51 protein-coding genes and 1 tRNA gene (2 of these 52 running past the window's edge) are annotated in these 56,451 nt (G+C 65.9%); 33 read left to right on the forward strand and 19 right to left on the reverse strand.

Annotated features, from left to right (window positions below; translation table 11 throughout):
- The 3 genes from pyk to QZ853_RS10260 all read left to right on the forward strand — a co-directional run.
- Positions 1–227: the final stretch of a pyruvate kinase gene (gene pyk, locus QZ853_RS10250; protein ID WP_295572663.1), read on the forward strand. Its footprint begins 1,240 nt before the window's first position; the window shows 227 of its 1,467 coding nt (coding positions 1,241–1,467); the start codon falls outside the window, past its left edge; it ends in the stop codon at positions 225–227.
- A 194-nt stretch (positions 228–421) separates the two neighbouring features.
- Positions 422–1,426 (forward strand): class I fructose-bisphosphate aldolase, encoded by a 1,005-nt coding sequence (locus QZ853_RS10255; protein WP_049427418.1) that lies wholly within the window; start codon positions 422–424, stop codon positions 1,424–1,426.
- Positions 1,427–1,555: 129 nt separating this feature from the next.
- Positions 1,556–2,701 carry an ABC transporter substrate-binding protein gene (locus QZ853_RS10260; RefSeq protein ID WP_295572666.1) on the forward strand — a complete coding sequence of 382 codons (1,146 nt, stop codon included), beginning with the start codon at positions 1,556–1,558 and terminating at the stop codon, positions 2,699–2,701.
- A 92-nt stretch (positions 2,702–2,793) separates the two neighbouring features.
- Here QZ853_RS10260 and QZ853_RS10265 read toward each other — a convergent pair whose 3' ends face one another.
- Positions 2,794–3,393, reverse strand: a complete 600-nt coding sequence (locus QZ853_RS10265; RefSeq protein ID WP_295572669.1) for an O-acetyl-ADP-ribose deacetylase — start codon at positions 3,391–3,393, stop codon at positions 2,794–2,796.
- A gap of 272 nt (positions 3,394–3,665) precedes the next feature.
- On the reverse strand, positions 3,666–4,625 hold the full coding sequence (gene cysK, locus QZ853_RS10270; RefSeq protein ID WP_106551328.1) for a cysteine synthase A: 960 nt from the start codon (positions 4,623–4,625) through the stop codon (positions 3,666–3,668).
- A 208-nt stretch (positions 4,626–4,833) separates the two neighbouring features.
- On the opposite strand from cysK, the gene QZ853_RS10275 reads away from it, so the two are divergent.
- The 10 genes from QZ853_RS10275 to QZ853_RS10320 all read left to right on the forward strand — a co-directional run bounded on the left by QZ853_RS10275 (position 4,834) and on the right by QZ853_RS10320 (position 19,323).
- Positions 4,834–5,817: a LysR family transcriptional regulator gene (locus tag QZ853_RS10275; RefSeq protein WP_295572673.1), complete on the forward strand. Its 984-nt coding sequence runs from the start codon at positions 4,834–4,836 to the stop codon at positions 5,815–5,817.
- Positions 5,818–6,409: 592 nt separating this feature from the next.
- Positions 6,410–6,841 carry a DUF2946 domain-containing protein gene (locus QZ853_RS10280; protein ID WP_295572675.1) on the forward strand — a complete coding sequence of 144 codons (432 nt, stop codon included), beginning with the start codon at positions 6,410–6,412 and terminating at the stop codon, positions 6,839–6,841.
- A 71-nt stretch (positions 6,842–6,912) separates the two neighbouring features.
- Complete coding sequence (locus QZ853_RS10285) at positions 6,913–8,976, forward strand: TonB-dependent copper receptor (RefSeq protein WP_295572677.1); 2,064 nt, start codon at positions 6,913–6,915, stop codon at positions 8,974–8,976.
- 302 nt (positions 8,977–9,278) lie between these two features.
- Positions 9,279–10,385, forward strand: a complete 1,107-nt coding sequence (locus QZ853_RS10290) for an efflux RND transporter periplasmic adaptor subunit (protein WP_295572680.1) — start codon at positions 9,279–9,281, stop codon at positions 10,383–10,385.
- Positions 10,382–13,507, forward strand: coding sequence for an efflux RND transporter permease subunit (locus tag QZ853_RS10295; protein ID WP_295572683.1), 3,126 nt, complete (start codon positions 10,382–10,384; stop codon positions 13,505–13,507). Before QZ853_RS10290 ends, QZ853_RS10295 begins: the two co-directional genes overlap by 4 nt.
- Positions 13,500–14,084 carry a GNAT family N-acetyltransferase gene (locus tag QZ853_RS10300; RefSeq protein WP_295572686.1) on the forward strand — a complete coding sequence of 195 codons (585 nt, stop codon included), beginning with the start codon at positions 13,500–13,502 and terminating at the stop codon, positions 14,082–14,084. Before QZ853_RS10295 ends, QZ853_RS10300 begins: the two co-directional genes overlap by 8 nt.
- Positions 14,085–14,264: 180 nt before the next feature.
- Entirely contained in the window at positions 14,265–15,782 is a 1,518-nt protein-coding gene (locus QZ853_RS10305) for an alanine/glycine:cation symporter family protein (protein ID WP_295572688.1), read from the forward strand.
- On the forward strand, positions 15,775–16,611 hold the full coding sequence (locus tag QZ853_RS10310) for a TrmH family RNA methyltransferase (RefSeq protein WP_295572691.1): 837 nt from the start codon (positions 15,775–15,777) through the stop codon (positions 16,609–16,611). The genes QZ853_RS10305 and QZ853_RS10310 overlap by 8 nt, the downstream gene beginning before the upstream one ends.
- A 257-nt stretch (positions 16,612–16,868) precedes the next feature.
- Positions 16,869–17,861, forward strand: coding sequence for a hypothetical protein (locus tag QZ853_RS10315; RefSeq protein WP_295572693.1), 993 nt, complete (start codon positions 16,869–16,871; stop codon positions 17,859–17,861).
- A 10-nt stretch (positions 17,862–17,871) separates the two neighbouring features.
- Positions 17,872–19,323 carry an alanine/glycine:cation symporter family protein gene (locus QZ853_RS10320; protein WP_295572696.1) on the forward strand — a complete coding sequence of 484 codons (1,452 nt, stop codon included), beginning with the start codon at positions 17,872–17,874 and terminating at the stop codon, positions 19,321–19,323.
- Positions 19,324–19,384: 61 nt separating this feature from the next.
- Here the strand turns inward: QZ853_RS10320 and QZ853_RS10325 are convergent, their stop codons facing one another.
- From QZ853_RS10325 to QZ853_RS10340, 4 genes are all read right to left on the reverse strand, one after another.
- A complete protein-coding gene (locus QZ853_RS10325) occupies positions 19,385–20,806 on the reverse strand; it encodes a M28 family peptidase (RefSeq protein ID WP_295572698.1) in 1,422 nt (473 codons plus the stop codon).
- Positions 20,807–20,987: 181 nt separating this feature from the next.
- The gene (gene mscL, locus QZ853_RS10330) at positions 20,988–21,401 is read right to left on the reverse strand and encodes a large-conductance mechanosensitive channel protein MscL (RefSeq protein WP_295572700.1); all 414 of its coding nucleotides are present in this window, start codon (positions 21,399–21,401) and stop codon (positions 20,988–20,990) included.
- Positions 21,402–21,456: 55 nt separating this feature from the next.
- Complete coding sequence (locus QZ853_RS10335) at positions 21,457–22,173, reverse strand: fumarylacetoacetate hydrolase family protein (RefSeq protein ID WP_295572702.1); 717 nt, start codon at positions 22,171–22,173, stop codon at positions 21,457–21,459.
- A gap of 74 nt (positions 22,174–22,247) precedes the next feature.
- On the reverse strand, positions 22,248–22,529 hold the full coding sequence (locus QZ853_RS10340) for a hypothetical protein (protein ID WP_295572704.1): 282 nt from the start codon (positions 22,527–22,529) through the stop codon (positions 22,248–22,250).
- Between the two features lie 179 nt (positions 22,530–22,708).
- Between QZ853_RS10340 and QZ853_RS10345 the strand changes: the two genes are divergently transcribed.
- Entirely contained in the window at positions 22,709–23,044 is a 336-nt protein-coding gene (locus QZ853_RS10345) for a Rieske (2Fe-2S) protein (protein WP_295572706.1), read from the forward strand.
- 58 nt (positions 23,045–23,102) lie between these two features.
- On the opposite strand, the gene QZ853_RS10350 is transcribed toward QZ853_RS10345, so the two are convergent.
- From QZ853_RS10350 to thiS, 4 genes are all read right to left on the reverse strand, one after another.
- Entirely contained in the window at positions 23,103–24,950 is a 1,848-nt protein-coding gene (locus QZ853_RS10350) for an SLC13 family permease (RefSeq protein ID WP_295572708.1), read from the reverse strand.
- Positions 24,951–24,977: 27 nt separating this feature from the next.
- Positions 24,978–25,712, reverse strand: a complete 735-nt coding sequence (gene trmB, locus QZ853_RS10355) for a tRNA (guanosine(46)-N7)-methyltransferase TrmB (RefSeq protein ID WP_295572711.1) — start codon at positions 25,710–25,712, stop codon at positions 24,978–24,980.
- Complete coding sequence (locus QZ853_RS10360; protein ID WP_295572714.1) at positions 25,712–26,506, reverse strand: thiazole synthase; 795 nt, start codon at positions 26,504–26,506, stop codon at positions 25,712–25,714. Before QZ853_RS10360 ends, trmB begins: the two co-directional genes overlap by 1 nt.
- Positions 26,507–26,598: 92 nt before the next feature.
- The gene (thiS, locus tag QZ853_RS10365) at positions 26,599–26,799 is read right to left on the reverse strand and encodes a sulfur carrier protein ThiS (protein ID WP_295572717.1); all 201 of its coding nucleotides are present in this window, start codon (positions 26,797–26,799) and stop codon (positions 26,599–26,601) included.
- A 207-nt stretch (positions 26,800–27,006) separates the two neighbouring features.
- Between thiS and QZ853_RS10370 the strand changes: the two genes are divergently transcribed.
- Both QZ853_RS10370 and QZ853_RS10375 read left to right on the forward strand, forming a co-directional pair.
- Positions 27,007–28,842 carry an autotransporter domain-containing protein gene (locus QZ853_RS10370; RefSeq protein ID WP_295572720.1) on the forward strand — a complete coding sequence of 612 codons (1,836 nt, stop codon included), beginning with the start codon at positions 27,007–27,009 and terminating at the stop codon, positions 28,840–28,842.
- Positions 28,843–28,958: 116 nt separating this feature from the next.
- Positions 28,959–29,032: transfer RNA gene (locus QZ853_RS10375), tRNA-Gly, on the forward strand.
- An 84-nt stretch (positions 29,033–29,116) separates the two neighbouring features.
- Here QZ853_RS10375 and QZ853_RS10380 read toward each other — a convergent pair.
- Complete coding sequence (locus QZ853_RS10380; RefSeq protein WP_295572723.1) at positions 29,117–29,608, reverse strand: hypothetical protein; 492 nt, start codon at positions 29,606–29,608, stop codon at positions 29,117–29,119.
- 94 nt (positions 29,609–29,702) lie between these two features.
- On the opposite strand from QZ853_RS10380, the gene QZ853_RS10385 reads away from it, so the two are divergent.
- Together QZ853_RS10385 and QZ853_RS10390 are read left to right on the forward strand one after the other, a co-directional pair.
- A complete protein-coding gene (locus QZ853_RS10385; RefSeq protein WP_295572725.1) occupies positions 29,703–29,951 on the forward strand; it encodes a hypothetical protein in 249 nt (82 codons plus the stop codon).
- On the forward strand, positions 29,942–31,096 hold the full coding sequence (locus QZ853_RS10390; protein WP_295572727.1) for a hypothetical protein: 1,155 nt from the start codon (positions 29,942–29,944) through the stop codon (positions 31,094–31,096). Before QZ853_RS10385 ends, QZ853_RS10390 begins: the two co-directional genes overlap by 10 nt.
- Here the strand turns inward: QZ853_RS10390 and QZ853_RS10395 are convergent, their stop codons facing one another.
- Positions 31,097–31,534, reverse strand: coding sequence for a thioesterase family protein (locus tag QZ853_RS10395; RefSeq protein WP_295572730.1), 438 nt, complete (start codon positions 31,532–31,534; stop codon positions 31,097–31,099). It lies immediately after the preceding gene.
- A gap of 129 nt (positions 31,535–31,663) precedes the next feature.
- Here QZ853_RS10395 and rimK point away from each other — a divergent pair, with 129 nt between their 5' ends.
- From rimK to QZ853_RS10425, 6 genes are all read left to right on the forward strand, one after another.
- Complete coding sequence (gene rimK / locus QZ853_RS10400) at positions 31,664–32,542, forward strand: 30S ribosomal protein S6--L-glutamate ligase (RefSeq protein ID WP_005410807.1); 879 nt, start codon at positions 31,664–31,666, stop codon at positions 32,540–32,542.
- Positions 32,543–32,788: 246 nt separating this feature from the next.
- Entirely contained in the window at positions 32,789–33,265 is a 477-nt protein-coding gene (locus QZ853_RS10405; protein WP_295572733.1) for a hypothetical protein, read from the forward strand.
- Between the two features lie 88 nt (positions 33,266–33,353).
- Positions 33,354–33,824: a hypothetical protein gene (locus QZ853_RS10410; protein WP_295572737.1), complete on the forward strand. Its 471-nt coding sequence runs from the start codon at positions 33,354–33,356 to the stop codon at positions 33,822–33,824.
- Between the two features lie 8 nt (positions 33,825–33,832).
- Positions 33,833–34,510, forward strand: a complete 678-nt coding sequence (locus tag QZ853_RS10415; protein ID WP_005410804.1) for a response regulator transcription factor — start codon at positions 33,833–33,835, stop codon at positions 34,508–34,510.
- Positions 34,473–35,840 carry a HAMP domain-containing sensor histidine kinase gene (locus QZ853_RS10420; protein ID WP_295572740.1) on the forward strand — a complete coding sequence of 456 codons (1,368 nt, stop codon included), beginning with the start codon at positions 34,473–34,475 and terminating at the stop codon, positions 35,838–35,840. The genes QZ853_RS10415 and QZ853_RS10420 overlap by 38 nt, the downstream gene beginning before the upstream one ends.
- Positions 35,841–36,115: 275 nt before the next feature.
- Entirely contained in the window at positions 36,116–36,532 is a 417-nt protein-coding gene (locus tag QZ853_RS10425; protein WP_295572743.1) for a hypothetical protein, read from the forward strand.
- 33 nt (positions 36,533–36,565) lie between these two features.
- Here QZ853_RS10425 and coaE read toward each other — a convergent pair whose 3' ends face one another.
- The 3 genes from coaE to QZ853_RS10440 are packed head-to-tail and all read right to left on the reverse strand — an operon-like array spanning position 36,566 to position 39,328.
- Complete coding sequence (gene coaE, locus QZ853_RS10430; RefSeq protein WP_295572746.1) at positions 36,566–37,186, reverse strand: dephospho-CoA kinase; 621 nt, start codon at positions 37,184–37,186, stop codon at positions 36,566–36,568.
- 11 nt (positions 37,187–37,197) lie between these two features.
- Positions 37,198–38,061 carry an A24 family peptidase gene (locus QZ853_RS10435; protein ID WP_295572750.1) on the reverse strand — a complete coding sequence of 288 codons (864 nt, stop codon included), beginning with the start codon at positions 38,059–38,061 and terminating at the stop codon, positions 37,198–37,200.
- Positions 38,062–38,068: 7 nt separating this feature from the next.
- Positions 38,069–39,328 carry a type II secretion system F family protein gene (locus tag QZ853_RS10440; protein WP_295572752.1) on the reverse strand — a complete coding sequence of 420 codons (1,260 nt, stop codon included), beginning with the start codon at positions 39,326–39,328 and terminating at the stop codon, positions 38,069–38,071.
- A 354-nt stretch (positions 39,329–39,682) separates the two neighbouring features.
- On the opposite strand from QZ853_RS10440, the gene QZ853_RS10445 reads away from it, so the two are divergent.
- From QZ853_RS10445 to pilB, 4 genes are all read left to right on the forward strand, one after another.
- Positions 39,683–40,111 (forward strand): pilin, encoded by a 429-nt coding sequence (locus QZ853_RS10445; protein ID WP_295572755.1) that lies wholly within the window; start codon positions 39,683–39,685, stop codon positions 40,109–40,111.
- 108 nt (positions 40,112–40,219) lie between these two features.
- On the forward strand, positions 40,220–40,636 hold the full coding sequence (locus tag QZ853_RS10450; RefSeq protein ID WP_295572757.1) for a pilin: 417 nt from the start codon (positions 40,220–40,222) through the stop codon (positions 40,634–40,636).
- Positions 40,637–40,805: 169 nt separating this feature from the next.
- Entirely contained in the window at positions 40,806–42,863 is a 2,058-nt protein-coding gene (locus QZ853_RS10455) for a sulfatase-like hydrolase/transferase (protein ID WP_295572760.1), read from the forward strand.
- 194 nt (positions 42,864–43,057) lie between these two features.
- Positions 43,058–44,788 carry a type IV-A pilus assembly ATPase PilB gene (gene pilB, locus QZ853_RS10460; RefSeq protein ID WP_295572763.1) on the forward strand — a complete coding sequence of 577 codons (1,731 nt, stop codon included), beginning with the start codon at positions 43,058–43,060 and terminating at the stop codon, positions 44,786–44,788.
- Positions 44,789–44,854: 66 nt separating this feature from the next.
- On the opposite strand, the gene QZ853_RS10465 is transcribed toward pilB, so the two are convergent.
- The gene (locus QZ853_RS10465) at positions 44,855–46,228 is read right to left on the reverse strand and encodes a sigma-54 dependent transcriptional regulator (RefSeq protein ID WP_295572765.1); all 1,374 of its coding nucleotides are present in this window, start codon (positions 46,226–46,228) and stop codon (positions 44,855–44,857) included.
- A 60-nt stretch (positions 46,229–46,288) separates the two neighbouring features.
- Positions 46,289–47,902: an ATP-binding protein gene (locus QZ853_RS10470; RefSeq protein WP_295572768.1), complete on the reverse strand. Its 1,614-nt coding sequence runs from the start codon at positions 47,900–47,902 to the stop codon at positions 46,289–46,291.
- A gap of 445 nt (positions 47,903–48,347) precedes the next feature.
- Here QZ853_RS10470 and sucC point away from each other — a divergent pair, with 445 nt between their 5' ends.
- The 3 genes from sucC to QZ853_RS10485 all read left to right on the forward strand — a co-directional run bounded on the left by sucC (position 48,348) and on the right by QZ853_RS10485 (position 52,258).
- The gene (gene sucC, locus QZ853_RS10475) at positions 48,348–49,517 is read left to right on the forward strand and encodes an ADP-forming succinate--CoA ligase subunit beta (RefSeq protein WP_295572771.1); all 1,170 of its coding nucleotides are present in this window, start codon (positions 48,348–48,350) and stop codon (positions 49,515–49,517) included.
- A gap of 21 nt (positions 49,518–49,538) precedes the next feature.
- Positions 49,539–50,414 carry a succinate--CoA ligase subunit alpha gene (gene sucD / locus QZ853_RS10480; RefSeq protein WP_005410793.1) on the forward strand — a complete coding sequence of 292 codons (876 nt, stop codon included), beginning with the start codon at positions 49,539–49,541 and terminating at the stop codon, positions 50,412–50,414.
- A 209-nt stretch (positions 50,415–50,623) separates the two neighbouring features.
- Positions 50,624–52,258 carry an NAD+ synthase gene (locus tag QZ853_RS10485; protein WP_295572773.1) on the forward strand — a complete coding sequence of 545 codons (1,635 nt, stop codon included), beginning with the start codon at positions 50,624–50,626 and terminating at the stop codon, positions 52,256–52,258.
- Positions 52,259–52,339: 81 nt separating this feature from the next.
- On the opposite strand, the gene QZ853_RS10490 is transcribed toward QZ853_RS10485, so the two are convergent.
- Together QZ853_RS10490 and QZ853_RS10495 are read right to left on the reverse strand one after the other, a co-directional pair.
- Positions 52,340–53,530 carry a lipase family protein gene (locus QZ853_RS10490; RefSeq protein WP_295572776.1) on the reverse strand — a complete coding sequence of 397 codons (1,191 nt, stop codon included), beginning with the start codon at positions 53,528–53,530 and terminating at the stop codon, positions 52,340–52,342.
- 196 nt (positions 53,531–53,726) lie between these two features.
- The gene (locus QZ853_RS10495) at positions 53,727–54,614 is read right to left on the reverse strand and encodes an outer membrane protein assembly factor BamD (protein ID WP_295572778.1); all 888 of its coding nucleotides are present in this window, start codon (positions 54,612–54,614) and stop codon (positions 53,727–53,729) included.
- A gap of 113 nt (positions 54,615–54,727) precedes the next feature.
- On the opposite strand from QZ853_RS10495, the gene rluD reads away from it, so the two are divergent.
- Both rluD and pgeF read left to right on the forward strand, forming a co-directional pair.
- Complete coding sequence (rluD, locus tag QZ853_RS10500) at positions 54,728–55,717, forward strand: 23S rRNA pseudouridine(1911/1915/1917) synthase RluD (protein WP_019660164.1); 990 nt, start codon at positions 54,728–54,730, stop codon at positions 55,715–55,717.
- Positions 55,717–56,451, forward strand: partial view of a peptidoglycan editing factor PgeF gene (gene pgeF, locus QZ853_RS10505; protein ID WP_295572780.1) — the 5' portion only. The gene runs 33 nt beyond the window's last position; only the first 735 of its 768 coding nucleotides appear in the window; it begins with the start codon at positions 55,717–55,719; its stop codon lies beyond the right edge, outside the window. Before rluD ends, pgeF begins: the two co-directional genes overlap by 1 nt.

Below are 56,451 nucleotides of genomic sequence, written 5' to 3' on the forward strand. Positions count from 1 at the left end.
CGCTGATGCGCGACGTGTTCCCGATCAACTTTGACAGCCGTGGGCTGACCCCGCGCGAGGCCGCACGCGGCAGCATCCGCCTGCTGGTCGAATCGGAGCTGCTGCAGGCTGGTGACCGCGTCGTGTTCACCAGCGGCGAGCACATGGAAACCCATGGCGCCACCAACACGCTGCGCCTGCTGGAAGTGGGCCAGGACGGTCGCGCCAGCGGCCTGGGCGATCTGTAAAAGCCCTGACGGTGTCGGGTCGGCGCTGCCAATCCGGGGTCAGAGCCCCTGCGGGGATCTGACCCCACGCCCCTTCGCGCAGGACATCACGTGTCCTGCGCAGACATGGAAGCGTTTCCATCCTGTCCTCCACGGCGAGGCAACGGGCGGCGGGGCTATACTTACGTTTTTCCCGCACCCGCCACAGGAAATACATGAGCATCGAACAGCTGGCTGAAACCGCCCAGGCCATGGTCGCCCCGGGCAAGGGCATCATCGCGATCGACGAATCCACCGCTACCATCGCCAAGCGTTTTGCCGGCGTCGGTATCGAGAACACCGAGGAGAACCGTCGTGCCTACCGCGAGCTGCTGCTGACCACGCCGAAGCTCAACGAGCACATTTCCGGCGCGATCCTGTACGACGAAACCATCCGCCAGTCGACCAAGGACGGTGTGCCGTTCGCCAAGTACATGGCCGACCACGGCATGATTCCGGGCATCAAGGTCGACAAGGGTGCGCATCCGCTGGCCGGCTGCCCGGGCGAGCTGGTGACCGAAGGCCTCGACGGGCTGCGCGAGCGCCTGCAGGAGTACTACAAGCTGGGTGCGCGCTTCGCCAAGTGGCGTGCAGTGATCAACATCGGCGAAAGCATCCCGTCGGGCACCTGCATCGAATCCAACGCGCACGCGCTGGCCCGTTATGCGGCCCTGTGCCAGGAATGCGGTCTGGTGCCAATGGTCGAGCCGGAAGTGATCATGGACGGCGACCACGACATCGAGACCTGCTACGAAGTCACCGAAGCCACCCTGCGTTCGCTGTTCGACGCGCTGTACCAGCAGAACGTGCTGCTGGAAGGCACCATCCTGAAGGCATCGATGGTCATCTCCGGCAAGAACTGCGATGAGCAGGCCGACGTCGAGGAAGTGGCCGAGTCGACCGTGATGTGCCTGAAGAGCACCGTGCCGGCGATCCTGCCGGGCGTGGTGTTCCTGTCCGGTGGCCAGAGTGACGAACAGTCGACCGAGCACCTGAATGCGATGAACCAGCTGGGCAATCTGCCATGGCCGCTGAGCTTCTCCTACGGCCGCGCCATGCAGCAGGCTGCGCTGAAGCTGTGGGCCAAGGATATGAAGGGCAACTACGCCGCTGCGCAGAAGACCGTGTACGAGCGCGCCAAGGACAATGGCCTGGCTGCGCTGGGCAAGTGGAACGGTTGATCCGTCCCATCGCTGGATGAACAGGGCAACGCCGGCATCACGCCGGCGTTTGCTTTTGCGGGTATCGTTTCCGGCCCCGCGCGCCCGGCCGGCGCACGGGAACTACATGGAAGGCCAAGGAGAAACATCATGCGTTTGGCAGCACTCACACTGACCATTGCCACGGTCCTGGTCACCGGCGGTTGCAACCGCATCGGCAGCAGTGGTGACGCAGGCAAGGCCGCGTCGCTCGATTTCGACAAGCCGGTGTCCGGCGAGATCACATCGCGCAGCGGCATCAACTTCAACGACGGGAGCCATCACCAGCTCTACCAGATCAAGCTGGAAGACAAGGATCTGGTCGGCCTGAAGCTCACCGGTGCCCTCAGCGGCTCGATCGCCGTGTTCAACAACGGCAGCCTCGTTTCCACCAGTAACACCGGTTACGAACGCGAAGGCGACGTCTCGCTGGCGTTCCGTGCCAACGGCGGCGGCACCTACCAGGTGGCGGTCAATGCCGATGGCCCGACCGCCTTTGGTCCGTATCGCCTGCGCGCCGAGAAGCTGAAACCCTACGACGGCAAGCCGTTGGCGGGCAGTGGCGAAATCGTGGACATGCTGGCCAGTGACTCGCAGGACTACACCCTGCAGGTGGACAAGGCCGGCCTGTACGAAATCCGCCTGGTGTCGGACGTCTTCGATCCGGTGCTGAAGCTGTCGGGCCAGGGCGTTGAAGCCGAAAACGACGATGGCAACGACAGCACCAACTCGCGGCTGACCCTGTCGCTGAAGCCGGGCAAGTACACCCTGACCGCGCGCGGCCTCGGCAGCGGTGTCAATGGCATGTTCACCCTGTCTGCTACCCGCATCGAACTGCCGGGGAATCTGGTCGAGCGCGATGGTACCGCCCTGCCGAAGTCGGGCAGCGTGTACACCATGCTGGACAACGAAGGCCGTCGCCGCTTCCTGCTGACGCTGGATCGTCCCGCCGACGTGCGCCTGGATGCGATCTCCAGCCAGGTCGATACCGTGCTGCGCGTGGTCGGTGGCGATGTCGAGCTGACCGACGACGACGGTGGCAACGGTACCAACTCGCGCCTGGAGGAGACCCTGCCGGCCGGCCACTACACCGTCGACGTGTCCAGCCTGAACACTGGCGCAGGCATGGTGGAAGTGCGCGTGCAGGTGGATGGTGCCAGTGCTGACGGAGCTGCCGCCTCCGCGGCCCGCGCTGCTGCTGACGCTGCAGCCGCCGTGGCCGATGACGCTGCTGCGGTGGAAGCTGCCAGCCGTTGAGCGTGATTCACGCCATGCGTGGATGACATCAATGGTGCAACGGAAAAGGCCGGGCAATGCCCGGCCTTTTCTTTTCCATGCTGTGTGGCGTTTCAATGCGCGGCGGCGAGGCCCGCATCGCCCAGCGGCGGCAGCATCGTGCTGCGTGGCTCGCTTTCAGCGCTCTGCCCGGCAGCTGCCAGGGCCTGCTGGTAGGCCTTGGCCGTTGCCGTATTGAACGCGACCAGCACGATGCGCATCGGCTGCGCGTGGCTGCGCTGCCACGCCAGTGTCTCGGTTACGGCGATGTGCGCGGCCTGGTACAGCGGATAGCCGTACACGCCGCAACTGATCGCGGGGAACGCGATCGACTGCACGCCCAGCGATTCGGCCAACTGCAGCGACTTCCAGTAGCAGTTGGCCAGCAATGCGGGTTCATCGCGCTGGCCGTCGTGCCAGACCGGCCCGACCGTGTGCAGTACGTGCCGCGCGGGCAACGCATATGCGGCCGTGGCGCGCACTTCGCCGGTCGGGCAACGCACGCCCGGGCGTACCTCGGGCAGCTGTTCGCACTCCGCCAGCAACGCGGGGCCGGCCGCGCGATGGATCGCGCCGTCGACACCGCCGCCACCGAGCAATGTTTCATTGGCCGCGTTGACGATCGCATCCACCGCCAGGGTCGTGATGTCGCCCTGCCAAACTTCGATCTTCATGCGTCCGTCTCCTGCCTGTGAGGTGATCCGCGCAGCATCTGCGCCGGCTGTTCCCACGGTAGGGGACAGGGCATCGATACTGCGTCATGACCGTCTCACGCGCTGCGATCCGACGGCCTTCACGCACGATGGCGCGCGATGCCTTCATGCAGGCTGAAGCAGAAAGGGGGCAGATGCTTTTCCGGACGGAAAAGCTCTGACCCCCATGTTTCCGTGGTGCGCCGGCAGGGCCGGAGCCCTTCCCCGGATGGGGAGGGCTCTGACCCTGTGCATCACGGCAGGCCGGCCAGCCACTCGTCGTCGGAGCCTTCATTCACATCGGCAAACAGCGGCGTGGAGAAGTAGCGTTCACCGGTATCCGGCAGCATGGCCAGAATCACCGAACCCGGTTCGGCCCGCGCGGCCACGTCCAGTGCGCTGGCCACGGTAGCGCCGGCAGAGATGCCGACGAAGATGCCTTCCTCCGCGGCCAGTCGACGTGCGGTAGCGATCGCGCGGTCATCGTCCACCGAGACCAGTTCATCCACCACATCGCGGTTCAGCACGTCCGGCACGAAGTCCGGTGTCCAGCCCTGGATCTTGTGCGGCTTCCAGTCATCGCCCTTCAGCAGTGCGGCGCCGGCCGGCTCGGTGGCGATGATGCGGGTCTGCGGTCGCGCGACCTTCAGCACTTCGCCTACGCCGGTGAGCGTGCCGCCGGTGCCCCAGCCGCTGACGAAGTAGTCCAGGCGCTTGCCGGCGAAGTCGCGCAGGATCTCGGCGGCGGTGGTATTGCGGTGATACGCCGGATTGGCCGGGTTGGCGAACTGGCTGGCCAGGAACCAGCCATGCTGCTCGGCCAGTTCGCGCGCCTTGCGAACCATGCCGCTGCCGCGTTCGGCGGCCGGGGTCAGGATCACCTTGGCGCCATATGCGCGCATCAGCTTGCGACGTTCCACCGAGAAGGTCTCGACCATGGTCGCCACGAATTTGTAGCCGCGCGCGGCAGCGACCATTGCCAGCGCCACGCCGGTGTTGCCCGAGGTGGCCTCGACGATCGTGTCGCCCGGCTTGAGCACGCCGCGCGCTTCAGCGTCCAGGATGATCGCCAGCGCCAGCCGGTCCTTCACCGAGCCGCCGGGATTGAACGACTCGACCTTGGCGTAGAGGCTGACCTGCGGCGGCGCCAGGCGCTGCAGCTTGACGATGGGGGTATTGCCGACGGTATCGAGGATGGAGTCGTACAGGGCCATGGAAGCGCTCCGGAAACGGGGCCGCGCCGGGCTTCGGCGGGCGAAGGGGGAGGGCTGGCTGTTCAGGCCAGCGGCTGCCGGCTGACCGTAGCGCCGGCATATGACGCCCGGAAATGACCAGATACCTTTCTTAAACAACCTTTGGTTATAAGCTGGTGACGGCAATTGACCCTAGAGTGGACCTCCGCCCCACGCCGCCCGCCTGCCCATGACGCTGACCCAGCTGCGCTACCTGGTTGCCATCGCCGACGCCGAGCTGAACATCACGCTGGCCGCCTCACGCGTGCACGCCACCCAGCCCGGCCTGTCCAAGCAGCTCAAGCAGCTGGAGGACGAGCTCGGCTTCCTGTTGTTCGTGCGCAAGGGCCGCAGCCTGGAGTCGGTCACGCCGGCCGGCACCGAGGTCATCGCCCGCGCCCGCGCGGTGCTGGCCGAGGCCAACAACATCCGCACCTATGCCGCCAACCAGCGCCGTGAAAGCCAGGGCCAGCTGATCCTGACCACCACCCACACCCAGGCACGCTTCGTGCTGCCGCCCGCGGTGGCCGCAATCAAGCAGGCCTACCCGCAGGTGAGCGTGCACCTGCAGCAGGCCGGCGAAGCCGACGCGCTGGACCGCCTGAACCAGGGCGATGCCGATATCGCGATCATCAGTACCGCCGGTGGCGAACCGACCGATGGCACCGCGGTGCCGCTGTTCCGCTGGCGCCGCCTGGTCGTGGTGCCCAAGGGGCATCCACTGGATCGCGCCGGACGTGCACCGGATCTGGCCGCGTTGGCGCGCCAGCCGCTGATCAGCTATGAATCCTCGACTCGTCCGAATTCGTCGTTGCAGCGCGCGTTCGCCGCGCATGGCCTGGTGCCGGACCTGGCACTGACCGCGCTGGATGCCGACCTGATCAAGACCTACGTGCGCACCGGCCTGGGCGTTGGCCTGCTGGCCGAGATGGCGGTGAGCTCCAACGATGAAGACCTGAGATCGTGGCCGGCGCCGGATCCGATCGCCGAGTGCATTGCCTGGGCGGTGCTGCCACGCGACCGGGTGCTGCGCGATTACGCGCTGGAGCTGGTGCATGTGCTGGCCCCGCAGATTGATCCGCGCGACCTGCGGCGGGTGCTGGATGGCAATCAGGCTGCCGCGTGGCCGGTGCCGCCGACGTGGGAGTCACTGACCCAGACCATCACGGTGTGAGGTGGGGGCGGGCAGGGCTTGCAGCCCTGCACCTGCTGCGGCATTCAAGCAACAGCAACAGCAACAGCAGAAGCGTGCATTCCGTGGGTTGGCGGGGCGGTGTCGGAGTGCGGGGACGCCGTAAACCCATCCATGGGGGCTTGGCAGCCGCATTCATGCGGCTGACACCCCGCACTCCGACACCGCCCCACCTCTGACAGATTCCGGCGGCTGTTGGTAGGTGTCGACCTTGGTCGACACGGTAGATCCACGCCATGCGTGGATGAATCTCCATCGAAATCGAATATTTCGAATTGAAATCGAAAAGCATCCACGCATGGCGTGGATCTACTGCAGATCGCGGAGATCTGTCGAAGGCGGGGTGGGTCCGGTTGCGGGAGTGTCCGCGGCATGGATGCCGCGGCCAAGCCCCCATGGATGGGTTTACGGCGTCTCCCGCAACCGGACCCACCCCGCCATCCCACGGATTGCCCGCTTTTGACGTTGACGTTGACGTTGATTCGGCAGGTGCAGGGCGCCGCCCTGCCGATAAACCCCCTCCTGCGACGGTTCGCCGCACGGGCAACCCTGGACCCGCCTCTACACTAGCGGAGTGACCCGCCTGTCCCGCCCGCAGCGTCTCCTGCTCCAGCTCGCCATCCTGGCGACGCTGTTGATGGTGCTCGCGCCGTTGGTCAGCCGCGCGCTGCAGGTGGCGCCGATGGACCACACCGCGATGGCGGGCATGGACCCCGCCGCCATGGGCCATGACATGCACGACATGGCCATGGCCGGGCACGACCAGCATGGGGCTGCGCCGGCAGCGCCCAACCGACCGGCCGACCCCCACGCCATGCATGGCGAAGCCTGCGAATACTGCGTACTGGCCATGCGCCTGCTGCCATGGCTGGCGGTGCTGGTGCTGCTGTTGCCGCTGCTGTGGCAGCCACGCCTGGTGTTCCCGTGGTCGCAACAGGTGCTGCCCGCATCGCACTGGCCCGCACATGCCGCACGTGGGCCACCGCGCGTCTCCATCGTCCGCTGATATCCCCGTGAATCTGCCGCACGACGCCTGACCGGGCGCCGTGCGCGCGTGCGTACCCTGGAGCTGTTCCGATGAAAATGATTTCCCGCCCGGCGGCCGCCTGTGCGCGCCTGCCGGTTGCCCTTGGCCTGGCCCTGGCCGCGTCACTGGCCCACGCTGCGCCTGCCGAAGAAGCGCGCACCCTCGACACGCTGGTGGTCACCGCCGCCGCACCGTCGTCGCCCCTGCACTGGGTGACCGATCCGCGCCTGCCGCGGCAGCCGGTACCAGCCAGCGACGGCGCCGATTACCTGAAGACCGTTCCCGGCTTCTCCGCCATCCGCAACGGCGGTACCAACGGCGACCCGGTGCTGCGTGGCATGTTCGGCTCGCGCCTGAACATCCTCAGCAACGACGGCAACCTGATCGGTGCCTGCCCGTCGCGCATGGACAATCCGTTGTCCTATATCGCGCCGGAGAGCTTCGACCGGCTGACCATCATCAAGGGACCGCAGAGCGTGCGCTGGGGCGCTGGTGCGTCGGCCGGCACCGTGCGCTTCGAGCGCGACACGCCGCGCTTCGAGGAGCCGGGCCTGCGTGCCGATGCCAGTGCGCTGGTCGGTTCGCGCAACCGCAACGACCAGGTGCTGGACCTGACCCTGGGCAACCCGACGGGGTACGTGCGTGCCAGCGGCAACCGTTCCGAAGCCGATGACTACAAGGACGGCCACGGCGAGGTGGTGCCGTCGAAGTGGCGCAAGTGGAACGGTGACGTGGCCATCGGCTGGACGCCGGACGCCGATACGCTGCTGGAAATCTCCGCCGGTGCCGGCGATGCGATCGCGCGCTATGCCGGGCGTGGCATGGACGGCGCCGCGTTCGAGCGCACCAGCTACGCGGCACACTTCGAGAAGCGCAACCTGCCGGGCGCGTGGGACACGGTGCAGGCCAACGTGTACTACAACGAAGCCGACCATGTGATGGACAACTACACGCTGCGCACGTCGAATCCCAACAGCATGATGCCGATGCCGATGGCTTCGAATGTGGACCGCCGAACCCAGGGCGGCCGGGTCAGTTCCGAGTGGCGTTGGCAGGACGTGCAGCTGGTAGCGGGGGTGGATAGTGAAGACAGCCGCCACCGCGGCCGCATGGGCATGGGCCGCGATACTTACCGGCAGGCGGTGTGGGAGACCGATGCCAACTTCCGTCGCCATGGCGTGTTCAGCGAACTGACGCTGGGCGCTGGCACCGACCAGCGCTGGATCAGCGGCCTGCGCATCGATCGCGCCAGCGTGCGCGATGAGCGGCCCTCGATCCGCGGCATGATGGGGAGCATGCCCAATCCGACTGCGGGCCAGCATCGCAAGGAATGGCTGGGCAGTGGCTTCCTGCGCTACGAGCAGGACCTGGACGGTGGCCTGACCTGGTACGCCGGTCTTGGCCACAGCCAGCGCATGCCCGATTACTGGGAGCTGTTCTCGCCCGATCACGGCCCGGCCGGTGCAGCGAACGCGTTTGCCGGCATCCAGCCGGAGCGCACCACCCAGCTCGACGTCGGCCTGCAGTACAAGGGCCCGCGCGTGCAGGCGTGGGTCTCGGCGTACGCCGGGCAGATCCAGGACTACATCCTGTTCACCTATCACGGCAGCGGCATGATGGCCATGAGCCAGGCCAGCAACATCGATGCGCGCATCGCCGGTGCCGAGGCGGGGCTGGAAGTGAGTGTGGCCGAGCGGTGGAGGCTGGGCGGTACGCTGGCCTACGCCTGGGGCGAGAACCGCGACCAGCAGCGTCCGCTGCCGCAGATGCCACCACTGGAAGCGCGCCTGAGCGCTAACTGGGAAGGCCAGCGTTGGAGTGCCGGAGCACTGCTGCGCGCAGTGACCCGCCAGCATCGCGTGGCAGACGGGCAGGGCAACGTGGTCGCCCAGGACCTCGGGCCGAGTGCTGGTTTCGCCACGCTCGCGCTCAATGCGGCGTACCGCTTCAACTCGCAGCTGCAGCTCAGCGCCGGTGTCGATAACCTGTTCGACCGCGCCTACAGCGAGCACCTGAACCTGGCCGGCAGCGCCGATTTCGGCTTCCCGGCCGACCCGGTGCGCATCAACGAGCCCGGGCGCAGCCTGTGGATGAAGGTGAACTACCGGTACTGATCCGCCGGCCATGGCCTGGCGCTGCCTGCGCGGCGGGCAAAAAAAAACGGGGCCGGATCCCCGCCAGGATCCGCCCCCTGCCCAACGCCCTCCGTCGGGCAGCTTCGACTCTACGATGGCAACGCCTGCGGTGCACGGCTGGATACACCCCGACACACGCCGACACCGCGGCCATCAGCCTTGCATGGAACGGGTTCAAGGCGCTATCGCAGTGCCGGTTCAACGCCGGTAAACGCTTGGCACATACCGCTTTTGCAGGCCCTTGCCTACACTCGGCGGCCGTGGATCAATCAGGACCGTTCATGTTGGCTCGTATCGCTTCGACCCTGGCCCTTGGCCTCAGCCTGGCCGTGCTGGCCGGGTGCGCAGGCAAACAGGAGGCCGCCGCGCGTCGGCAGGGCGAAGCAGTGCCGGTCACCGCGCAGGTCGTGCAGCCCACGCAGTGGAGCGACACCCTGCAGGCACTGGGCACCGCCAAGGCGCGCGAGTCGATCAGCGTCACCGCCAAGGTCAGCGAGATCGTCGAGAAGGTGCATTTCGAAAGCGGCCAGCACATCGCCGCCGGTGCCCCGATCGTGACCCTGCGCGGGCAGGCCCAGGAAGCGGCGCTGGTGCAGGCGCAGGCCACCTTCCACGAGGCCGACCAGCTGTACAAGCGCCAGCGCGAGCTGGCCACGCAGCGGTTGGTGTCCAGCGCCACGCTGGATACGCAGAAGTCGATCCGTGATGCCGCTGAGGCGCGCGTGATGCAGATGCAGGCCGACATCGGTGATCGCCGTGTGCGCGCACCGTTCGCCGGCGTGCTCGGTATCCGCCAGGTCAGCCCTGGCTCGCTGGTGACCCCGACCACGGTCATCGCCACGCTCGACGACATCGAGCACATGCACGTCGATTTCCAAGTGCCGGAAGTGGAACTGGCCGCACTGGGCGTCGGTGACAAGGTCAGCGCCACCAGCGTGGCGTGGCCGGGCCGCACCTTCGACGGCGTGGTCAGCACCATCGACGCACGCATCGATCCGGCCACCCGCGCGGTGACCGTGCGCGCCGACTTCGCCAACGGCGACCATGCGCTGCGCCCGGGCATGCTGCTGGACGTGCGCCTGTTCCGTCCCGAGCGCCCGGCGCTGGTGGTGCCGGAAATCGCCGTGGTGCAGGTCGGCCGCGACACCTTTGTGTACCGCATCAAGAACGACGACAGCGTCGAGCGCGTGGACGTGGTGACCGGCGCGCGCCGTGCCGGCGTGGTCGAGATCAAGCAGGGGCTGGAGGCCGGCCAGCGCATCGTGGTCGACGGCACCGGCAAGCTGCGCCCGGGCCTGAAGGTCGCGGCCAAGGATGCGGCACCGTCCAGTGCGGCCAAGTCAGCTGACGTAGCGGCGCCGGTCGCGGCCGAGGGCCACGGCGGATGAAACTGTCCGACATCTCCATCCAGCGGCCGGTGTTCGCCGTGGTGATGAGCCTGCTGCTGCTGGTGCTGGGCGTGATGTCCTTCACCCGGCTCACCCTGCGCGAGCTGCCGGCCATCGATCCGCCGATCGTCTCGGTGTCGGTGGACTACACCGGTGCGTCGGCAGCGGTCATCGAAAGCCGCATCACCCAGGTGCTGGAAGATGCGCTGGCTGGTATTGAAGGCATCGATACGATCAACGCGCGCAGCACCAACGGCCGCTCGCAGGTCAGCATCGAGTTCACCTCCAACCGCGATATCGAAGCGGCGGCCAACGACGTGCGCGATGCGGTCAGCCGCGTCGCCGACCGCATGCCGGAAGAAGCGCGCCCGCCGGAAATCGCCAAGGTCGAAAGCGATGCCGATCCAATCATCTGGTTCAACATGGTCTCCTCGACCATGGACACGCTGGAACTGAGCGACTACGCCGACCGCTACGTGGTCGACCGCTTCTCCAGCCTGGACGGCGTGGCCCAGGTCCGCATCGGTGGCCGCCAGCGCTACGCGATGCGCATCTGGCTGGACCGTGACCAGCTGGCCGCGCGCGGGCTGACCACCGGCGATGTGGAAACCGCACTGCGCAACGAGAACGTAGAACTGCCGGCCGGCCGCATCGAGTCGACCGACCGCGATTTCACCCTGCGCGTGGAGCGCAACTACATCAAGCCGGAAGACTTCGCGACCATCCCGCTGGGCAAGGGCCGCGACGGCTACGTGGTGCGCATGGGCGACGTGGCAAAGATCGAGCTGGCCTCGGCGGAGCGTCGCGCGTACTACCGCAGCAACGGTGAGCCGGGCATCGGCCTGGGCATCGTCAAGACCTCCACCGCCAACTCGCTGGATGTGGCGCGCACCGCGCGTGCCGAAGCCGAGCGTGTGGCGCTGTCGCTGCCCAAGGGCACGCAGATCTTTGTTGCGTTCGACAACACCACCTTCATCGAAGCCGCCGTGGACCGCGTCTACGCCACGCTGGTGGAGGCGATGATCCTGGTGCTGGCGGTGATCTGGCTGTTCCTCGGCAGCTTCCGCGCCGCACTGATTCCGGCGGTGACCGTGCCGGTCTGCCTGGTGGCCGCGTTCATCGCACTGTATGCGTTCGACTTCTCGATCAACCTGCTGACCCTGCTCGCTCTGGTGCTGTGCATCGGCCTGGTGGTGGACGACGCGATCGTGGTGGTGGAGAACGTGCAGCGCCGCATCGATCTGGGCGAGCCACCGCTGGTGGCCTCCAAGCGCGGCACCGCACAGGTCGCCTTCGCGGTGATCGCCACCACCGCCGTGCTGGTTGCGGTGTTCCTGCCGGTCGGTTTCCTGGAAGGCAATACCGGCCGCCTGTTCCGCGAACTGGCGGTGGCGCTGGCGGCAGCGGTGGCGTTGTCCGCGTTCGTGGCGCTGACGCTGACGCCGATGATGGCGTCCAAGCTGCTCAAGCCGCACACGGGTCAGGCACCGCGTGGCCTGCATGGCTTCATCAACCGCAATCTGGAACGTCTGGCCTCGGGCTACGGGCGCGTGCTCGACCATCATGTGGACCGCACCTGGATCTACCTGCTGGTGATGGTGGCCGCGCTGGCCGCCAGCTGGGGCCTGCTGAAGCTGCTGCCGTCGGAGCTGGCGCCGGCCGAAGACCGCGGTTCGTTCCAGATCATGATCGACGGCCCGGAGGGCGCCGGCTACGACTACACCGTGCAGCAGGTGCAGCAGGTGGAAGCGCTGCTGGCCCCGCATGTCGGCCCGGACAAGCCGATCGTGCGCGCCAACCCGCGCGTGCCGGGTGGCTGGGGGGCCAGCGAGGAAATGCACACCGGTCGCGTCAGCATCTTCCTGCAGCCGTGGCGCCAGCGCAGCGAGGCCACGCCGGATGTGGCCAATGAGCTGCAGAAGGAACTGAACACCATCCGCGGCGTGCGCGTGCGCACCCAGGTCGGTGGCGGCCTGGTGCGCGGTGGCGGCCAGCCCTTCCAGATCGTGCTGGGAGGCCCGGAATATGCCGAAATCGCGCAGTGGCGCGACCGCGTCCTGCTGCGCATGGCCGACAATCCCGGCCTGGTCGGCCCGGATTCGGACTACAAGGAAACCCGGCCGCAGATGCGGGTGAACATCGACCGCCAGCGTGCGGCTGACCTGGGCGTGCCGGTCACCGCGATCGGTTCGGCGCTGGAAACCATGATGGGTTCGCGCCGCGTCACCACCTTCGTCGACAACGGCGAGGAGTACGACGTGCTGGTGCAGGCCGGTCGCGATGGCCGTGCCAGCCCGGCCGACCTGGCTGCGATCCGCGTGCGTGCCACCTCCGGTGAGCTGGTGCCGCTGTCCAACCTGGTCACACTCAGTGAAGTGGCCGAGGCGGGCACCCTGAACCGCTTCAACCGCCTGCGCTCGATCACCATCACCGCCGGCCTGGCGCCGGGCTACCCGCTGGGCGAGGCCATCGGCTGGGCGCAGAACGTGGCCCGCGAAGAGCTGCCGCAGTACGCGCAGCTGAACTGGAAGGGAGAATCACGCGAGTACCAGAGTGCCGGTGGCGCCGTGCTGCTGACATTCGCGATGGCCCTGCTGGTGGTGTACCTGGTGCTGGCCGCGCAGTTCGAGAGCTTCATCCACCCGCTCACCATCATGCTGACGGTGCCACTGGGCGTGCTCGGCGCGCTGGTCGGGTTGTGGGTGAGCGGAGGCACGGTAAACCTGTTCAGCCAGATCGGCATCGTCATGCTGGTCGGCCTGGCGGCCAAGAACGGCATCCTCATCGTCGAATTCGCCAACCAGCTGCGCGACGACGGGCGCACCGTTCGCGAGGCAATCATCGAATCGGCGATGGTGCGCCTGCGCCCGATCCTGATGACCTCGATCGCCACCGTGGTGGGTGCGATCCCGCTGGTGGTGGCCGGTGGTCCCGGCTCGGCCAGCCGTGGCACGATCGGCATCGTGATCATCTTCGGCGTGACCCTCTCGACCTTCCTGTCGCTGTTCGTGGTGCCGGCGTTCTACGCGCGGCTGGCCCCGTACACCCGTTCGCCGGAAGCAGTGAAGCGCGAGCTGGAGAAGCAGGAAGCGGAGTCGCCGTCGGTGGGCGGGCATGCCTGACCGGCCCGCCAACGGGGTCGGATCCCTTTCCGAGCGGGAACGGGTCCTGACCCCAAACCTGCAGGGCGACGGCTTTCGACTGCGTCCCTGGCGCCCGGATGATCTGGAGTCACTGCTGCGCCACGCCAACGACCCCGACGTATCGCGGGGCCTGCGCGACCGCTTCCCGTACCCCTACACGCGCGAAGACGGCGAGGCCTTCCTCGCCGGCCGTGTGCTGAACCCGGGCACCCTGAACTTGGCCATCGAGATCGATGGCCGGGCCTGCGGCAGTGTCGGCGCGCAGCAGGGCAGCGCCGAGCGCGGTCATATGGCTGAACTTGGCTACTGGCTGGGCCAGGCATATTGGGGCCAGGGCCTGATGACCCGCGTGGTCGGTCTGTTCGCCCCCTGGGTGATGGATGAGCTGCGCCTGTTCAGGCTGCAGGCCGGGGTAGTCGACTTCAACCTCGGCTCGGCGCGGGTACTGGAAAAGAACGGCTTCCAGGAAGAGGGCGTGGAGCGCTGCGCGATCCACAAGCGCGGCGAGCTGCATGACCTGCGTCGCTTCGCCCGGGTACGCACGCAGCGGCCGTGAGCGCGCGGGCTGGTCGCTGTAGAGCCGAGTCCATGCTCGGCTGCCCTCGGGCGCCCAAGCCGAGCATGGGCTCGGCTCCACAAAACAGCGCTACCGCAGCGGCCTGCGATCAGGGAGAATCGACCGGTCCCCGCCAGCCGACGGGACGTCCTTACAACCCGCCGACTGGAGAGAGCGCGCGTGGAAGCTACCGTACATTTCATCAACAGCATCATCTGGAGCAAGGCACTGATCTTCATGTGCCTGGCCGCCGGCCTGTTCTTCAGCCTGCGCACCCGCTTCATGCAGATCCGGGGGTTCGTCGAGATGTGCCGCCTCACCGTCAGGGGTGAGAAATCCGACGCCGGCGTGTCCTCGTTCCAGGCCCTGGCCATGTCGATGGCCGGCCGCATGGGCATCGGCAACATCGCCGGCGTGGCCACCGCCATCGCCTTCGGCGGCCCGGGTGCGATCTTCTGGATGTGGGTGATGGGCTTCCTCGGCGCGTCCACCTCGTACGTGGAATGCACCCTGGCACAGATCTACAAGACCAAGGATGCCGAAGGCCGCTACCGCGGTGGCCCGGCCTATTACATCGAAAAGGCGATGGGCCTGAAGTGGTACGCGCTGGCCTTTGCCATCGCCACGATCATCGCTGCCGGCTTCCTGATGCCGGGCGTGCAGGCCAATGCCATCGCCGACAGCATCATCAACGCCTGCCGTGGTACCGCGCTGTGCGGCCCGCTTGATGGCCAGGCCTTCGGCATGGAATCGGTGCAGGCGCTGAAGCTGGGCATCGGCATCGTGGTGGCGCTGCTGCTGGGCGTGGTGATCTTCGGCGGCGTCAAGCGCATCGCCAACTTCGCTGAAGTGGTGGTGCCGTTCATGGCCGCCGGTTTCATCCTGACGGCCATCGTCATCATGATCATCAACTATGACCGCGTGCCGGAAATGTTCGGCATCATCTTCAAGAGCGCCTTCGGCACCCACGCCGCATTCGGCGCGATGATGGGCCTGGCGGTGGAGTGGGGCATCAAGCGCGGCATCTACGCCAACGAAGCCGGCCAGGGTTCGGGCCCGCACGCGGCTGCGGCCTCGGAAGTCTCGCACCCGGCCAAGCAGGGTTACGTGCAGGCCTTCGCCATCTACTTCGACACCATGATGGTGTGCACCGCCACCGCGTTCCTCATCCTGGCCAGCGGCACCTACAACGTGTATTCGCCAGTGGAAGGCGCAGCGCCGATCTTCCAGGGCCTGGCCGGCATTCCGGAAGGCGCCGGTTACGCGCAGGCCGGCGTGGAAGCGGTGCTGCCGGGCTGGGGTTCGGCGTTCGTCTCGATCGCCATCTTCTTCTTCGCCTTCACCACCATCATGGCGTACTACTACATGGCCGAGACCAACCTCAGCTATGTGAACCACAACAAGAAGCGCCCGCTGACCGTGCTGCTGCTGCGCCTGGGCATCATCGGCATGGTCGTGTTCGGCGCGTTCCACAATGCCACCCTGGCCTGGGCGCTGGGTGACATCGGCGTGGGCCTGATGGCCTGGCTGAACATCATTGCCATCCTCATCATCCAGAAGCCGGCGATGCTGGCCCTGCGTGATTACGAACGACAGAAGAAGCTCGGCCTCGATCCGACCTTCGACCCCGATGCCCTGGGCATCAAGAACGCCGATTTCTGGCGTCAACGCAAGCTGGAGTTGTCCCGTAGTGAATGATCCCTGGAAGAATGCCCGCCGCCCGTCGTCGCGACCGCCGCGGGCCACCCCGCTGCCTCCGCGCGAGGGCGGCACCCCGCCGCCGCCGGGGCGTGGCAACGACGAGCTGCGCCTGTATGGCTGGAACGCCGTGCAGGCGCTGTTCGCCAAGCGCCCGCAGGCGTTGCGCAAGCTGTATCTGGTGGACGCGCTGATTCCGCGCATGCAGCCGGTGCTGAAGTGGTGCGTGGCCAACCGCGTGGGCTATCGCGTGGTGGAAGAGGGCGACCTCAACAAGCTGGCCGCCACCACCCATCACGAAGGCCTGGTGGCCGACGTGCTGCGCGCGCCGGTGGTGCCGCTGGCACAGTGGCTGGAGGATCTGGGCGAAGGCCCGGCGCTGGCGTTGTGGCTGGATGGTGTCGGCAATCCGCACAACTTCGGCGCGATCCTGCGGTCGGCCGCTCACTTTGGCGTCAAGGCGTTGTTGCTGCCGGCCGGCAGCACGCTGGCGCTGTCGGGTGCTGCTGCGCGCGTGGCCGAAGGCGGTGCGGAATCGGTACCGCTGGTGCAGCTTCCGGAGACTGCACTGGCGATGGCGCAGCTGCGCGGAGCTGGTTTCGGCCTGGCCGCGACCTTGGTTGAAGGTGGTGATGACGTGTTCCGCGCGTCCCTGCCGGCACGCCTGGTGTACGTGATGGGCGCCGAGGGTGAGGGCATGGACCGCAGCCTGGCCGCGCAGTGCGATCAGCGGGTCTCCATTCCCGGCAGCGGCGCGGTGGAGAGCCTGAACGTGGCCTCGGCCACGGCCGTACTGCTGGCGCAGTGGGCGAGCCGTCGCGACGATTGAGGCGGCTCTTTCATCGCGTGGCGACCAGAAGCCCGGTCCTCGTGGCCGGGTTTTTTGCGCGGATCCTGCAAGACGCCAGCGTGACCATGCGGATCGCACGCGGGATGCCGCCTGCAAAGCATGCTGATTGCGACCGATCATGATGCATCAAGCATGCTTGATGCATGAGTACGCGCTTTTAGAATTTGTCTCATTGTTGAGCCGCATCCTGCATCGCACGGTGGACCTCCATCCAACGTCGGACAGGAGTGGTTCCCATGCATCGAATCCAACGCCACGCGCTGCGCGCATCCCTGCAGCTGGTGCTGTGCGCGCTTGCGGCCCCCGCGGTGCAGGCCGAAGAGCGCAGCCTGGAGGGGGTCAATTTCACCGGGCCTTTGATTACCCCCAATCCGGCGGGCCTGCCGCAGGGCAACTGGTACATCGAACCCTATCTGGTGCGGGTCGACAGCCGCGCCCACTACGACAATAACGGGGATCGCCGCCGCAGCGCCGAGCGTAGTGGTGCGTGGGTGACCGTGGTGCCGATCATCTACGGCTTCAGCGACCGGGTGATGGGCCAGGTCAATCTCAGTGCGTCGCGTGCCGAGCAGGGCAGCGCGCGCAGCAGTGGTTTCCGCGCTGGCGATACCACTGCGCGCCTGCAGTACCTGCTGCAGGCGCCCAATGCCGATGGCACCCGTCCGGCCATCTCGGTCGCGCTGGTGCAGCGTTTCAGCACCGGTAGTCATGATCGCATCACTGGCAATCCGCTTGATGCACAGGGCGACGGTGTGCAACGCACCACCGCCGCATTGGGCGTGCAGCAGGTGGTCTGGCTGGGTGACAACCGCCCGCTGCGCTGGCGTGCCCAGCTCAGCGCCGGGCCTGCGCCGTCGCGGACGGCGATCTCCGGGGCCAGCGTCTACGGCACCGATGACAGCTTCCAGGGGCACATCTCCCGAGGGTCGGTGCTGGGCCTGTCCGTGGGTGCCGAGTACAGCTTCAATCAGCGCTGGGTCGGCGTGATGGAAGTGGCCGCGAGCCGTGAGACCGGCCAGCGCCTGAGTGGTTTCGCGCGCAACGCCAGCGGCAACGTAGAGCGCATTGACGAACATCGCCCAGCCAGCCGCAGCGTCACCCTGGCGCCGGCCGTGGAGTACCACTTCAGCCCGTCACTGGGCTTGATCGCCGGCGTCGAGTTCAGCGTGGCAGGCCGCAACACCGGCCGCATCATCAGCCCCCAGGTCGCCCTGGGCATGTTCTTCTGAGGGGCCGCCGATGAATATCGAATCCATCGTCAATGCAATCCTTGGCGTTGTCTGGAGCCCCTATCTGGTGGTGCTGTGCCTGCTCACCGGCCTGTACTTCAGCGTGCGCACGCGCTTCATCCAGCTGCGTGCATTGCCGGAGATGCTGCGCCTGATGTTCCGGCATGAGCGCTCCGACGCCGGGGTGTCGCCGTTCCAGGCGTTGTCCCTTTCGCTGTCCAGTCGCGTGGGCGTCGGCAACATCGCCGGCGTCGCCATGGCCATCGCCTTCGGTGGGCCCGGCGCGATCTTCTGGATGTGGATCGTCGCCTTCCTCGGCGCCTCCAGCGCCTTCATTGAGTCCACGCTCGCGCAGATCTACAAGGATCGCGACGGCAAGGGGCAGTACCGGGGTGGCCCGGCGTACTACATCGAAAAAGGCCTCGGCCAACGTTGGTATGCAGTGCTGTTCGCACTGGTGACGGTGCTGGCTGGCGCGATGCTGGCCGGCACCCAGTCCAATGCGATCACCAGTGCGGTGAGCGAAGCCTGGGACGTGCCGGTGATGACCACCACTGCGGTTCTGCTGGTGGTGCTGGGTGCCATTCTCATTGGCGGGGTGCGGCGCATAGCGCGCGTGGCCGAATGGGTGGTGCCGCTGATGGCCGTGGCCTACCTGCTGGTCGCGGCGCTGGTCATGGTGCTCAACGCGGACAAGGTGCCGGAAGTGATCATGCTGGTGCTGCGCAGTGCCTTCGGCGTGGATGCGGCGTTCGGCGCGATGATCGGTACCGCCATCCAGTGGGGCGTGCGCCGCGGCGTGTTGTCCAACGAGGCCGGCATGGGCAGTGGCGCGCACCCGGCCGCCGCCGCGGAGGTTTCGCATCCGGTCAAGCAGGGCCTGGTGCAGTCGTTCTCGGTCTACATCGACACCATGGTGGTGTGCAGCGCGACCGCGTTCCTGATCCTGTCCACCGGCCTGTACAACGTCTACGACCCGGCGGTGAACGGCATTCCGGACGAGGCGCGCCTGCTGTTGGGTAACCTGCCCGGCGTCGAGGCGGGGCCGCGCTTCGTGCAGCATGCGGTGGAATCCGCGCTGCCGGGCTTCGGCCGTTCGTTCGTGGCGCTGGCGATCCTGCCGTTCGCGTTCACCACCATCCTGGCGCTGTACTACATGGCCGAGACCAACATCAGCTACCTGTGCCGCGATCGACCGACGCCCTGGGTGATGGGCAGCTTCCAGCTGCTGTTCCTGGCAGCAACCGGTTACTCGGCGGTGAACAGTGCAACGGTGGCCTGGTCGCTGGGTGACATCGGCGTCGGCCTCATGAGCTGGCTGAACATCCTTGCCATCCTGCTGCTGCAAAGGCCTGCCCTGGCCGCATTGCGCGATTACGAGGCGCAGAAGCGCATGCAGCGTGATCCGCAGTTCAAGCCGCAGGCGATCGGGGTAAGCAACATGCGGGTCTGGGAAAGCTAACGCGATCAGGGTTCAGGGCCCTCGCCAAGTGCGAGGGCCCTGAACCCCTTGGGTCACCGCCTCACTCATTCGGCGGCGTGGTCGCCTTCGCTTCACTGCCGAAGCTGCCATCGGCTTCCGCCGCCAGATACGCGAACACGGTGTACGCGGCCACGTTCTGCGCCAGTGCCTTCGGGTCGATCTTGTCGAGCGTGTCGTCGGCAGTGTGGTGCAGGTGGAAATAGTCCGAGCCATCCTGCGCCAGCCACGCCCACGCACCGCCCTTGGCTGCGAGCGGGCCGACATCCGGGCCCGGGCCACCCTTGTCAGCCTGATACTCGATGCCGAGCGGCTTCATCACTTCGGCAATCTGCCGGGTCGCTTCGCGGGAGCCCTCCGGGTTCGGCGAACCGGTGTTGAAGGCATAGATGCGGCCGGCGCCGAAGTCGCTCTCGGCGGCCAGCTGATGCAGGGCCACGTCCTTGGCATGCGCTTCGGCGTAGGCCTTGCCGCCGTAAAGCCCCTGTTCTTCGTTGGCGAAAGCGATCACGCGGATGGTGCGCTTCGGTGGCTGCTTGAGCTGGCCGATCAGGTGGCCTGCGGCCATGGTGATGCCCACGCCCGCGCCGTCATCCACCGCGCCGGTACCCAGGTCCCACGAATCCAGGTGGCCGCCGATGACGACCACTTCCTTCGGCAGCGTGCGGCCGGTGATCTCACCGATCACGTTGTACGAGGTGGCGGTGCCATCCCAACCGCAGTCCAGTGCCACCTTCACGGTGGTCGCGCCACGCGCCAGCAGGCGCGCCAGCTGGTCGGCATCGGGTACCGACAGCGCCGCCGACGGCACCGGGGTCAGGCCTTCATCGAAACGGGTGATGCCGGTGTGCGGCACGCGGTGCGAGTCAGTGCCCGCAGAGCGCATCAGGAAGCCGACTGCGCCCTTGCGGATGGCCTCGGACGGGCCCTTGCTGCGGATCGCGCCGCCACGACCGTAGTCGCGACCATCGCGGAACGGCAGCATCTGGTAATCGACGAAGGCGATCTTGCCCTTCAGCGAACCGGCCGGTGCGGCCTGCAGCGCGGCCAGATCGGCGAAGCGCACCACTTCCGCCTCCACTGTGCCGCCCGGGCTGCCACCCAGTGCGGTGATCTGCAGCGGCTGCGGGTTCCTGCCGGTCACTGCGGCGTGTTCACTGCGGCGCTCCCACTTCGGGAACGTCACCGGCTCTTTCCACACCTTGTCGAAGCCGAGTGCCTTGAATTTGGCTTCGGCCCAGGCCACGGCGCGGGCGTCGGCTTCGCTGCCAGCGATACGCGGACCGATCTCGGTGGTCAGCGACTCGACGACTTTCCAGCCGGTGTCATCGGCCAGCGCCTGGTCGCGCAGCTGCGCGGCGGTGGCCAGCGAGGCCGGCGGCAGGGTGGTGGTGTGCGGCGCCGCGAAGGCCGGAGCGGCCAGCAGGGCAAGGGAAGATGCGATGGCAAGAACGCGGCGACGCATGGGCAACTCCGGAAGGGACCAAGCCTTGGAGCTTAACAGTCGTTCAGGCCGGCGCATGGGCGGGAGGTCATGGCGGGCGCGAATGCTGTTTTCCGCCATGTCCGGCAAAGCGAAAGCCCCGCCGGGGGCGGGGCTTTCGTGCTGTCGCGGTAGCGCTGGCCGGCACTACCGGCAGGTGGCCTTATTTCTTCAGGCTGTCGCGGATCTCGCGCAGCAGCAGCACGTCTTCCGGCGTGGCGGCCGGGGCGGCCGGAGCAGCTTCCTTCTTGCGCGACAGGCGGTTGATCGCCTTGACCACCACGAAGATGGCAAAGGCCACGATCACGAACTGGATCAGCGTATTGATGAAGTCGCCATAGCCGATCACCACAGCCGGGATCTCCTTGCCATCCGGGCCGAGCCGGGCCGGCGACAGCGTCCAGGCCAGCTCCGAGAAGTCCACCTTGCCGATCAGCAGGCCCAGCGGCGGCATGATGATCTTCTCCACCAGCGCGGTCACGATCTTGCCGAAGGCCGCGCCGATCACCACGCCGACGGCGAGGTCGATGACGTTGCCGCGCATCGCGAATTCCTTGAACTCGGTGAGCATTCCCATTGTTGTTTTTCTCCGTTGGGGGAAGAGGACAGGGCGCAGGGTAGCGCAGGTGATGTCAGCCGGCGATCACGCCGTGGCGCTCGGCCACGTTCTCCAGGCGCGCGCTGAAGCGGTCGCCCGGCTTCAGTGCGGCCACCCCGGACGGGGTGCCCATGAACACCAGATCGCCGGCGCGCAGCTGCCACAGCCTGGACAGCTCATGCAGGATTTCCGGCACGTTCCAGATCATCTGGTCCAGCAACGCCTGCTGGCGTACTTCGCCGTTGACCTCCAGCGACAGGTTCAGCGCGGCAAGGTCGCCGACTTCGGCGGCATGCACGATCTCGCTGATGGGCGCGGAGGCATCGAAGCCCTTGGCCGCGTCCCACGGGTGGCCTTTTTCCTTGGCTGCGGCCTGCAGGTCGCGGCGGGTCAGGTCCAGGCCGACGGCATAGCCGTAGACCAGCGCATCGGCATCGGCCACGGCCAGCTCACCGGCGGGCGCATCCCGGCCGATCGCCACCACCAGCTCCACTTCGTGGTGCAGGTTGGCGGTTGCGGGCGGATAGGGGATCACATCGTCGTGGCCGACCACGATCGCGTCTGCCGGCTTGCTGAAGAACATCGGGCGGCCACGGTCATCGGCCGCCGGCACCGTCGCGCCCATTTCGCGGGCATGGTCGGCGAAATTGCGGCCGACGCAGTAAATGCGGTGCACGGGGAAACTGCCGCCACCGACCACCGGCACACGCGGCAGGGCTACGGCAGGGATCACATCGGAGACATCGGACATGCGGGCATCCAGGAAGGGCGTGCCCGCAGTCTAGAACGCATGGCGCCCGCCGTCAGCGGGCGCGGAAAACTGGATCAGCGCGAAGCCGGCAACACCGGCTTGCGGACCACGCGGTACTCACCCTCGACCACGGTCGGGTCGACCGGACGCGTGGCGCCGGGCTTGCGCGAGGCCAGCAGCTTCCACGCCAGACCGACCAGGATCATCGCGGCACCGACGAACACGCCGATGAACACCATCGCGGCCAGGATCGCCAGGCCGAGCAGGCCCACGGCAACACGCACCAGCGGGTGGCGCGGCTTGCGCGGCGCAAACAGGGTGCGGAACTGGGTGAAGGCGGATGCGCGATTGAACATGGCGGCTCGATAGGCTGGGATCAGCGAAACCAGAGTATCGGGAGGTACCACTGTCATTGAGTGAAAAACTCGTTAAATATAGCCTGTGCTTATTACGGATCAATGACTTGTGTTCATGTCGCAGCCAGTGACCTGGAGCAGGCATGCGACAATTCCGGTTTACCGTCCGAGCCTTCGCCATGACTACCGCCGCTGCCCTGATCGCCCTTGAAGCCATTGCCGATGGCGCTTTTGCCGAGGTCGAAGCGGTGGTCGATGGCGATGCCGAGTCGCTGGTGCTGTACCGCGACGGCGCGCAGGTGCGGGCGTTCCTGAACATCTGCCCGCATGCCGGCCGCCGCCTGGACTGGGCGCCGGGCCAGTTCCTGAAGAGCCGCGAGGGCCACCTGGTGTGCGCGGCGCATGGCGCCTCGTTCGCGCTCGACAGCGGCGACTGCATCGCCGGCCCGTGCAAGGGCGACCGCCTGCGTGCGGTGGCGGTGGATGTGCGCGACGGGCAGGTCTACCTGGCCTGAAGGCGAGGGCCAGGTAGGTGCGGACCGTTGGTCCGCACCTACCGCAGGCTCCGGGGCCTCAGAACATCAGGTTGATCATCAGCACCACCACCAGCGTGTAGATCAGCGACAGCGGGCCGCCGACCCGCCACATCTCGCGCGGCGTGTAGTTGGCCGGGCCTGTGATCATCGAGATCACCGGGTTGGAGGCGGTCATCAGGTTGTTGGACGCCGACAGCGCCACGATCAGCGCGAACGCGGTCGGGTTGCCGCCGGCCGCCAGTGCCAGGTTCACGGCAATGGGCACCATCACGATGGTCGCGCCCACATGGCTGATCACCAGCGAGAACGCCGTGGTCAACAGCGCCAGTGCCACTTCCAGAACCCACAGCGGAATGCCGGTAGGCAGCTTGTCGATGGTATGCCCGGCTACCCACGCCGCTGCGCCGCTGGAGTCCATCGCCCAGCCGAGCGGAATCAGCCCGGCCATCATGAACACTGTCTTCCAGTTGATCGAGGCGTAGGCCTCGTCCATGCGCAGCACACCGGTCAGCAGCATGCCGGCCACGCCGGTCATCAGGGTCAGCGCCACCGGCAGCTTGCTGGTCAGCGCGATCAGGATGGTCAGCGCGAAGATCGCCATCGCGATCTTGAACTTGTGCGGTCGCTGTTCCCCGGTGGGGAAATCGGTGACCACCACGAAGTCGCGGCTGCGCGCGGCCTGCGCCAGGTCGGTCCATATGCTGTGGAAAACCAGCATGTCACCGGCGCGCAGCTGTACGTCGCGTACGTCCTCGCGGATCACCTGCTTGTCGCGGTTGATCGCCAGCAGGCTGATGCCGCGCTCCTTGCGCAGGCGCAGGTCGGCCGCGCTCTTGCCGATCACGTTCGAGGTCGGCGGCACCACCGCTTCGGAAATGCCGGCGCGGCTGGGGTTGAACAGGTCGCCCAGGTGCTTCAGGCGCGAGGACATGCGCAGGAACTGGTTCTGCGCGAAATCGCTGATCTGCTCGCGCGGGCCCATCGCACCCAGCACGCTGCCGACCCAGATGCGCATCTCTGCCGGCGGCGCCAGGCGGGTGTCGTTGCCGGTCTTCAGGGCCAGCAGCAGCGGCGCATCGTGCAGGTTTTCGGCCTCGCCCAGGGTCATCCCGACCAGCGGGCTCTCGGCGCTGACCACCAGCTCGAACACATCGCCTTCGATGCCATAGGTCTTGGCGAAGTAGCTTTCGGTACGCGCCGGGGTGACCCCGTCGTTGACCAGATTCTCTTCCTCGATCAGCTTGCGGTCGCCGTAGTAGCGGAAATACAGCAGCGAGGCGACCAGCAGCGCCACGCCGATAGGCAGCGGCGCGAACATGCGCAGCGGCTCGATGGTGGCAAGGCCCGAAGGCAGGTTGTTGTTGGCCGAGGCCAGCAGATCGTTCAGCAGGATCAGCGGTGAATTGCCGACCATGGTCAGCGCGCCGCCCATCACGATCGCCGCGGAAATGGGCAGCAGCAGGCGCTGCAGGGTCAGCCCGGTGCGCGCGGCCAGGCGCGAGGCCACTGGCAGGTACAACGCCATCACCGAGGGGTTCTGCATGAACGAGGAGTTCAAGCCGGCGATGGCGGTGGTCATCATCAGCAGCCGCTGTTCGACGCCGTGGCCACGCCGCAGCAGCCACGCGGCCAGCCGGTTCAGTGCACCTGTGCGGTCCAGGCCCGCACCGAGGATGGTGGTGGCGATGATGCTCATCACCGCGTTACCGGAAAAGCCCCCGAAGATTTCCTCGGGGGCGATCAGGCCGGTCACGCCCAGCACCACCAGCACCACCAGCGCGACAACGTCGGCGCGGATGCGCTCGAACAGGAACATCGCCATCGTGAAGCCGACCAGCCCGAGCACGAGCTTCATGTCGTTGGTCAGCGTCAGCGCGGTATCCATGTGGGGCGCGGCGTCCTCAGGCGTTGATCAGGTGCGGTCGTACAACAGGTCCCAGACGCCGTGGCCGAGCTTCTGGCCGCGGGTCTCGAAGTGGGTCTGCGGGCGCCAGTCCGGGCGCGGCACGCTGCCACGCGGGCCGGCACGGTTGACCAGCCCGGCAGTGGCATCAAGCACGTCCCACATCTGCTCGGCGTAGTCTTCCCAGTCGGTCGCGCAGTGCAGGCGGCCACCGGCGCGCAGCTTGCGCACCAGCAGGTCGGCGAACGCCGGCTGCAGCAGGCGCCGCTTGTTGTGGCGCTTCTTGTGCCACGGGTCCGGGAAGTAGATGCGCACTTCATCGAGCGCGCCGTCGGCGATCTCGTTCTGCAGCACTTCCACCGCATCGTGGTGGTACAGGCGCACGTGGTCGGCGTTGTCCTCGGCCAGCGCGTTCAGCAGGCGGCCCACGCCCGGAGCGTGCACCTCGATGCCGATGTAGTCGCGCGACGGGTCGTGCTGGGCGGCGAAGCGCAGCGCGGCCCCGTTGCCGAAGCCGATTTCCAGCACCTTGTGCGCCGAACGGCCGAAAGTGGCATCCAGGTCACGCGGCTGGCCGTTGTAGTCGATGCCGAAGCGCGGCCAGCGTTCGTCGAACGCGCGCTGCTGGGCGGGAGTGAAACGGCCTTGGCGCAACACGAAACTGCGCACTTCGCGGCGGCCTTCGCTGACGGTGAAGGGCTTGGGCGGGGCCTTGGAACCGGCGCTGTCGAAAGGATTGGTCATCAGCCGATCAACCCATCCACCGGCGAGGACGCGCTGGCGTAGCGCTTGCGCGGGATGCGACCGGCCAGGAAGGCCTCGCGGCCGGCCTCGACTGCCTTGCGCATGGCGCTGGCCATCAGCACCGGCTGGCGCGCACCGGCGATGGCGGTGTTCATCAGCACGCCGTCGCAGCCCAGCTCCATGGCGATCGCGGCATCGGAGGCGGTGCCGACGCCGGCGTCGACGATGATCGGCACCTTGGCGTCTTCGATGATCTGCAGCAGGTTGTACTTGTTCTGGATGCCCAGGCCCGAACCGATCGGCGCGGCCAGCGGCATGACCGCAGCGCAGCCGATCTGTTCCAGGCGCTTGGCCAGGATCGGGTCATCGGAGGTGTAGACCATCACCTCGAAACCATCCTTGACCAGCTGTTCGGCGGCCTTGAGGGTCTGCACCACGTCCGGGTACAGCGACTTCTGGTCGCCCAGCACTTCCAGCTTGGTCAGGTTGTGGCCGTCCAGCAGCTCACGGGCCAGGCGGCAGGTGCGCACGGCATCGTCGGCGGTATAGCAGCCGGCGGTGTTGGGCAGGATGGTGTAGCGCTCTGGCGGCAGCACGTCGAGCAGGTTCGGCTCGCCGGGGTTCTGCCCGATGTTGGTGCGGCGGATCGCCACGGTGACGATCTGGGCGCCTGCGGCCTCGGTGGCCAGGCGGGTTTCTTCCAGATCCTTGAACTTGCCGGTGCCGGTCAGCAGCCGCGAGCCATAGGTCTTGCCGGCGATCACCAGCGAATCGGGGGAGACTTGAACGTTCATGGCGCGATTATCGCTTATCCGCCTGAAGATGGGGTCGCTGCTTCGACGCCGCCGGGCATGGCCCGGCGAGCGCGGAGCAGGGAGGCGTTACCTCAGCCACCGCCCAGCGCATGCACGATCTCCACCACGTCGCCCTCTGCCAGGACGTGCTCGCCGTGGCGGCTGCGGCTGACGATCTGGCCGTTGACCTCCACGGCCACCCGGCGCTGCAGCAGCTGCTCGGCCTGGAGCAGGTCGTGAAGGGTTGCCGCGGCGGGCAGGGTACGGGGTTCGCCGTTGAGCTGGATGTTCATCTGTCCATTGTCGCTGATAGCCCGCCAGGATCGGAATGTTTGCAATCTGCACCGTACGCCAATTCCGGCACAGCGGGTTTTCCGGGGATCGGGCGACAATCCATGCGGCGGCGCAGCGTGAGCAAAACGCGGCGCAGTGAAACCATTCACCGTGCGCCGGCGTACGTCCGCCGGGTCCTCAACGATATCCCCACAGGAGTTTCCTACATGCTGCTCAGCAAACACCCGATCCGCTCCCTGATGGCGGCCGCGATCGCGCTGGCCGCGCTTCCGGCCATGGCAGGCGAAAACCCCTACTCCAAGGCGGTGTTCTTCGGCGACAGCCTGACTGACGCCGGCTATTTCCGTCCGCTGCTGCCGGCAGCAACCCAGGGCGCCACCGGCCAGTTCACCACCAACCCGGGCTGGGTGTGGGCGCAGCAGGTCGCCAACTACTACGGCCTCAACAGCGGCGCCAACGGCAACGGCCAGAACGGTGACAACTACGCTGCCGGCGGTGCCCGCGTCAGCGTCGACGTGCCCAGCGCGCTCGGTGTCATCCCGTCGCTGAAAACGCAGGCGGCCCGCTACCTCGCCGCCAATGGCGGCAAGGCGGACAGCAAGGCCCTGTACGGCGTATGGGGCGGTGCCAACGACCTGTTCGCCGCTGCCAGCGCTCCGGCGCAGGCGCAGGCCATCATCGGTGCGGCCGTCACCGACCAGATCGCCTTGGTCGGTTCGCTGAAGCAGGCCGGTGCACAGTACGTGATGGTGCCCAACCTGCCGAACGTCGGCCTGACCCCGGCCTTCCGCGGCCCGAATGCCGCTGCCGCCACCGCGCTGTCGGTCGGCTACAACAAGGCCCTGTACGGTGGCCTGAAGCAGGCCGGCATCGAGTTCATCCCGCTCGATACCTTCACCGTGCTGGGCGAAGTGGCCGCCAACCCGGGCATGTACGGTTTCACCAACGTCACCAGCACCGCCTGCAAGATCGACCCGAACAACTCGACGGTCAGCATCCTGACCTGCAACCCGACCAGCTATGTCAGCCCGGATGCCTACCAGACCTACCTGTTCGCCGACGGCGTTCATCCGACCGTGGCGGGCCACCAGCTGCTGGGCCAGTACGCCGTCTCGGTGCTGGAAGCACCGCGCCTGCAGCAGGTGCTGAGCCACTCGGCGCAGACCATTGGCCGCGCACGCGCGGACCAGGTCAGCAACCACCTCGGTGCCCGCCCGGCTGACGGCCTGTCGTGGTGGGGCGGCGTGCGCGGCGATCTGCAGCGCTATGACCACGCGGACCTGTATGACGGCGTGGCCCCGGCCGGCCTGTTCGGTATCGACTGGGCGCGCAACGGCATGGTGGTCGGCGGCTTCGCCGGCTTTGGCCGACTGAATGCCGACTTCGGCAACAGCCGTGGCGACTTCACCCAGAAGGACACCACCGCTGGCCTGTTCGCGGCATGGTACGGCGACCGCGTCTGGGTCAACGGCCAGGTCAGCTACACCTGGCTGTCGTATGACGTGAATCGCAAGGTCCAGCTGGGTCCGGCCACCCGCGAACATGGCGGTTCGCCGGACGGCAGCAACCTGACCGCCGCGCTGAACGCCGGTTACGAGTTCGGTACCGAAGGCGGCTTCCGCCACGGCCCGATCGCGTCGGTGATCTGGCAGAAGGTGAAGATCGACGGCTATGCCGAAAGCGCGGCCGCCGGCACCCTGGCCACCGCCCTGGGCTATGACCGCCAGAACGTCGATTCCACCGTCGGCCGCATCGGCTGGCAGGCGCGTTTCGATGGCGGCACCGTCAAGCCGTATGTGCAGGTGACCTACGACCACGAGTTCGAGGACACCAAGCAGGCCAGTGCCTGGTTGCAGACCCTGCCGGAACTGGGCAGCTACCGCGTGCCGGGCCTCGACTTCGACAAGAACTACGCCACCGCTGTGCTGGGCGCGCGCATGGATCTGTTCGGCCTGCAGGGCAACCTTGGCGTGAGCACCACGGCCGCGCAGAAGCGCGCCCGCGATGCAACGATCTTCGCCACGGTCGGCGGCAGCTTCTAAGCAGACGCCAGATGGGGGCGGAGCCCTTTCCACAAGGAAAGGGCTCCGCCCCTGCTCCGATTCGGCAGCCACCATTGCGCAACACCGGCCCCACCGCATAGACTTTCACCCACAATGCGGGCGTAGCTCAATGGTAGAGCTGTAGCTTCCCAAGCTACTGACGTGGGTTCGATTCCCATCGCCCGCTCCATCCTGCCCCTCCATCATTCCTGATCGAGCAGGCCGCCCAGCGGATCCCGTGCAGAGCTGGCTTCGTGTATGGGCGCTGGCGCGGCTACTCGGCTGAAAGCGCTTTGATCCCGGCAAGATGTTCCTTGAGGCGCTCGAGCCGGGAAGTGCCCGCCGGCATTTTCGTCAGCCTTTCAACGTCACTGAGCACCTGCGAGCAGAACGTGTTCTCCTGCGTTGGTGCGGGCAGCACCACAGTGACATGAAGAACCCCGTTCAGCATCATGCCGACGTCGTAAGGGTCGAAGTCAGATTCGCCCTCGAACTCGAACAAGGAAAGCCTGGCGTAGAAGTCGACTTCGTCCACTTCAATGCCAACACAGCCGCGACCCGCCCGGTCAACGTTGAATCCTGCGTCGAGGTGGTGATCCAGCATGTCCTTGTCGCGGTAGAACAGGAAGCCCAGGCCGTTGCCGAGGCGGTCCACCTCCATCTGATAGCCGAACGTATCCCGGAAACAGGCCATGAGGTCCTTGGCCAGTTCAAGGAGGGGACGGTTGGTGTAGATGATCGTGGGATAGCCGGTCCATTCCGCCATCGTGTCCGTCCGCCGTTGAGTGATCGAAGGTGTCAAGGTACGACATGTACAACGCTGGATATCGCGCTCGGCAACTCTTGGCCTGCGAGCGCACATGCTGGAGGTCGACGTGATGGGTCACAACGAACAATCACAGCGGGAGGCCGCAACCTGTGTTGAATCTGCTGCGCCGGTCCGGCCTGTCTGCCTGGTCGTGGCGGCAACGCTGACGGCCATGACCGCGCTGCTGGCAGGCGTGAACAGTCTGTTCGTCCCGTTCGCGCCTCCCCATCAGATCGGGCGGCGCAGTAGCCGCACTTGGGGAAGGTGGCTCGCTTCTGCTGCCAGATCTGCATGGCTTTGAATCGAAGCACGCTTCGCCGATACACCCAATGGCTGCCCATTCTGATCTGGGTTGTCGTCTGTGTGGCGTGGTGGTCACCTCTGGGGGTGATCGCCGGCTTGGCCGCGTGTCTTGCGTTGGGAGGCATGCTGCAGCGCTTTGATCTGATCGGCGATGCGGTAGGCGGTGAACGGTTGCGCTCGCGATCACCAGGGCGCTTTGCCAATCGGCCGCCTGCCCACGATGTGCAGCTGGAATGGGGCGAGTTGGGCATGGGAGGGCCCGTCTACAGCACCCAGATGCTGCGTGATGGTGCCATCGTGGAAGACATCGCCATTGCAGGTGGCCGTGATGCCAGCTGCGGATGGGCGGACGTTCCGGGAAGCGCACTGCGATGGGCCTCCGGCTACGTTGACCGGCGCGAGGCCGTCATCGTCTACGACGAGCATCACAAGGTGGTGCATGTGCTGGCGATGCCTTGCTGGCAGTTCTGTCAGCAACTGGACGCGCAGCGGCAATCCGAAGGAGACGCTGGCGCAGTGTCGTGGCTGCGCAGCCTGCCCAGCAGCACCAGGCAGCTGTATCCCTGCCGCGGTCTGTGGCTGGGCCAGGCGCACCCGGCGCTGAGCGCTGGAGTGCCGAAGGAGCTGCGGCACGTGCTGCCTGATGGACGGGTGCTGCAGGCGATTCCCCTGCTTCCCGACGATCTGCGCCTGACCGCACACCCGACGTTGTTTGCGCGCGTCTGCCCGTATTCCCTTTCCCTCGATGGTGAGCCCAGTAGCCGCCACACCTGTCAGCCTGAGAGATTTGTCACCAGCCCGTCTGGTCGATGCCTGGTAGTGGAGGGCAACGTGCTTGACGAAGACCTGCGTCCGATCGGCGGTGCATGGCTCGTTCACTGGCAGGGACGTTGGCAAGCCGTTGCTCGCCATGCGACGGGCGGGAGCGGCAAGGCCCAGAGCCTGGTCTGGATCACGGTGATCGAGGCCGGCGATGACGGCACACTCCGATGCGAGGCTTACGAGGAACGCTGGGAGTTTGACGACATCACGCGTTGCCCGACAGTACACACCTCGCTGGGGCTTCCCGTGGAGTGGCGGGACACTCCGTTGCCACTGCGTGTTCGCAGTGGACGCTTCAGCATTCGCATCCCTTCTCCCTGATCAGGCCGGGAGGGCGAGCTCGCCTGCTTCGCGCAGTCGTTGCGCATACTCCTCGGTAAACAGTCCCGCCAGAGCCTGCCGCTGTGTTGCGTCGATCTCACGTGCCGCATTGGCCGCATAATCGAAGTGCACCATCACGCAGCGCCCGCTGGCGACCAGCACATCGTGCTGGAACGCCTGCTGCACGATCGACAACGAAGACCGGCCGATGTTCTCGATGCGGGTCTCGATCCGTACCTCACGCCCGGCGTGGATCTGCTGCAGGAAGTCGATCTCGTAGCGGCGCAGGATCAGCGACAGGTCGCGCATGCTGGCCTCTTGGCTGAAGTGGCGGAAGATCGCCTGGCGGCCTTCCTCGAACCAGACGGGCAAGGCGGTGTTGGTGACGTGGCCGAGAACATCCACTTCGGAAAAGCGCGGAAAGACGGTAATGGACATGGGGTTCCTCGCGGGCAGGCCTGGCCCTTGCAGTGTGCCGCCAGTGCCAGGCCAAGCCAGGCCGCAGGGCATCATCCACCCGCCACACGCCCGCGCTATGCTTCGCGCCTGCCGACCGATACCGCCGCGATGAAGCTCGCCATCCTGTCCCGCAACAGCTCCCTGTACTCCACCCGCCGGTTGGTCGAGGCGGCACGCGCGCGCGGCCATACCGTGCGCATCCTCGACCCGCTGCGCTGCTACATGCGCATCGCCGCCGATGGCTTCTCGATGCACTACAAGGGCCGGCCGATGACCGGCGTGGACATGGTCATCCCGCGCATCGGTGCGTCGATCACCCGCTACGGCACCGCCGTGCTGCGGCAGTTCGAGCTGATGGGGGCGCGCACGCCCAATCCCTCCGACGCGATCCTGCGCTCGCGCGACAAGCTGCGCGCGCACCAGCTGCTGGCAGCCAAGGGGATCGACATGCCGGTTACGGTGTTCGGCGACAACCCCGACGACACCGTCGACCTGCTGTCCATGCTCGGTCCGCCCCCGCACGTGGTGAAGCTCAACGAAGGCACCCAGGGCCGCGGCGTGATCCTCACCGAGAAGGCCAGCGCCTCGCGTGGCATCGTCGAGGCGCTGCGCGGCCTGTATGCCAATTTCCTGATGCAGGAATTCATCGGCGAGGCCAAGGGCGCCGACCTGCGCTGCTTCGTGGTCGGTGACCAGGTGGTGGCGTCGATGCAGCGGCAGGCGCCGGAAGGCGATTTCCGCTCCAACCTGCATGCCGGTGGCACCGCCGTGGCCGCCAAGGCCAGCCGCGCCGAGCAGCAGGTCGCTGTGCGTTCGGCCAAGGCGCTGGGCCTGTCGGTGTGCGGGGTGGATCTGATCCGCTCCGCACGGGGCCCGCTGGTGCTGGAGGTCAACTCCACGCCGGGGCTGGAAGGGATCGAAGCCGCCTGCGGGGTGGACGTGGCCACTCGCATCATCGAGCATGTTGAGAAGCTTAAAAAGCCTTGATTATTCAGTGGCTTGAAATTCTTTCCGGCGGATGAGACTGCACTTAACACGCCTTTAATCGGCCCGGGCGTAGCCTTCAGCGAACCGCAGCTCTGCCTCTCAGCAGGATCGGTATCGGGATACAACTTCAGACCCAGGCGGGGGCACCGCCTGGGTCTTTTTTATGCCTGCCGGAGGTCCCTTGTGGGCGCGGCGTGACGGCCGTAGAGTGGCCGCCATCGTTCCTGGATGGATCGGAGGCTGGCGATGTACCGCATCACGATGATCGCGTTGTTGCTGGGTCTGGCCGGAGCCGCAGCGGCCAAGACGGAAAAACCCGTTGTACAGATGGACCGGCAGTCGCCGGTGGCCGACCAGGTGCGCCAGGTCGAAAAGGCGCTCGAGGACGGCGATTACAGTGAAATCTCCGCAGATGACCGCAGCGAGGTGCGCCAGGCACTGGCCCGCATCACCGCGCGCATGGGTGACCGCCAGAGCCTGCAGGAGCTTCCGCCGCAGGTACAGGGCGAGGTCTTCAACGACCAGGAGCGTATCAATACCCTGCTGACCCGCGCCCACGATGACAGCCGGCAGGTCTGCCAGTACACGCGCACCACCGGCAGCAACATGCCCAAGAGCCGCTGCCTGACGGTGGCCGAGCGGCGCCGGATCGCGGAGAAGGGCAAGGCGCTGTTGAATGACCAGCGCACCTTCAACAATTTGAATCCGGAAACCTCGCGCTAGGCTCCCAAGGCCCCGACCATTGGCACTTGCTGGCGTGAAGGCGGTGCGAATAGAGTCGGGATTCGCCACAGACAAGGATTTGTTTGCCATGAAACAGGCTTTGATGTCGGCCGTCCTGTTGTCAGGACTGGCCCTGGTCAGTACCGCATCGGCGTCCAAGACCAAGGACGTGTTCGTGCCCGGTCAGCCGCTGCAGCAGCAGATCGCGCGTATCGAGGTGGAGCTCAAGGACGGCGAAACCTATTCGGAGCTGAAGCAGGAGGAGCGCACCCGCGTCAATGACGCGCTGTCGCGCATGCGCACCGCCGTGGAGCAGTATCCGACGCGCGATTCCATGCCTGAACCGGTGCAAACCCAGGTCTTCAACGATCAGCAGGTCGTGAACACGGTTTTGACACAGGCGCGTGAAGATAGTCGTCTAATATGCCAACGTGAAAAGCCCATTGGTTCAAACCGGACCACCACGCAGTGCATGACCGTCGCCGAACGCGCCCGCCAGAAGGAGCGGGCACAGCAGGACATGAGGCAGGTCATGCGCGTCGGCAATACAGTCAATTAGAGGTGACAGTGAGAATCCTGGTAATCGAAGACAACAGCGACATTGCGGCCAACCTGGGCGACTATCTGGAGGACCGCGGGCATACGGTGGACTTCGCCGCTGATGGCGTCACCGGCCTGCATCTGGCCGTAGTGCACGAGTTCGATGCGATCGTGCTGGATCTCAACCTGCCAGGCATGGATGGCATCGAAGTCTGCCGCAAGCTGCGCAATGAAGCGCGCAAGCAGACCCCGGTGCTGATGCTGACGGCCCGCGATTCGCTGGACAACAAGCTGGCCGGCTTCGATTCCGGCGCCGACGACTACCTGATCAAGCCGTTCGCGCTGCAGGAAGTGGAAGTGCGTCTGAACGCCCTGTCGCGCCGCGGCAAGGGCGTGCAGACCCGCGTGCTGGAAACCGGCGACCTGGAGTACAACCTGGACACGCTGGAAGTGCGCCGCCAGGGCAAGCTGCTGCAGCTCAACCCGACCGCACTGAAGATCCTGCAGGCGCTGATGGAAGCTGCACCGGCGGTGGTGACCCGTCAGGAACTGGAAACCCGCGTGTGGGGCGAGGAACTGCCCGACTCGGATTCCTTGCGCGTGCATATCCACGGTCTGCGTGCGGTGGTCGACAAGCCGTTTGAAGTGCCGCTGATCCAGACCCGCCATGGCATCGGATACCGCATCGCCACCCCGGAAGCCTGATTCCGTGGCAACCAAGGTTGAGCGCCGGCGCACGCCCTACCGGCGGCGCCTGCGCAGCCGCATCATCGTGTCGTTCGTGTTGTTGGGCTTCTGCCTGACAACACTGTTCGCGTTCGCCACCAACTGGGCCCGCTTGCGCGTGGAAAACCAGCTGGTGGAAGAGTTGATGAACCGCAACATCGACGAGTACGCACGGCGCTACTACGAGCATCCCGGGCACAACCCGGATGCGCCCGTGCTGCAGATCAAGGCATACGCCTATTCCAAGGACAAGTTCGACCGGGTGCGGGAAGAGCGCGCGCAGTGGGCGGGCTTCTCAGACGGTATCCACAGCGTCAGCGGCGATGAGCACGGCGAGCCGTACTCCTACAAGCTGGCGGTGCGCAAGACACCCGACGCCTGGTTCTTCCTCGCCTACGACATGACCGACAGCGTGCGCGGCGGCAAGCAGCTGAACCGTGCACTGGTGTTGTCGGTGCTGGTGTTCAGCGTGCTGTCGCTGGTGCTGGGCTGGTGGTCGGCCTCGAAGGTGATGAAGCCGGTCTCGGACCTCGCCGCCCGCCTGCGTGCCTATCGCGGTGGCACCAGCGATCCCGAGCCCCTGGCTCCCCGCTTCCCCGATGACGAGGTGGGGCAGCTGGCACAGGCGTTGGACGACTATTCCTCGCGGCTGACCGAAGTGGTGCAGCGCGACCGTGAGTTCAATGCCGACGTCAGCCATGAATTGCGTACCCCGCTGGCAGTGATCCGTGGCGCCACCGAACTGCTGCTGACCCGCCCCGGCCTGGACGAGAAGGTCCTGCAGCGCCTGCAGCGCATCCAGCGTGCCGAACAACAGTGCAGCGACCTGATTGGCGCCCTGCTGCTCCTGTCGCGCAACGAGCGCGGGCAGGGCACCAGCAATGTGGCCCGTGTCGCCGAACAGCTGCTCGACGCACACCGCGCACAGCTGGGCGGCAAGCCGCTGGAGCTGGCGCTGGAAGGTGAGCGCAACCTGGTGATCGATGCGCCCGAGGCGGCCTTGTCGGTGGCACTGGGCAACCTGATCGGCAATGCAGTGAAGTACTCGCAGGACGGCGAGGTGCGGGTCTTTGTCGGCGCCAACTCGGTGTCGGTGACCGACAGTGGTCCGGGGCTGAGCGAAGAGGATGCCGCCAAGCTGTTCCAGCGAGGTTATCGCGGCACGCACGCCGGCCACTCGCAGGGCGGCGGTATCGGCCTGTCGATCGTCAGCCGCCTGTGCGACCTGTACGGCTGGCAGGTGAGCGTGCGTCCGGGCGGCGAGCGCGGTGTGATCGCGACGCTGACGTTCTCGCCGAAGCCGCTGTAAGCGGGCTTCGCCCTGCTTTGGTGGGTGCCGACCTTGGTCGGCACTGAAGCCTCCGCAAGGCCCCATATGGCTCCAATGTCGCAAGCAACACGAAAGCGCCTCTTCGAGGTAGTAGGAACTTGAAACCGCGCCTGTCGCTCGGTTGCGGCGGCGTGTCGTGGCTCACGGTTCCGGCGATCCGCACCGCGGTTGCCGCATTTACCTCCTGACAGACTGGCATGCAGATGGCCAGATGCATGCGCCGGAATCGCCCGTCGTCAGCCAGGAGCGTCGCCATGTCAGACCGCACCCGTTACCCCAACCTGCACCAGCTGGTCGGCGAGTCGGTCAGCCAGCTGTCGGCGCACGTTGCCCAGCGTGTCGAGAACCTGTTGTCCCGGTGCGACGGCCTGATGCCGATCCTCGTGGCACAGATGGACATGGATGACATCACTGGCGGCGCAGCACAGCGCGCCGGGCTGGAACCACCGCAGGCCGGCACGCTGGCCGACGTCCGGCACACCGTCGCAGGCATCACCCTACTGACAAGGATGATGTATGCCGCACATATCGCACGCACGCGCGGAGGCCCGCTGCAGGTCGTATCACCGGACGCAGTGGAAGGGCTGCTGCTGGCCGCACGCGAACTGACCTGCTACGCGCAGCAGCAGTTGCAGGCAGAGAGGGCCCGGGGTTCGGCGACGCTGCAGTAAACGTCGACGTAGATCCACGCCATGCGTCGATGCTTACGCAGGGAAATTTCCCGCCAACCCCAAATATCGCGCATGCAGCGCTTCCACCTGCGCCTGCAGGTCCTCCGGCCGCCCATCATTGACCACGACGTCATCGGCCAGCAGCAACCGCTGCGTGCGGCTGGCCTGGGCGGCGATCATGCGGTCAGCCAGCGCGGCGTCGATGCCGTCGCGCTGCATCAGGCGGGCATGCTGCACGGCTTCCGGCGCATCCACCAGCAGCACCCGATCCAGCCAGGGGTAGGCGTCGCGCCCACCCACCTCGGTCAGCAGCGGGATGGCTGCAATCGCATACGGACTGGTCGCCTGCTCGCATTGCTGTTGCATCAGCAGGCGGATGGCCGGGTGGGTAATGGCTTCCAGCGCCGTGCGCTCGGCCGGGTCGGCAAACACGTGGGCACGCAGGCGACTGCGGTCCAGCTTGCCGTCGGCCTGCAGCATGTCGGCTCCAAACCGCTCGGCGATGCGGGCCAACGCCGGGCTGCCGGCGGCGACCACCGCGCGGGCGGCCAGGTCGGCGTCGGCCACTACGATGCCCAGCGCTTCGAAGCGCCGGGTCACCTCGCTCTTGCCGGCAGCAATGCCGCCGGTCAGGCCCACCACATACCGGCTCATGGGGGATCCCCTCAGCGCAGCCCGCTCAGGACCAGATACTGCTCCACCAGCGGCGCGCCCCACATGAAGTACAGCCAGCCGGCGATGGCCAGGTAGGGGCCGAACGGGATCGGGGTGGCGCGGTCACGGCCCCGGCTGTACAGCCAGATCGAGCCGATGATGGCACCCAGCACCGAGGACAGCAGGATGATCGGCAGGATGCCCTTCAGGCCGCACCAGGCGCCGAGCGCCGCCAGCAGCTTGAAATCGCCGTGGCCCATGCCTTCCTTGCCGGTCAGCTGCTTGAACAGCCACCAGACGGTCCACAGCGACAGGTAGCCAACCGCCGCGCCCACCAGGGCGGGCTTGGCCGGCATGTACAGGTTGTCGATGCTGCCTATCAGGCCCAGCCACATAAGCGGCAGGGTCAACTGGTCCGGCAGCAGCTGGGTGCGCAGATCAATGCCGGACAGGGCAATCAGGAAGCAGGTCAGCACGATGGCGCCGAAGCCCTGCCAGCCGAAGCCGAACTGCCAGACGCAGGCCAGCACCAGCACCGAGGTCAGCGCTTCCACCAGCGGGTACTGCAGCGAGATCGGCGCCTTGCAGTGGCGGCACTTGCCGCCCTGGATGATCCAGCTGAACAGGGGAATGTTCTCGTACCAGCTCAGCTTGTGCTTGCAGTGCGGGCAGTGCGAAGGCTCGACCACGATGCCCGGTGGGGGTGGTTCATAGAAGTCCGGTTCTTCCAGGACCTCGCGCGCGTCGCGCTTCCACTGCCATTCCAGCCGCTTGGGCAGGCGCAGGATGACGACGTTCAGGAAACTGCCCAGCAGCAGTCCGAAGGCGGCCGCGGCGGGGTAGCCGAGGCCGGGATGCTGGTCTAGAAAAGCCATGTATGTTTTATCCGACGACGGCGCCGAGTTTGAAGATGGGAAGGTACATGCCGATGACCATACCGCCAACGACGACGCCAATGAAGACCATGATCATTGGTTCGAGCAGGCTGCTCAGGGCGTCAACGGCATTGTTGACCTCCTGCTCATAGTACTCGGCCACCTTGAACAGCATGGCGTCCAGCGCGCCGGCTTCCTCACCGATGCCGGTCATCTGGATGACCATGTGCGGGAACAGGGCGGTCTGCTTCATCGCCATGTTCACCGGATAGCCCACCGACACGTCGTCACGCATGCGCAGCACGGATTCCTCGTAGACCTTGTTGCCGGTCGCGCCAGCGACGATTCCGAGTGCTTCCACCAGCGGCACGCCGGCCTTGAAGGTCACTGCCGTAGTACGGGCGAACCGGGCAATCGAGCTGTTGTGCATGATCTGGCCGATCACCGGCACCTTCAGGATCAGACGATCCATCGAGTGCTGCATCTTTGGCGATCGCTTGTATGCCATGACGAAGCCTACGCCAGCGCCGATCACGACGATGAGCATTAGCCACCACCAGGACACCATGAAACGCGAAGCAGCAACGATCATCTGGGTGAAGGCGGGCAGTTCCGCGCCAAAACCACGGAAGACCTCTTCGAACTGAGGAACCACGAAGATCAGCAGGATTGCACTCACGGCAATCGCGACGGCGACAACCATGGCCGGGTAGAACAGCGCTTTCTTGATCTTGCCTTTAAGGCCTTCGATGTTCTCTTTATAGGTGGCAACCGTATCGAGGACCGTTTCCAGGACGCCGGCGCCTTCGCCGGCGCGGACAAGGTTCCGATAGAGCTCGTCAAACTGGACCGGATGCTTGCTGACCGCCTCATAGAGCGATGAGCCGCCTTCAATGTCCGTCTTGATGGTTTCTACCATCTTCTTCATGCGCGGGTTCTTGTGCCCACTGCCGATGATGTCCAGTGCCGATACGATCGGTACGCCGGATTTCATCATTGTGGCCATCTGCCGACTGAAGAAGGCAATGTCCTTAGGTGAAACGGGTTTACCTGCCGCGCCGAACAGCGGCTTTGGCTTGGGCTTGACCTGCCCGGGGTTGATACCCTGTTTACGCAACTCAGCTCGCAGCAGATTGGCGTTCTTCGCCAACTGCTCGCCCTTCATCTTGATCCCCCGCTTGTCGGTCCCCTCCCAGACAAACGGTTGCAGCTCCATGGTGGCGCGGGCCACCGGCTCCCTCTTGATCGCACTGCGACTGACAGACATATCGGCTCCCCAAGACCCGCCATCCCCAGGCGGGCGTCTAGCCGTCGATGGTAGCGGGTTCGCGCCCGTCTGGGCAGTTGCCAGACGGGCCGTCATGCGAAATCGTGCCCGATGCCGGCCAAAGGTGACGCACTGCGTCACATTGCCGCGTCCATCGCAGATTCGCAGTCAGGGGGTTCCCATCCGCAAAATTGCTGCCATCATGGGCGCGGGGAAATCCAGGGGGAGGCGTGCCGGGGTTGGCACGCAACCTGCGTTGATCCACCCGCAGGGGCAGGACCCGCTCAGCCGACCATCGGTCGGATCGATCCTGTCCGCTGACATCAACCACCACTATCTTGGGGATGTACCAAAATGAAGAACCAGAAGGGCTTCACCCTTATCGAACTGATGATCGTCGTTGCGATCATCGCCATCCTGGCTGCCATCGCTCTGCCGGCGTATCAGGACTACACCGTCCGCGCGCGTGTCTCGGAAGCCTCCGTCATCGCTGCTGGCGCCAAGGTGACTGTTGCCGAGAACATCGCCAACAACGGCGGCGCGCTGCCGGCTGACGCCTGCGTCGGTGTCGACACCACGATCCCGGCCGACAACCCGAACGTTGCCTCGATGACCTGCACTGCCAATTCCGGCGCGATCCAGGTCACCATGACCACTGACAAGGGCAAGGGCACCATCCTGACCTACACCCCGACCGCCCAGTCGGGCGCAGTGGGCACCACCTGGCGTTGCGTGGGCAGTGGTAGCGCTGCGAAGTACTACCCGGCGGAATGCCGTTCGTAATAGCGGCTTCTTAGCTCACTCAGAGAACCCCGCTTAGGCGGGGTTCTTTGTTGGAGTCCGGGGGATACGTCAAATTTTGAAGGTCGTGCCTATTGGGGAGGCACACATATGCGCGCAAATAGGGGATTTACGCTCATCGAGTTGATGATTGTGGTCGCAATCATTGCAGTTCTGGCAGCGATCGCGTTGCCAGCGTATCAAGACTACACCGTGCGGGCCAGGGTTTCAGAGGCGCTCCTGCTGGCATCAGCGGCGAAAGTCACCGTCACTGAAAATGTCAATAACATTAATAGGTTGGATGCAACGGCTTGCGTCGGCGTCGACGATACAGGCGCGGCTACAAAGAACGTGGGCTCGTTGACCTGTACGGGCAACGGCGTACTCACTGTAGTCACGACTGAGATTGCAGGGCAAGTGACGTTGCAACTCGCGCCCGCCTACAATCCAAACGAAGTCATTCGTTGGACCTGCACGCGAATTGCGGGGCCCGACAAGTTTGTTCCATCGGAGTGTCGGTCTTCCTGATGCCGAGTAAATAGCAGGGTAGCTCACGGAAGAGTGTGATCCTTCGCCAGAATTTGGTGGCGAATGGCATGGGGAGATAGGAATGCAAAGCGAGAGGTTCTCGCAGTGGGGGCGGCTGATGAACGTCTCGGCGATCGCTCGCCAGTGCGTCTGTGCAGCAATTGTCGGCATGGCACTCCTGCTGGTGCAGTTGTGGCAGATCGTTGAGAACTTCGGACTGAACAGCGGTGGCGTAAAGAACAACGTGATGCAGATGCAGATCGCGGCACAGATTGCTTCTGATCCGTTGACGGCTGCTGCAATCGTGGCGTTCGCGCTGCTTGCAGTGATTAGTCATCTGCTGCTTGCTCTGGGCGCGGTGGCTGTGTACAGGGGCGGCTGCAGGGTTGTTGCACCTGCCCGCCGGGATTCTCTACTCCTTTATCTTGCTTTTCTGACAGCGGTGATGGTTTCGGCCATCTTGGCCAATCAGTGGCTGTACCCTCTGTCAGAGGCATTTGCATTCATGGACTTGCTTCTGGTCCAGACATGCTCGCCCTTATTGCTTGGGCTGTTGTGTCTGCTGTGCGGCGGGATGTTGCTTGCATCGATGATCACGCTTGTGCAGCACTTCCCGCGGGTGTCGTATGCGCTTGTGCCTATGCTGGCGATGATTGCAGGTGGCCCGTTACTTTGGCAGCTCCTGCCTGCAGTGAAGGCAGGGGATTCGGCACGTAGCCAGCCGGATGTCATCATCTTGGGAATCGACTCTCTCCGACCCGATTTCATCCCTGCGTATGGGCAATTTCCAGCTCGTTTGACACCTGCTATCGATCGAGCACTGGAGCGAGCGGTGATCTTGAGGGATGCAAGAACTCCTCTGGCGCGTACATTTGTGTCTTATTCAAGCATCCTCACCGGACAGAATCCGGTCAATAACGGCGTCCGGTTCAATCTTCATCCCAGGTCAGATTTTGGTCGCGACAACACAATCGCTTGGGCTCTCAAGGAGCGCGGTTATCAGACATTGTTCGCGATGGATGAATCGAGGTTCGCCAACTTCGACGCGAGCTTCGGGTTCGATGTGCTGGTGGGGCCAACGCCTGGGGCATTGGACTTTGTTGTAGGTGGCACATTTGACACGTTTGCTACCAATTTGCTTCTATCGGTCCTGCCGACAACAAGCGCGTTGAGTCCGGTCAAGGGCAATCGCGCCGCCTATCGCAGTTACAGGTTGAGCGATCATCCGCAGCGCGTCATCCGCGAGCTGCGGGATCTCTCGCCTGACAAGCCCTTGTTCATGATGGGTCACCTTTGTCTGCCTCACTGGCCCTATCTGCCAAGTGACGTGCATGGTGACGATCTGCCCGCTTGGATCCGGGAAGTCAATGGCTACGCGGATGCGCCAGCTCAGTATCTTCGCGCGTTACAAGGTGTGGATGGACAGTTCCAAACCATCTGGAATGAGCTGGAGGCCCAAGGTCGGCTCGCCAATGCTGTAGTGGTTGTGCTCTCCGACCATGGCGAGGATTTCGCGATGGAGCGAGATCGGCTCGCAGCGAATGACCCAACTCGGCCGGATTTCCGGTTCTTTGGCCATGGGAACTTTGCTCTCTCCAGAGCGCAGAATCACGTGGTCATGGCCATTCAACAGTATCGCGATGGGCGACCACTTTGGGCGCCAAGGACGATGAATGGTGCCGCATCCACGATCGATGTCGCACCGACGTTGCTGGATCTCGTTGGTGCGCAGACAGACCGTTTGGAGGGGCAATCGTGGAAACAGGCGCTCGACCAACTCGGGCATCTGCCTGAGGACCGGATCCGCTTTTTCGAGAATGGAATCCGATCCGCTGGCGTGGAGCGAGCGCAGATCGACGAAAGGGCTGTCGCTGGCGAGATGTCGTATCTGTATCGAGTCACGCCCGATATGCGCTTTGAGATCCGACCTGACCTGATTCCTGGAAAGCTTGCGGAGAAACAGAGGGGCGCTGTGCGAGGAAATGTCGGCGTGATGACTGATCCTCCGATAGGATTCGATATCCAGGCATCTGCGCCGTGTTGGCAGGTTGTTGACTACACCGCTCGGACAATGGGATGTACTGGCTATCCGTCCGATATCATTGGCGTTTGGGAGCTGCAGGCCGCCGTATGTCGACATTTCCGCGATGACCCCGGATTCGAGGCCGCCTGGTGTCGCAGTAGCAAGCCAGTTGCGGAAGAAGAGGAGATCGTCAAGGAAGGGTAGAGATAGGCTGAGCGTCGTATGATCTGGGTGTTTCGTTCGGTAGCTCTCCAAAAGCAGTCGTTGGTGGGCTATCAAGACAAGGACCAAAAGCTTAAATGGGTTCTGATGTGCATGGAGCATCTACATCGCCCCTCATGTAGGCCGCTTCGCGGGAAATCCGCAACAAGGGCTTTAAATCCAATCAAGAGGGCATCATGAACACCGCTACCACCACCAACCTGGTCGGAATCACCGGCCTGGCCCGCCGCCTGGTCCAGGACGGTGCCCTCGACGAGGCCGCCGCCCGCGACGCCATGGCCAAGGCCGCCGCCGCCCGCCAGCCGCTGCCGCAGTGGTTCGCGCAGAACAAGCTGGTCAGCGCCTCGCAGCTGGCCGCCGCCAACGCGGTCGAGTTCGGCATGCCGTTGTTCGATGTGTCCACCTTCGACGCCGGCCAGAACGCGATGAATCTGGTCAGCGAGGAGCTGCTGCGCAAGCACAATGTGCTGCCGCTGTTCAAGCGTGGTGGCAAGCTGTTCGTCGGCACCAGCAACCCGACCCACTCGCTGGATGAGATCAAGTTCCACACCAACCTGGTGGTCGAGCCGATCCTGGTCGACGAGGACCAGATCCGCCGCACGCTGGAGCAGTGGCATGCCAGCCATGACACGCTCGGTGATTCGCTGGGCGGTGACGACGAAGGCATGGGCAACCTGGAGGTAGCTGCGGGCGATGAGGATCTCGGCGCCGGCAGCGATTCCGGCATCGATGCCAAGGGCGACGACACCCCAGTAGTGAAGTTCGTCAACAAGGTGCTGGTCGATGCAATCCGCAAGGGCGCTTCGGACATCCACTTCGAGCCCTACGAAGACGATTACCGCGTGCGCCTGCGCATCGACGGCCTGCTGAAGATGGTCGCGCGTGCGCCGGTGAAGTTGAACCAGCGCATCGCGGCGCGCCTGAAGGTGATGGCGCAGCTGGACATCGCCGAAAAGCGCGTGCCGCAGGACGGCCGCATCAAGCTCAATCTGTCCAAGACCAAGCAGATCGATTTCCGTGTCAGCACGCTGCCGACGCTGTTCGGCGAGAAGGTGGTGCTGCGTATCCTGGACGGCAGCGCAGCCAAGCTGGGCATCGACAAGCTGGGCTACGAGCCGGACCAGCAGAAGCTGTTCCTGGATGCGATCCACAAGCCGTACGGAATGGTGCTGGTGACCGGCCCGACCGGTTCGGGCAAGACAGTGTCGCTGTATACCGCGCTGGGCATCCTCAACGACGAGACGCGCAACATCTCCACCGCCGAAGATCCGGTGGAAATCCGCCTGCCCGGCGTCAACCAGGTACAGCAGAACAACAAGCGGGGCATGACCTTTGCCGCTGCGCTGCGCTCGTTCCTGCGACAGGATCCGGACATCATCATGGTCGGCGAAATCCGTGACCTGGAGACGGCGGAGATCGCGATCAAGGCGGCGCAGACTGGTCACATGGTGCTGTCGACGCTGCACACCAACGATGCGCCGCAGACCATCGCGCGCCTGATGAACATGGGGATCGCGCCGTACAACATCACCAGCTCGGTGACGTTGGTGATCGCCCAGCGCCTGGCACGCCGGTTGTGCGGCAACTGCAAGAAGCGTTCGGAGCTTCCGGCGCATGCGCTGCTGGCCGAAGGGTTCACCCAGGCGCAGCTGGATGCGGGCATCGAGCTGTATGAGGCGGTGGGCTGCGACGAGTGTACCGAGGGCTACAAGGGCCGTACCGGTATCTACCAGGTGATGCCGATGACCGATGAAATCGCCACCATCGTGCTGGCCGGTGGCAACGCACTGCAGATTGCCGATGCCGCGCAGCAGATCGGGGTGAACGACCTGCGGCAGTCAGCGTTGAAGAAGGCCGCGGCAGGCATCACCAGCCTGGCCGAGATCAACCGAGTCACCAAGGATTGAGGTAGATCAACGCCGCGCGTGGATAGCGCGGCCCCACTCACCGCGCGGCCGAGCATGGGCTCGGCTCTACTCCATCCCCAGCTTCTTCAGCTTGTAGCGCAGCGCGCGGAAGGTGATGCCCAGCTGCGCGGCGGTGCGGGTCTTGTTCCAGCGGTTCTCTTCCAGCGCGCGCTGGATGGCGCTGCGCTCAAGCTGCTCGATGTACGAGGGCAGGGCCGCGCTGCCTGGCTGCAGGTCGGCCACCGCTTCGGCGGGCGCAGCGCTGCCGGGTGCGCGCGGGGCGTGCTGCGGCAGGCGAAGGTCGTCGGCGCCGATGCAGTCTTCCTCGGCCAGGGCCAGAGCGCGTTCCAGGATGTTCTCCAGCTCGCGTACGTTGCCGGGGAAGCCGTACTGCGCCAGTGCTTCCAGCGCCGATGGCGCCAGCAGCGGGGTGGCACGGCCGTGGCTGCGGGCCAGCCGTGTCAGCACCGCAGCTGCCAGTTCCGGCAGGTCCTGGCGGCGCTCGCGCAGCGGCGGCACCTTCAGTTCGATGACGTTGATGCGGTAGTAAAGATCGTGGCGGAAGCGCCCGTCCTCGACCAGCTCGGCCAGGTCCTTGTGGGTGGCCGAGAGGATGCGCACGTCCACCGGCTCTTCGTTGGCGGCGCCGACCGCGCGTACCGACTTCTCCTGGATCGCGCGCAGCAGCTTCACCTGCATCTGCAGCGGCAGCTCGGCCACTTCGTCCAGGAACAGGGTGCCGCCATGCGCGGCCTGGAACAGGCCGGGCTTGTCGGCATGCGCGCCGCTGAAGCTGCCCTTGCGGTGGCCGAAGAACTCGCTCTCCATCAGCTCGCCGGGAATGGCGCCGCAGTTGACCGGCACGAACGGGCCGGCCGCACGCGCGCCCTGGGCGTGGATGGTGCGCGCGACCAGTTCCTTGCCGACTCCGGATTCGCCCAGGATGTAGACCGGTGCCTGGCTGCGCGCGACCTTGCCGATGGTGGTACGCAGCACGTCCATGGCCGGCGAGTCGCCGAGCAGGCGCGCGCCCTGTTCGGCACTGGGACCGGGCGCGGGGCGCTCGGCGTTGTTGAGTTCCAGCGCGTGCTTGACCAGGCCGCGCAGCACCGAGATGTCCACCGGCTTGCTGACGAAGTCGAAGGCGCCGGCCTTCAGGGCTTCCACGGCCAGGTCCATGCTGCCGAAGGCGGTGATCATCGCCACCGGCGTGCGCGGGTAGTGCTGGGCGATCTCGCTGACCAGCTCGATGCCGTTACCATCCGGCAGCCGCATGTCGGTGATGCACAGGTCATATGGGTTGCTGGCCAGCAGCTCGCGCGCTTCGGCAAGGTTGGCGGCGGTACTGATGCGCAGCCCCATGCGGCCGAGGGTCAGTACCAGCAGTTCGCGGATATCGCGTTCATCGTCGACGACGAGGGCGCTGCGGGTTTCGTTCATGGGCGTGAAAGATAAACGAGGGGGCTGGATGCGACAAATGTTTGACGCACAGATTCGGAGTCAGTGCGGCAACAGCGTATGCGGGCCGGGCAGCACCAGGCGGAAGCAGGACCCTCCGGCCGGCACCGGGATGTAGTCCAGGCGGGCCTGGTTGGCCCGACACAGCTCGCGGGCGATGTACAGGCCCAGCCCGGTGCCGTGCTCGGAGGTGGTGAAGAACGGACGGAACAACTGCGCGGCCACGCTTTCGGGAATGCCCGGGCCGCGGTCCATCACGTCGATCACCGCGCTGCGCTCGTGCTGGGCCACGCGCAGGCGCACCCGCGCCGGCTGTTGGCCGATCCGCCCGTACTTCAGCGCGTTGTGCACCAGCACGGTCAGCACCTGGTACAGGTGGCGGGTATCGACCTGCGCCATCACCGAGGTGTCGTTGATGATCGGTTCGATGCTGTCCGTCTCCAGCGTCTGCCCCTGCTTGTACTCCAGCACGAAGCGGCGCACGAAGGCGGCCAGGTCGACGTTTTCGGGGGTGGCGCGTTCGCGCCGGGCCAGGCCCAGCACGCTTTCGACGATGCCGTTGGTACGCTGGCACTGCTGGCGGATGATCTGCAGCAGGCGGCGGTCACTCTCGTTGAAACCGGTGCCTTCTTCCAGCAGCTGCACGGCGTAGTTGATCGCGGCCAGCGGATTGCGGATCTCGTGCGCGAGGCTGGCCGAGAAGCGCCCCATCGCCGACAGGGTGAGCGATTCGGCGCGGCGCGAGACCACGCTGGAGTCGTCCAGGAACACCAGCGCCAGGTCGCTGCCGGCCAGCAGCCTTGCGAAGCGTGGCTGCACTTCAGGCTGGTCGGGATTGAGCTGCAGCGGCAGTTCGTCCTGCGCCCAGCCATTGCGCCAGCGCTGCAGGCGGCGGGCCAGTTCGGGCGCGGCGCTGGCCAGATCCAGGCGCCCGCTCTCGCCGTTGCCGTCATTGTCGCCGAGCAGCACCGAGGCGGCTTCATTGGCCAGGGTAATGCGGTTGTCGGCGTCGACCACCAGCACACCGGTGCGCATGCGGCGGATGATCAGTTCGTTGATCTGGAACAGGTTGGCCACTTCGTCGCCGCGCTGGTTGGCCAGCTGCTGGTTGCGGCGTGCGCGGCTGCCGACCTGGTAACTGATGAAGGCCAGCGCCAGGTAGCTGGTGGCAAACATCGCCAGTTCGGCCAGGGTGCGCGTCGGGTCGCCGCCTTCCAGCAGCTTCCAGGTGTATTCGACGCCGGTGGCCAGGCTGGCGGCCAGCGCCAGGCCCAGGCCCAGGCTGAGCGGCAGCAGGGTGGCGGCGGCGGCAAGGTTGAACAGCAGCGACATCGAGATGCCGGCACTGGCGCCGGGCAGGGCATGCGACAGCAGGGTGGCGGCAACAATGTCCACCAGCACGCCACAGACCACGATCGGGCGCAGCCAGCGCTCGTTGCGGCCGATCGCCAGGGCCAGCAGTGACAGCACCAGATAGATGGCGGCGACGGCATCGGCCAGGCGCGGGTGATGGGCCTCGCCGACCATGGCCGACAACGGGCTGTAGAGCAGGGCGGCGATGACCGTCGCGATCAGCACCCGGTACAGCGCGAAGAAGTACAGCTCACGCCGCGGGATCGATTCGATGCGGTCGATCAATGAAGCACTGGGTGACACGCCGGAACTCCCCTTCTGGCTGCCTGGAACTGGGTTTTGACGGCGGTGGCCGACAGCCGATGTTCCCCCGATCATCGGAATCGCGTTGCGTAGCCTCCAGCTTGCTCCACGGCTTCGGTCGAACCGGGCGCACGCCGTCGAGCGAACTCGACGCTACCAGGGCGAGTATAGGCCCCGCGCAGCTCGGCGTGGTGCCGTTTGCAGGCGCCGGGCAGGTGGTTCGGCTGCGCAATCGGGCTGCCTGCCGATACCGGTGGCCTGGGCCGGCCCGGGCGCAACTACCTGAATGGCGGCGGAAATCTGCCCGGGTCTGGCCATTTGTCCATACTTCTTTGCGCCCCGGCGCCGGCTCGGCCACAATAGTGGGCCCGCCGCGGTCCATGCCGGCGCCCCGCCGGGGCCCCTGAGGAATTGCGTGCGGTCGTTCCTATTCCCACGGTGACGCATGAATTTCCACGAATACCAGTCAAAACAACTGCTTGCCGAGTACGGCATCCCGGTCCCGGCCGGCAAGGTCGCTGCGACCCCGGACGAAGCGGTTGCCGCTGCCAACTCCCTGGGCCAAGGCCCCTGGATGGTCAAGGCGCAGATCCACGCTGGCGGCCGCGGCAAGGCTGGCGGCGTCAAGTTCTGCAAGACCACCGACGACGTGAAGGCCGCTGCGGCCAAGATGCTCGGCACCAAGATGGCCACCTACCAGACCGCAGGCGTTGAACTGCCGGTCAACCTGGTGCTGGTGACCACCGCCGGCGAGATCGTCAAGGAACTGTACCTGTCGGTGCTGGTTGACCGTGGCACCAAGACCATCACCTACATCGCTTCTTCGGAAGGCGGCGTGGAGATCGAGCAGGTCGCGGCTGAAACCCCGGAGCTGATCCACTCGCTGAACGTCGACTTCGTCGAAGGCGTGCAGGGCTACCACGGCCGTGATTTCGGCTTCAAGCTGGGCCTGACCGCCAAGCAGGCCGGCCAGTTCGCCAGCATCATGGTGAACCTGTACCGCCTGTTCAACGAAAAGGACCTGGCGCTGGTTGAAATCAACCCGCTGGCGATCCTGGACGACGGCAACCTGTACGCGCTGGACGGCAAGTTCGACAGCGACGACAACGCCGCGTTCCGCCAGAAGGCCCTGGTCGCCATGCGCGACAAGACCCAGGAAGATCCGACCGAAGTGATCGCTTCGGAACTGGACATCAACTACGTCACCATGGACGGCAACATCGGCTGCATGGTCAACGGCGCCGGCCTGGCCATGGCCACCATGGACGTCATCAAGCTCAACGGCGGCGAGCCGGCGAACTTCCTGGACGTGGGCGGCGGTGCCAACAAGCAGCGCGTCATTGAAGCCTTCAAGCTGATCCTGTCCTCGGACAAGGTCGAAGGCATCTTCGTCAACATCTTTGGCGGCATCGTCCGCTGCGACATGATCGCCGAAGGCATCATCGCTGCCGTGAAGGAAGTGGGCGTCAAGGTTCCGGTGGTGGTTCGCCTGGAAGGCACCAACGTGGAAGAAGGCAAGCAGCTGCTGCGTGACAGCGGCATGGCCATCATCCCGGCTGACAACATCAACGATGGCGCCAAGAAGATCGTTGACGCTGTCAAGAACGCCGCCTGATACCGACACCAAGGAATTCCAATGTCTGTTTTGATCAACAAGAACACCAAGGTGATCGTGCAGGGCTTCACCGGCCAGCAGGGCACCTTCCACGCCACTCAGATGATCGAGTACGGCACCCAGGTTGTCGGCGGCGTGACCCCGGGCAAGGGTGGCACCACCCATATCGACCTGCCGGTCTTCAACACCGTGGCCGACGCCGTGCAGAGCACCGGCGCCAACGCTTCGGTCATCTATGTGCCGCCGCCGTACGCCGCTGACGCCATCCTGGAAGCCGCCGCTGCCGGCATCAAGGTCATCGTCTGCATCACCGAAGGCATCCCGGTGCTGGACATGCTGCGCGTCAAGAACGTGCTGACCCGTTCGCATCCGGACACCGTGCTGATCGGGCCGAACTGCCCGGGCGTCATCACCCCGGGTGAGTGCAAGATCGGCATCATGCCGGGCCACATCCACCAGCCGGGCAAGATCGGCATCGTGTCGCGTTCGGGCACCCTGACCTATGAAGCGGTCAAGCAGACCACTGAAGTCGGCCTGGGCCAGTCCACCTGCATCGGCATCGGTGGTGACCCGATCAACGGCCTGAACTTCGTCGACTGCCTGAAGCTGTTCAACGAAGACCCGCAGACCGAAGGCATCATCATGGTCGGCGAAATCGGCGGTGATGCTGAAGAAGCTGGTGCCGAGTACATCAAGAACCACGTGAAGAAGCCGGTTGTCGGCTTCATCGCCGGTGCGTCGGCTCCGGCCGGCAAGCGCATGGGCCACGCGGGCGCGATCGCCTCGGGCGGCAAGGGCACTGCGGAAGGCAAGTTCGCCGCCATGGAAGCTGCCGGTGTCGTCACCGTGCGTTCGCCGGGCGACCTGGGCGCTGCCATCGCCAAGCTGGTGAAATAAGATTGTTGCCGGCTTCCGGCCGGCACGATGGGTAGAGTCGACTGTCAGTCGATTGCTTGAAACAGAGAAGCCGCCTCCGGGCGGCTTTTCTGCGTCTGGCAGCATCCCGGTCGACCCATCCACGCAGGGCGTGGATCTACTGGGGATGGCCCGGCGGGCGCACGGTGCGGCGTTACAATGGGCGCATTGCAACCACAGGCTGGACCCCCATGGCTTCGATCCGCATCGCGATGGCGCAGTTCGACTTTCCGGTCGGCGATGTCGCCGGCAACACCGAGCGCATCATCGAGATGATCGGCCAGGCGCGCGATGAGTACGGCGCCGAGCTGGTGATGTTCCCCGAGCTGGCGGTCAGCGGCTACCCACCGGAGGACCTGCTGCTGCGCCCGGGCTTCCTGTACGAGTGCGAGCAGGCGATGGCGCGCATCGCCGCGGCCTGCCGTGGCATCACCGCCGTGGTCGGCTGGCCGCAGGCCGCTGGCGCAGTGGTCTACAACGCCGCCAGCGTGCTGCGTGATGGCCTGGTGGAACAGACCTACCGCAAGCGCGAGCTGCCCAACTACGCGGTGTTCGACGAACGCCGCTACTTCGATGTCGACCCCGACGGCGGCAGCTGCGTGTTCGAGGTCAACGGCATTCCGGTCGGCCTGCTGATCTGCGAAGACCTGTGGTTCGCCGAGCCGCTGGCCGACACCGTGCGTGGCGGTGCACAGCTGGTGGTGGTGCCCAATGCCTCGCCCTACGAGCGTGGCAAGCATGCCCAGCGCGACGCGGTGCTGGCCGCGCGCACCCGCGAGAGCGGGGCGGCGATTGCCTACCTCAACGTGGTCGGTGGCCAGGATGCGCTGGTGTTCGACGGTGCCTCGGTGGTTGCCGATGGCGACGGCACCGTGCACCCGGCGGCGGCGGCCTTCGTCGACCAGTGGCTGGTGGTGGATTACGACGGCGAAACGCGCCGCTTCCTGCCGCACGTGTGGATGGACGATGGCGACGAGAGCATGGACGCGCTGGCTTGGCGTGCGGTGACCCGCGGCATCCAGGACTACTGCCGCAAGAATGGTTTCAAGAAGGTATGGCTGGGCCTGTCCGGCGGTATCGATTCGGCGCTGGTGCTGGCCCTGGCCGTGGACGCGCTCGGTGCGGAGAACGTCACCGCCGTGCGCCTGCCGTCGCGCTACACCGCCGGCATGTCCAACGACCTGGCGGCCGAGCAATGCCAGGCACTGGGCGTGAAGCTGGAAGCGGTCTCGATCGAGCCGGCATTCAAGGGCCTGATGGAATCGCTGGCACCGATGTTCGAGGGCACCACGCCGGACGTGACCGAAGAAAACCTGCAGTCGCGCAGCCGTGGTGTGATCCTGATGGCGCTGGCCAACAAGTTCGGTGGCCTGCTGCTGACCACCGGCAACAAGAGCGAGTACGCGGTGGGCTACGCCACCATCTACGGCGACATGTGCGGTGGCTATGCGCCGCTGAAGGACTTGTACAAGACCGAGGTGTTCGGCTTGTCGAAGTGGCGCAACACTGTGGGCGGCGCACCGGTGATCCCGCCGGCGGTGATCAGCCGCCCGCCGTCGGCCGAACTGCGCGAGAACCAGCTGGACCAGGACTCCCTGCCGGCGTACGACGTGCTGGACGGCATCCTGTACCGCTACATCGACCAGGAGCAGTCGCGCGGGGAGATCGTCGCCGCCGGCTACGACCCGGCCGTGGTTGACCGCGTGCTGCGCCTGGTGCGCATCAGCGAGTGGAAGCGGCACCAGGCCGCGCCGGGGCCCAAGGTCTCGCGTCGCGCGTTCGGCCGCGAGCGTCGTTACCCGATCAGCAACGGCTACAAGGGGTAAGGGCGGCCCGGCCCCCCTTCCCGGGTAGGTGCGGACCTTGGTCCGCACGGTGTTCGACGATCATCCACTCAGGGCGTGGAACTACTGCGCGGCGTCCAGCAGTTCTTCCAGGCCGGTGGCTTCGGCGGCTTCGTCGAAGCGGGCATCAGCCAGGCGACCACGTACGAACACCAGCCCATCCGCAGCCGCTGCATCCAGCGTGCCTCGATGATCAACCGGATAGCGACGGAATGCTACCGGCTCGCCTCGCAGGGTCAGGCCGGCGGCATACAGCAGGGTGGTCAGATAGGGCACATCGCGGTCTTCGCTGCCATGACCCAGCATCAACGGCTGGCTGAAACCGCGGCGCGGTACGCCCAGATAGTCGTAAAGCAGGACCCAGATGCCGGGCACGCTGGTCAGTGGTGCGCTGAACATCGACCCGGTATCGGCCCCCTCCAATGTGGCCGCCAGTTCGCCCAGGCATTGCTGACGTGCCAGCGCGACCCGCGCGCGGCCTTCATCGCTGAGGACGCGGTCGATCTGCGGCGCAACCTGCAACAGGCCGTCGAGCAGGTAGGCGTGATACGCGTTGAGCGCGCCGGGATTGGCGACGCGGTTGTCCGGCTTCATCACCAGGGCAGTCAGCTCCACCGCGGTGGGCGTTCCCGTGGTGAAGCTGCCGCGGTATCGCAACGAAGCCCCACCGTAGGTGGGCGCAAGGTAGCCTGCAGTGAGCGCGGCGGCGCCGCCCTGCGAATGACCTACCGAGACCCAATGGGGGGACAGGCGGTTGCCGAGTAGCTGGTGGCTGGCCTTGACGAGATCGATCGCGTTGCGCGCGGCAGTGCGCACGTGCAGGTAGGCATGGTCGCCTGGACTTCCGAGGCCTTGGTAGTCTGCGGCGACGACGGCGTAGCCCTGTGCCAGGAACTGATCGAGGAAGCGCCCGTCGCGTTCGGGTTGATAGGGGCCGGAGACCGAGGGCGCGCAGTGATCTGCGATGCCCTGGGTGCCATGCGCCCAGGAAACGACCGGCCAGCCGCCTGCTGGCGCCGTGCCTGCAGGCAGATAGAGTAGACCGGTGCCCCGCGCCAGCCGACCGTGATGATCGGGCGTACGGTAGCTGAGCAGGTATGCCTGGGATGCCTTCGAGGGCACCCAGGCGGCACGATAGGGCGCTGCGCTGAGCAGCTCGCCCGGTTCTGCGGCCTGGACGGCGATGGGCAGGCCCAGCAGGGCAGCGGTGACGGCGGCCAGCAACGGGCGGGCGCGGGAAACGGATGGGGACATGTGGACTCCAGACAGGCGGAAATGGCCGTGCGCCGGAGTGTGGAAGGCGTTGCGCGTGCGGTCTGGGAACGGCATCGCAACGGCAGGGAATTCGTAGTATTCCTAGCGCCGATGGCCGGGTCCCTTGGGCGCGCCTGCCATCCACGCACCGTGGATCCACCGGGTAAAAAAAAGGCCCCTTGCGGGGCCCTTTTTCTTATTTCTTTTCCAGTCGCGCGTTGCGCTGGCCGGTGCTGGCGGACTTCTCGCCAGCGAACGGGTTCAGCTTGCGGATCATCCACGGGTACTTCGGCCACTTGCCTTCCAGCCACGGGTGATCCGGCTGGTTCAGCTGAAGGACGCGACGGGCGTCATCGGCCAGGGTCTTGTTGCCCAGGTGGGTGTAGGAATCGGCCAGCACCGCGACGGCATCGTACTGGAAGGCGCTTTGCGGGTAGTTTTCCAGCAGGTAGTTGGCGCGGCCGGCGGCCGAGACCCAGGCGCCGCGGCGCATGTAGTACAGGGCGTTGTCCAGCTCGTGCTGGGCAAACACGTCACGCAGCTCCAGCATGCGCTGGCGTGCATCGGCGGCGTAGCGGCTGTTCGGGTAGCGGTCGACCACGATGTTGAAGTCCGAATACGCCTGGTGCGGCGTGGACAGATCGCGGCGGCTGGCGTCCAGGGACCATACGCGGCGCAGGAAAACCGTACTGCGGTTGGAGTTGGCCAAGCCGCGCAGGTAGTACAGGTACGCGATGTTGCGATGGGTCGGGTAAGTACGGATGAAGCGGTCGATGCTGGACACCGCGTCATCGTGCTTGCCGGCCTTGTACTGGGCGTAGGCGGTTTCGATCATCGCCTGTTCGGTGTACGGGCCATACGGATACTGGGCCACCAGGCGGCGGAAGCTGCTTTCAGCCCCGCTCCAGTTGCCACCCTGCATCAGCTTGTGGCTCTTCTCGTACAACTGTTCGACCGGCGTCCCTTCATCGGGCCGATCGCCCTTCTTGGCGCCACGGTGGCAGCCGGTGGCGGCGATGACCAGCACCAGCAGCAGGGCGGTGAGGCGGACGGGCGCGGAGAGCATGGAGGAGCGTCGGATCATGAGGTCGAGGCGGGACGCGGCTGGAATACGAAGGGTCGATGATAGCCTAGTGTCCTGTCCAGCGACTGAAACCGGCCGCCGGGACCCCAAAATTTCAAAGAATGCCCCCTGCCATGTCTGAACAACCCTCTGAATCGGCCCGCCAGGCCATCGTCCCCGACACTGCTGCCGGCCGCCGTTTCGACGCCGTCGTGGCCGAATTGTTCCCCGAATACTCGCGTTCGCGCCTGACCGAGTGGATCAAGGCCGGTGAGGTCCTGCTGGATGGCGCCCAGGTGCGCCCGCGCGATCCGTTGCGCGGCGGCGAGGTGGTGACCCTCAACGTGGTGCTGGAAACCCAGACCGACGCCCAGCCGGAGGACATCCCGCTCGACGTGCTGTTCGAGGATGAGCACCTGCTGGTGATCAACAAGCCGGTCGGCCTGGTGGTGCATCCGGGGGCCGGCAACCACAGCGGCACCCTGGTCAATGCCCTGCTGTTCCGCGACCCGTCGGTTGCGGTGCTGCCGCGCGCTGGCATCGTGCATCGCCTGGACAAGGACACCAGCGGCGTGATGGTGGTGGCCAAGACCCTGGAAGCGCAGACCGCGCTGGTCGAGCAGCTGGCCGCACGCGACGTGCATCGCCAGTACCTGGCGATCGTGATGGGTGCGCTGGTGGCCGGTGGCACCGCCGATGCCCCGATCGACCGCCATCCGCGCGACCGCCTGAAGATGGCGGTGCGCGAGGACGGCAAGGAGGCGATCACCCACTACCGACTGCGCGAGCGCTTCCGTGCGCACACCGCGCTGGAGTGCCGCCTGGAAACCGGGCGTACCCACCAGATCCGCGTGCACATGGCGCACGTGCGCCATCCGATCATCGGTGACCCGCTGTACGGCGGTGCGCTGAAGCTGCCCAAGGGCGCAAGCGACGAGTTGGTGGCCGCGCTGCGCGGCTTCAAGCGCCAGGCCCTGCATGCCGAGACCCTGGAGTTCACCCACCCGATCACCGGTGAGCCGGTGCGCAATACCGCGCCGGTGCCCGAGGACATGCTGCACCTGATGAAGGTGCTGCGCGAAGACAGCGAAGCCTTCGCCGCGCGCGAGCGGGACCGCTGGTGATGACCACCGCGCTGCCGTTGCTGAAGGCCGACTGGCCGGCGCCTCCGGGCGTCCACGCGCTGACCACGCGCCGGCATGGCGCGGGCATCTCGCCGGCACCGTTCGCGCAGTTCAACCTGGGCAACCGGCACGCGGCCGAGGGTGACACCCCGGCCAACGTCGAGCACAACCGCCAGCTGCTGCAGCAGGGGCTGGCGTTGCCGTCGGCACCGCACTGGCTGCGCCAAGTGCACAGCAGCACCGTGCTGCGCTTCAACGCGCCGCCGGTGCCGGGTGCCGCCGAGCCGGTGGCCGACGCCGCAGTGACCTCGGTGCCCGGCGTGGTGCTGGCGATCCTGACCGCCGACTGCCTGCCGGTGGTGTTCGCCGCCGCTGATGGCAGTGAGGTGGGCGCGGCCCACGCAGGCTGGCGTGGCCTGGCCGACGGCATGCTGGAGGCCACCGTGGCCGCCATGCAGACGCCGCCAGCGCAGTTGCGCGCTTGGCTGGGACCGGCCGCCGGGCCGGCCGACTACGAGATTGGCGAGGAGGTCTATCACGCGTTCGTCGGCCACGATCCGGCCGCCGAGGTGGCGTTCGCAGCGACCCGCGCAGGTCATTGGAAGGTGGACCTGTTCGCGTTGGCCCGCCAGCGCCTGCAGGCGGCGGGCATGGACCCGGCGCAGGTATACGGCGGCACGGTGTCGACCATGGCCGATCCGGACCTGTACTCGCACCGGCGCGACCGCCGCACC

It is taken from the genome of uncultured Stenotrophomonas sp., assembly GCF_913778665.1.
Lineage (GTDB): Bacteria > Pseudomonadota > Gammaproteobacteria > Xanthomonadales > Xanthomonadaceae > Stenotrophomonas.

Coding starts and splice junctions, on each gene's coding strand:
- QZ853_RS10255 (WP_049427418.1), top strand. CDS start 422: ATGAGCATCGAACAGCTGGCTGAAACCGCCCAGGCCATGGTCGCCCCG.
- QZ853_RS10260 (WP_295572666.1), top strand. CDS start 1,556: ATGCGTTTGGCAGCACTCACACTGACCATTGCCACGGTCCTGGTCACC.
- QZ853_RS10265 (WP_295572669.1), bottom strand. CDS start 3,393: ATGAAGATCGAAGTTTGGCAGGGCGACATCACGACCCTGGCGGTGGAT.
- cysK (WP_106551328.1), bottom strand. CDS start 4,625: ATGGCCCTGTACGACTCCATCCTCGATACCGTCGGCAATACCCCCATC.
- QZ853_RS10275 (WP_295572673.1), top strand. CDS start 4,834: ATGACGCTGACCCAGCTGCGCTACCTGGTTGCCATCGCCGACGCCGAG.
- QZ853_RS10285 (WP_295572677.1), top strand. CDS start 6,913: ATGAAAATGATTTCCCGCCCGGCGGCCGCCTGTGCGCGCCTGCCGGTT.
- QZ853_RS10290 (WP_295572680.1), top strand. CDS start 9,279: ATGTTGGCTCGTATCGCTTCGACCCTGGCCCTTGGCCTCAGCCTGGCC.
- QZ853_RS10295 (WP_295572683.1), top strand. CDS start 10,382: ATGAAACTGTCCGACATCTCCATCCAGCGGCCGGTGTTCGCCGTGGTG.
- QZ853_RS10300 (WP_295572686.1), top strand. CDS start 13,500: ATGCCTGACCGGCCCGCCAACGGGGTCGGATCCCTTTCCGAGCGGGAA.
- QZ853_RS10315 (WP_295572693.1), top strand. CDS start 16,869: ATGCATCGAATCCAACGCCACGCGCTGCGCGCATCCCTGCAGCTGGTG.
- QZ853_RS10320 (WP_295572696.1), top strand. CDS start 17,872: ATGAATATCGAATCCATCGTCAATGCAATCCTTGGCGTTGTCTGGAGC.
- QZ853_RS10325 (WP_295572698.1), bottom strand. CDS start 20,806: ATGCGTCGCCGCGTTCTTGCCATCGCATCTTCCCTTGCCCTGCTGGCC.
- mscL (WP_295572700.1), bottom strand. CDS start 21,401: ATGGGAATGCTCACCGAGTTCAAGGAATTCGCGATGCGCGGCAACGTC.
- QZ853_RS10335 (WP_295572702.1), bottom strand. CDS start 22,173: ATGTCCGATGTCTCCGATGTGATCCCTGCCGTAGCCCTGCCGCGTGTG.
- QZ853_RS10340 (WP_295572704.1), bottom strand. CDS start 22,529: ATGTTCAATCGCGCATCCGCCTTCACCCAGTTCCGCACCCTGTTTGCG.
- QZ853_RS10345 (WP_295572706.1), top strand. CDS start 22,709: ATGACTACCGCCGCTGCCCTGATCGCCCTTGAAGCCATTGCCGATGGC.
- QZ853_RS10350 (WP_295572708.1), bottom strand. CDS start 24,950: ATGGATACCGCGCTGACGCTGACCAACGACATGAAGCTCGTGCTCGGG.
- trmB (WP_295572711.1), bottom strand. CDS start 25,712: ATGACCAATCCTTTCGACAGCGCCGGTTCCAAGGCCCCGCCCAAGCCC.
- QZ853_RS10360 (WP_295572714.1), bottom strand. CDS start 26,506: ATGAACGTTCAAGTCTCCCCCGATTCGCTGGTGATCGCCGGCAAGACC.
- thiS (WP_295572717.1), bottom strand. CDS start 26,799: ATGAACATCCAGCTCAACGGCGAACCCCGTACCCTGCCCGCCGCGGCA.
- QZ853_RS10370 (WP_295572720.1), top strand. CDS start 27,007: ATGCTGCTCAGCAAACACCCGATCCGCTCCCTGATGGCGGCCGCGATC.
- QZ853_RS10380 (WP_295572723.1), bottom strand. CDS start 29,608: ATGGCGGAATGGACCGGCTATCCCACGATCATCTACACCAACCGTCCC.
- QZ853_RS10385 (WP_295572725.1), top strand. CDS start 29,703: ATGCTGGAGGTCGACGTGATGGGTCACAACGAACAATCACAGCGGGAG.
- QZ853_RS10390 (WP_295572727.1), top strand. CDS start 29,942: ATGGCTTTGAATCGAAGCACGCTTCGCCGATACACCCAATGGCTGCCC.
- QZ853_RS10395 (WP_295572730.1), bottom strand. CDS start 31,534: ATGTCCATTACCGTCTTTCCGCGCTTTTCCGAAGTGGATGTTCTCGGC.
- rimK (WP_005410807.1), top strand. CDS start 31,664: ATGAAGCTCGCCATCCTGTCCCGCAACAGCTCCCTGTACTCCACCCGC.
- QZ853_RS10405 (WP_295572733.1), top strand. CDS start 32,789: ATGTACCGCATCACGATGATCGCGTTGTTGCTGGGTCTGGCCGGAGCC.
- QZ853_RS10410 (WP_295572737.1), top strand. CDS start 33,354: ATGAAACAGGCTTTGATGTCGGCCGTCCTGTTGTCAGGACTGGCCCTG.
- QZ853_RS10420 (WP_295572740.1), top strand. CDS start 34,473: ATGGCATCGGATACCGCATCGCCACCCCGGAAGCCTGATTCCGTGGCA.
- QZ853_RS10425 (WP_295572743.1), top strand. CDS start 36,116: ATGTCAGACCGCACCCGTTACCCCAACCTGCACCAGCTGGTCGGCGAG.
- coaE (WP_295572746.1), bottom strand. CDS start 37,186: ATGAGCCGGTATGTGGTGGGCCTGACCGGCGGCATTGCTGCCGGCAAG.
- QZ853_RS10435 (WP_295572750.1), bottom strand. CDS start 38,061: ATGGCTTTTCTAGACCAGCATCCCGGCCTCGGCTACCCCGCCGCGGCC.
- QZ853_RS10440 (WP_295572752.1), bottom strand. CDS start 39,328: ATGTCTGTCAGTCGCAGTGCGATCAAGAGGGAGCCGGTGGCCCGCGCC.
- QZ853_RS10445 (WP_295572755.1), top strand. CDS start 39,683: ATGAAGAACCAGAAGGGCTTCACCCTTATCGAACTGATGATCGTCGTT.
- QZ853_RS10450 (WP_295572757.1), top strand. CDS start 40,220: ATGCGCGCAAATAGGGGATTTACGCTCATCGAGTTGATGATTGTGGTC.
- QZ853_RS10455 (WP_295572760.1), top strand. CDS start 40,806: ATGGCACTCCTGCTGGTGCAGTTGTGGCAGATCGTTGAGAACTTCGGA.
- pilB (WP_295572763.1), top strand. CDS start 43,058: ATGAACACCGCTACCACCACCAACCTGGTCGGAATCACCGGCCTGGCC.
- QZ853_RS10465 (WP_295572765.1), bottom strand. CDS start 46,228: ATGAACGAAACCCGCAGCGCCCTCGTCGTCGACGATGAACGCGATATC.
- sucC (WP_295572771.1), top strand. CDS start 48,348: ATGAATTTCCACGAATACCAGTCAAAACAACTGCTTGCCGAGTACGGC.
- sucD (WP_005410793.1), top strand. CDS start 49,539: ATGTCTGTTTTGATCAACAAGAACACCAAGGTGATCGTGCAGGGCTTC.
- QZ853_RS10485 (WP_295572773.1), top strand. CDS start 50,624: ATGGCTTCGATCCGCATCGCGATGGCGCAGTTCGACTTTCCGGTCGGC.
- QZ853_RS10490 (WP_295572776.1), bottom strand. CDS start 53,530: ATGTCCCCATCCGTTTCCCGCGCCCGCCCGTTGCTGGCCGCCGTCACC.
- QZ853_RS10495 (WP_295572778.1), bottom strand. CDS start 54,614: ATGATCCGACGCTCCTCCATGCTCTCCGCGCCCGTCCGCCTCACCGCC.
- rluD (WP_019660164.1), top strand. CDS start 54,728: ATGTCTGAACAACCCTCTGAATCGGCCCGCCAGGCCATCGTCCCCGAC.